Origin of the sequence: Roseibium sediminicola (assembly GCF_023156505.1) — a bacterium.
In the GTDB taxonomy this organism is placed as follows: domain Bacteria; phylum Pseudomonadota; class Alphaproteobacteria; order Rhizobiales; family Stappiaceae; genus Roseibium; species Roseibium sediminicola.
The window spans coordinates 1-57,522 of record NZ_JALNMJ010000002.1; the positions used below are offsets into that span (position 1 = coordinate 1).

Annotated in this window: 51 protein-coding genes (1 of these 51 only partly in view); 28 read left to right on the forward strand and 23 right to left on the reverse strand. The window is 60.7% G+C overall.

Features of this window, described 5'->3' with window-relative positions; translation table 11 throughout:
- Positions 1-92: transposase domain-containing protein (locus M0H32_RS29825; RefSeq protein WP_486660012.1), on the forward strand; the 92-nt coding region annotated here is incomplete at its 5' end.
- A gap of 99 nt (positions 93-191) precedes the next feature.
- On the opposite strand, the gene M0H32_RS03065 is transcribed toward M0H32_RS29825, so the two are convergent.
- Positions 192-1,336 (reverse strand): IS3 family transposase gene (locus M0H32_RS03065; RefSeq protein ID WP_248150561.1). Its coding sequence is split into 2 segments (ribosomal slippage): positions 192-1,093 and positions 1,093-1,336, totalling 1,146 coding nucleotides; the frame shifts between segments, so codons are not numbered across the junction.
- Between the two features lie 248 nt (positions 1,337-1,584).
- Between M0H32_RS03065 and M0H32_RS03070 the strand changes: the two genes are divergently transcribed.
- From M0H32_RS03070 to dusA, 3 genes are all read left to right on the forward strand, one after another.
- Entirely contained in the window at positions 1,585-1,863 is a 279-nt protein-coding gene (locus M0H32_RS03070) for a hypothetical protein (protein ID WP_248150563.1), read from the forward strand.
- 11 nt (positions 1,864-1,874) lie between these two features.
- Positions 1,875-3,281 (forward strand): hypothetical protein, encoded by a 1,407-nt coding sequence (locus tag M0H32_RS03075; RefSeq protein WP_248150565.1) that lies wholly within the window; start codon positions 1,875-1,877, stop codon positions 3,279-3,281.
- A gap of 646 nt (positions 3,282-3,927) precedes the next feature.
- Entirely contained in the window at positions 3,928-4,956 is a 1,029-nt protein-coding gene (gene dusA, locus M0H32_RS03080; RefSeq protein ID WP_282449193.1) for a tRNA dihydrouridine(20/20a) synthase DusA, read from the forward strand.
- Between the two features lie 285 nt (positions 4,957-5,241).
- Here dusA and M0H32_RS03085 read toward each other — a convergent pair whose 3' ends face one another.
- The 4 genes from M0H32_RS03085 to cobS form a co-directional block, all read right to left on the reverse strand.
- Complete coding sequence (locus M0H32_RS03085; RefSeq protein ID WP_248150571.1) at positions 5,242-5,955, reverse strand: retropepsin-like aspartic protease family protein; 714 nt, start codon at positions 5,953-5,955, stop codon at positions 5,242-5,244.
- Complete coding sequence (locus tag M0H32_RS03090) at positions 5,952-6,134, reverse strand: DUF1289 domain-containing protein (RefSeq protein WP_248150575.1); 183 nt, start codon at positions 6,132-6,134, stop codon at positions 5,952-5,954. Before M0H32_RS03090 ends, M0H32_RS03085 begins: the two co-directional genes overlap by 4 nt.
- Positions 6,135-6,197: 63 nt before the next feature.
- Positions 6,198-7,400, reverse strand: a complete 1,203-nt coding sequence (locus M0H32_RS03095; RefSeq protein ID WP_248150577.1) for an alpha/beta hydrolase — start codon at positions 7,398-7,400, stop codon at positions 6,198-6,200.
- 28 nt (positions 7,401-7,428) lie between these two features.
- Positions 7,429-8,292, reverse strand: a complete 864-nt coding sequence (cobS, locus tag M0H32_RS03100; protein WP_248150579.1) for an adenosylcobinamide-GDP ribazoletransferase — start codon at positions 8,290-8,292, stop codon at positions 7,429-7,431.
- A 107-nt stretch (positions 8,293-8,399) separates the two neighbouring features.
- On the opposite strand from cobS, the gene cobT reads away from it, so the two are divergent.
- Positions 8,400-9,422, forward strand: coding sequence for a nicotinate-nucleotide--dimethylbenzimidazole phosphoribosyltransferase (gene cobT, locus M0H32_RS03105; protein WP_248150581.1), 1,023 nt, complete (start codon positions 8,400-8,402; stop codon positions 9,420-9,422).
- A gap of 59 nt (positions 9,423-9,481) precedes the next feature.
- On the opposite strand, the gene M0H32_RS03110 is transcribed toward cobT, so the two are convergent.
- Positions 9,482-10,231 carry a substrate-binding periplasmic protein gene (locus M0H32_RS03110; RefSeq protein WP_248150583.1) on the reverse strand — a complete coding sequence of 250 codons (750 nt, stop codon included), beginning with the start codon at positions 10,229-10,231 and terminating at the stop codon, positions 9,482-9,484.
- A gap of 135 nt (positions 10,232-10,366) precedes the next feature.
- A complete protein-coding gene (locus M0H32_RS03115) occupies positions 10,367-11,908 on the reverse strand; it encodes a sensor histidine kinase (protein ID WP_248150585.1) in 1,542 nt (513 codons plus the stop codon).
- Between the two features lie 131 nt (positions 11,909-12,039).
- Here M0H32_RS03115 and M0H32_RS03120 point away from each other — a divergent pair, with 131 nt between their 5' ends.
- Together M0H32_RS03120 and M0H32_RS03125 are read left to right on the forward strand one after the other, a co-directional pair.
- The gene (locus tag M0H32_RS03120) at positions 12,040-12,675 is read left to right on the forward strand and encodes a uracil-DNA glycosylase family protein (protein ID WP_248150587.1); all 636 of its coding nucleotides are present in this window, start codon (positions 12,040-12,042) and stop codon (positions 12,673-12,675) included.
- A 165-nt stretch (positions 12,676-12,840) separates the two neighbouring features.
- Positions 12,841-13,329: an Lrp/AsnC family transcriptional regulator gene (locus M0H32_RS03125; RefSeq protein WP_248151743.1), complete on the forward strand. Its 489-nt coding sequence runs from the start codon at positions 12,841-12,843 to the stop codon at positions 13,327-13,329.
- Between the two features lie 13 nt (positions 13,330-13,342).
- On the opposite strand, the gene M0H32_RS03130 is transcribed toward M0H32_RS03125, so the two are convergent.
- Positions 13,343-13,990: a TetR/AcrR family transcriptional regulator gene (locus tag M0H32_RS03130; protein ID WP_248150589.1), complete on the reverse strand. Its 648-nt coding sequence runs from the start codon at positions 13,988-13,990 to the stop codon at positions 13,343-13,345.
- A 168-nt stretch (positions 13,991-14,158) separates the two neighbouring features.
- Here M0H32_RS03130 and M0H32_RS03135 point away from each other — a divergent pair, with 168 nt between their 5' ends.
- The 4 genes from M0H32_RS03135 to M0H32_RS03150 all read left to right on the forward strand — a co-directional run bounded on the left by M0H32_RS03135 (position 14,159) and on the right by M0H32_RS03150 (position 19,241).
- On the forward strand, positions 14,159-16,195 hold the full coding sequence (locus M0H32_RS03135; protein ID WP_248150591.1) for an NADH:flavin oxidoreductase: 2,037 nt from the start codon (positions 14,159-14,161) through the stop codon (positions 16,193-16,195).
- A 148-nt stretch (positions 16,196-16,343) separates the two neighbouring features.
- On the forward strand, positions 16,344-17,579 hold the full coding sequence (locus M0H32_RS03140) for an aromatic ring-hydroxylating oxygenase subunit alpha (protein ID WP_248150593.1): 1,236 nt from the start codon (positions 16,344-16,346) through the stop codon (positions 17,577-17,579).
- Positions 17,580-17,583: 4 nt separating this feature from the next.
- On the forward strand, positions 17,584-18,657 hold the full coding sequence (locus M0H32_RS03145) for an FAD-binding oxidoreductase (RefSeq protein WP_248150595.1): 1,074 nt from the start codon (positions 17,584-17,586) through the stop codon (positions 18,655-18,657).
- Positions 18,658-18,749: 92 nt separating this feature from the next.
- Entirely contained in the window at positions 18,750-19,241 is a 492-nt protein-coding gene (locus M0H32_RS03150) for a DUF302 domain-containing protein (RefSeq protein WP_248150597.1), read from the forward strand.
- 13 nt (positions 19,242-19,254) lie between these two features.
- On the opposite strand, the gene M0H32_RS03155 is transcribed toward M0H32_RS03150, so the two are convergent.
- The 3 genes from M0H32_RS03155 to M0H32_RS03165 form a co-directional block, all read right to left on the reverse strand.
- Positions 19,255-19,974, reverse strand: coding sequence for a DNA alkylation repair protein (locus M0H32_RS03155; RefSeq protein WP_248150599.1), 720 nt, complete (start codon positions 19,972-19,974; stop codon positions 19,255-19,257).
- 16 nt (positions 19,975-19,990) lie between these two features.
- Positions 19,991-20,869, reverse strand: a complete 879-nt coding sequence (locus M0H32_RS03160) for an NAD(P)-dependent oxidoreductase (protein WP_248150602.1) — start codon at positions 20,867-20,869, stop codon at positions 19,991-19,993.
- Between the two features lie 387 nt (positions 20,870-21,256).
- On the reverse strand, positions 21,257-21,409 hold the full coding sequence (locus tag M0H32_RS03165) for a hypothetical protein (RefSeq protein ID WP_248150604.1): 153 nt from the start codon (positions 21,407-21,409) through the stop codon (positions 21,257-21,259).
- A gap of 100 nt (positions 21,410-21,509) precedes the next feature.
- Here M0H32_RS03165 and M0H32_RS03170 point away from each other — a divergent pair, with 100 nt between their 5' ends.
- The gene (locus tag M0H32_RS03170) at positions 21,510-22,409 is read left to right on the forward strand and encodes a LysR substrate-binding domain-containing protein (protein ID WP_248150606.1); all 900 of its coding nucleotides are present in this window, start codon (positions 21,510-21,512) and stop codon (positions 22,407-22,409) included.
- Between the two features lie 19 nt (positions 22,410-22,428).
- Here the strand turns inward: M0H32_RS03170 and M0H32_RS03175 are convergent, their stop codons facing one another.
- Complete coding sequence (locus M0H32_RS03175; protein WP_248150608.1) at positions 22,429-23,841, reverse strand: patatin-like phospholipase family protein; 1,413 nt, start codon at positions 23,839-23,841, stop codon at positions 22,429-22,431.
- A 198-nt stretch (positions 23,842-24,039) separates the two neighbouring features.
- On the opposite strand from M0H32_RS03175, the gene M0H32_RS03180 reads away from it, so the two are divergent.
- The gene (locus M0H32_RS03180) at positions 24,040-24,744 is read left to right on the forward strand and encodes an SDR family oxidoreductase (protein ID WP_248150610.1); all 705 of its coding nucleotides are present in this window, start codon (positions 24,040-24,042) and stop codon (positions 24,742-24,744) included.
- Positions 24,745-24,746: 2 nt separating this feature from the next.
- Here the strand turns inward: M0H32_RS03180 and M0H32_RS03185 are convergent, their stop codons facing one another.
- Positions 24,747-26,567: a WG repeat-containing protein gene (locus M0H32_RS03185; protein WP_248150612.1), complete on the reverse strand. Its 1,821-nt coding sequence runs from the start codon at positions 26,565-26,567 to the stop codon at positions 24,747-24,749.
- Positions 26,568-26,770: 203 nt separating this feature from the next.
- Between M0H32_RS03185 and M0H32_RS03190 the strand changes: the two genes are divergently transcribed.
- The 4 genes from M0H32_RS03190 (at position 26,771) to M0H32_RS03205 (ending at position 30,503) form a co-directional block, all read left to right on the forward strand.
- Positions 26,771-27,532 (forward strand): AzlC family ABC transporter permease, encoded by a 762-nt coding sequence (locus M0H32_RS03190; RefSeq protein ID WP_248150615.1) that lies wholly within the window; start codon positions 26,771-26,773, stop codon positions 27,530-27,532.
- Positions 27,532-27,915, forward strand: coding sequence for an AzlD domain-containing protein (locus tag M0H32_RS03195; RefSeq protein ID WP_248150618.1), 384 nt, complete (start codon positions 27,532-27,534; stop codon positions 27,913-27,915). The genes M0H32_RS03190 and M0H32_RS03195 overlap by 1 nt, the downstream gene beginning before the upstream one ends.
- A 156-nt stretch (positions 27,916-28,071) precedes the next feature.
- Complete coding sequence (locus tag M0H32_RS03200; protein WP_248150620.1) at positions 28,072-28,722, forward strand: glutathione S-transferase family protein; 651 nt, start codon at positions 28,072-28,074, stop codon at positions 28,720-28,722.
- A gap of 167 nt (positions 28,723-28,889) precedes the next feature.
- The gene (locus M0H32_RS03205; protein ID WP_248150622.1) at positions 28,890-30,503 is read left to right on the forward strand and encodes an ABC transporter substrate-binding protein; all 1,614 of its coding nucleotides are present in this window, start codon (positions 28,890-28,892) and stop codon (positions 30,501-30,503) included.
- Positions 30,504-30,586: 83 nt separating this feature from the next.
- Here M0H32_RS03205 and M0H32_RS03210 read toward each other — a convergent pair whose 3' ends face one another.
- Together M0H32_RS03210 and M0H32_RS03215 are read right to left on the reverse strand one after the other, a co-directional pair.
- A complete protein-coding gene (locus M0H32_RS03210; RefSeq protein ID WP_248150625.1) occupies positions 30,587-31,015 on the reverse strand; it encodes an HIT family protein in 429 nt (142 codons plus the stop codon).
- Between the two features lie 135 nt (positions 31,016-31,150).
- Positions 31,151-31,489, reverse strand: a complete 339-nt coding sequence (locus M0H32_RS03215; protein WP_248150628.1) for an ArsR/SmtB family transcription factor — start codon at positions 31,487-31,489, stop codon at positions 31,151-31,153.
- A gap of 39 nt (positions 31,490-31,528) precedes the next feature.
- On the opposite strand from M0H32_RS03215, the gene M0H32_RS03220 reads away from it, so the two are divergent.
- Positions 31,529-32,896, forward strand: a complete 1,368-nt coding sequence (locus M0H32_RS03220; protein ID WP_248150630.1) for a pyridoxal phosphate-dependent decarboxylase family protein — start codon at positions 31,529-31,531, stop codon at positions 32,894-32,896.
- Positions 32,897-32,945: 49 nt separating this feature from the next.
- Here the strand turns inward: M0H32_RS03220 and M0H32_RS03225 are convergent, their stop codons facing one another.
- The 3 genes from M0H32_RS03225 to M0H32_RS03235 all read right to left on the reverse strand — a co-directional run bounded on the left by M0H32_RS03225 (position 32,946) and on the right by M0H32_RS03235 (position 37,443).
- Positions 32,946-36,350 (reverse strand): acyl-[ACP]--phospholipid O-acyltransferase, encoded by a 3,405-nt coding sequence (locus M0H32_RS03225; protein ID WP_248150632.1) that lies wholly within the window; start codon positions 36,348-36,350, stop codon positions 32,946-32,948.
- 98 nt (positions 36,351-36,448) lie between these two features.
- The gene (locus M0H32_RS03230) at positions 36,449-36,730 is read right to left on the reverse strand and encodes a YiaA/YiaB family inner membrane protein (protein ID WP_248150634.1); all 282 of its coding nucleotides are present in this window, start codon (positions 36,728-36,730) and stop codon (positions 36,449-36,451) included.
- Positions 36,731-36,744: 14 nt separating this feature from the next.
- Positions 36,745-37,443, reverse strand: coding sequence for a PspA/IM30 family protein (locus M0H32_RS03235; protein ID WP_248150636.1), 699 nt, complete (start codon positions 37,441-37,443; stop codon positions 36,745-36,747).
- A 107-nt stretch (positions 37,444-37,550) separates the two neighbouring features.
- On the opposite strand from M0H32_RS03235, the gene M0H32_RS03240 reads away from it, so the two are divergent.
- Positions 37,551-38,138 carry a TetR/AcrR family transcriptional regulator gene (locus M0H32_RS03240; RefSeq protein ID WP_248150640.1) on the forward strand — a complete coding sequence of 196 codons (588 nt, stop codon included), beginning with the start codon at positions 37,551-37,553 and terminating at the stop codon, positions 38,136-38,138.
- A gap of 121 nt (positions 38,139-38,259) precedes the next feature.
- Here the strand turns inward: M0H32_RS03240 and M0H32_RS03245 are convergent, their stop codons facing one another.
- Both M0H32_RS03245 and M0H32_RS03250 read right to left on the reverse strand, forming a co-directional pair.
- The gene (locus M0H32_RS03245; protein ID WP_248150643.1) at positions 38,260-39,060 is read right to left on the reverse strand and encodes a hypothetical protein; all 801 of its coding nucleotides are present in this window, start codon (positions 39,058-39,060) and stop codon (positions 38,260-38,262) included.
- Between the two features lie 82 nt (positions 39,061-39,142).
- Entirely contained in the window at positions 39,143-40,624 is a 1,482-nt protein-coding gene (locus M0H32_RS03250) for a protein adenylyltransferase SelO (RefSeq protein WP_248150646.1), read from the reverse strand.
- A gap of 407 nt (positions 40,625-41,031) precedes the next feature.
- On the opposite strand from M0H32_RS03250, the gene M0H32_RS03255 reads away from it, so the two are divergent.
- From M0H32_RS03255 to M0H32_RS03295, 9 genes are all read left to right on the forward strand, one after another.
- The gene (locus M0H32_RS03255) at positions 41,032-41,547 is read left to right on the forward strand and encodes a peroxiredoxin (protein WP_248150649.1); all 516 of its coding nucleotides are present in this window, start codon (positions 41,032-41,034) and stop codon (positions 41,545-41,547) included.
- A gap of 294 nt (positions 41,548-41,841) precedes the next feature.
- The gene (locus tag M0H32_RS03260; RefSeq protein ID WP_248150651.1) at positions 41,842-43,116 is read left to right on the forward strand and encodes a hypothetical protein; all 1,275 of its coding nucleotides are present in this window, start codon (positions 41,842-41,844) and stop codon (positions 43,114-43,116) included.
- A complete protein-coding gene (locus tag M0H32_RS03265) occupies positions 43,113-44,045 on the forward strand; it encodes a UbiA family prenyltransferase (protein WP_248150653.1) in 933 nt (310 codons plus the stop codon). Before M0H32_RS03260 ends, M0H32_RS03265 begins: the two co-directional genes overlap by 4 nt.
- A complete protein-coding gene (locus M0H32_RS03270) occupies positions 44,042-46,495 on the forward strand; it encodes a PEP/pyruvate-binding domain-containing protein (RefSeq protein WP_248150656.1) in 2,454 nt (817 codons plus the stop codon). Before M0H32_RS03265 ends, M0H32_RS03270 begins: the two co-directional genes overlap by 4 nt.
- A complete protein-coding gene (locus M0H32_RS03275) occupies positions 46,492-47,583 on the forward strand; it encodes a DUF3419 family protein (protein WP_248150658.1) in 1,092 nt (363 codons plus the stop codon). Before M0H32_RS03270 ends, M0H32_RS03275 begins: the two co-directional genes overlap by 4 nt.
- Positions 47,580-48,881 (forward strand): diacylglycerol/polyprenol kinase family protein, encoded by a 1,302-nt coding sequence (locus M0H32_RS03280; RefSeq protein WP_248150661.1) that lies wholly within the window; start codon positions 47,580-47,582, stop codon positions 48,879-48,881. The genes M0H32_RS03275 and M0H32_RS03280 overlap by 4 nt, the downstream gene beginning before the upstream one ends.
- The gene (locus M0H32_RS03285) at positions 48,878-49,675 is read left to right on the forward strand and encodes a hypothetical protein (RefSeq protein WP_248150663.1); all 798 of its coding nucleotides are present in this window, start codon (positions 48,878-48,880) and stop codon (positions 49,673-49,675) included. Before M0H32_RS03280 ends, M0H32_RS03285 begins: the two co-directional genes overlap by 4 nt.
- Positions 49,672-51,096: an AMP-binding protein gene (locus tag M0H32_RS03290; RefSeq protein WP_248150666.1), complete on the forward strand. Its 1,425-nt coding sequence runs from the start codon at positions 49,672-49,674 to the stop codon at positions 51,094-51,096. Before M0H32_RS03285 ends, M0H32_RS03290 begins: the two co-directional genes overlap by 4 nt.
- Positions 51,097-51,274: 178 nt before the next feature.
- Entirely contained in the window at positions 51,275-52,114 is an 840-nt protein-coding gene (locus M0H32_RS03295) for a LacI family DNA-binding transcriptional regulator (RefSeq protein WP_248150669.1), read from the forward strand.
- 13 nt (positions 52,115-52,127) lie between these two features.
- Here M0H32_RS03295 and M0H32_RS03300 read toward each other — a convergent pair whose 3' ends face one another.
- The 3 genes from M0H32_RS03300 to M0H32_RS03310 all read right to left on the reverse strand — a co-directional run.
- Positions 52,128-52,529: a hypothetical protein gene (locus M0H32_RS03300; protein WP_248150671.1), complete on the reverse strand. Its 402-nt coding sequence runs from the start codon at positions 52,527-52,529 to the stop codon at positions 52,128-52,130.
- A gap of 73 nt (positions 52,530-52,602) precedes the next feature.
- On the reverse strand, positions 52,603-55,965 hold the full coding sequence (locus tag M0H32_RS03305) for a M10 family metallopeptidase C-terminal domain-containing protein (RefSeq protein ID WP_248150673.1): 3,363 nt from the start codon (positions 55,963-55,965) through the stop codon (positions 52,603-52,605).
- A gap of 951 nt (positions 55,966-56,916) precedes the next feature.
- Positions 56,917-57,522: the 3' portion of an HNH endonuclease gene (locus M0H32_RS03310; RefSeq protein WP_248151745.1), read on the reverse strand. The gene runs 294 nt beyond the window's last position; the window shows 606 of its 900 coding nt (coding positions 295-900); its start codon lies beyond the right edge, outside the window; its stop codon occupies positions 56,917-56,919.

Consider the following 57,522-nt stretch of genomic DNA (forward strand, 5'->3'; position numbering starts at 1 on the left):
ATCTCAAGGCCACACTCGAAGCCATTGCCGGCGGTCATCCGAAAAGCCGGATCGACGAACTCCTGCCGTGGAACTTCAAGCCGTCAAGCTGAAACCCGGTGGGCCGCAGACAGCGCTTACAGCAAAAGCGCCTTCAGCTAGGAACTTTTCGCTTGAGACCCAATGGTTGCGATTGAATAGCCCCGCGTTTTCTAGACGCCTTCGTCGTTCATTTTCTGCTGCCGTTCGAAGTCGACGGGTGACAGCATCCCGTTTCTGAAGTGTTTGCGTTTTGGGTTGTAGAACATCTCGATGTAGTCGAACACATCCTGCCTGGCCTCGACGCGGGTTTTGTAGGTTCGTCGCCGTACCCTTTCCCGTTTGAGCAGGTTGAAGAAGCTCTCGGCAACAGCGTTGTCTTGGCAGTTCCCGCGCCTGCTCATCGAATGCACGAGGTTGTGAGCCTTGAGGAACGATGCCCAGTCCATGCTTGTGAACTGGGAGCCCTGGTCCGAGTGGATCAGAACCTTGTGTTTCGGCGTTCGACGCCACACTGCCATAAGCAATGCTTGCAACACGACATCGGTGGTCTGTCGGCTCTGCATTGACCATCCTACGACACGGCGGGAGTAGAGATCGATCACGACGGCCAGATAGGCGAAACCTTCCTGCGTCCTGATGTAGGTGATGTCCGTTACCCAGATCCGATTGGGGGTAACCACATCGAACTGTCGGTCCAACGTGTTGTCGACGACCAATGACGGCTTGCCGCCATAACGACCCGGTCGACGCTTGTAGCCGATCTCGGCCTTGATCCCGGCCAGCCTGGCCAGACGTGCAACACGGTTCAGGCAACACGTCTCGCCTTGATCGAGCAGATCGTCATGAAGCTTGCGATAGTCGTAGACCTTGCCGCTCTCTTTCCAGGCCTTGCTGAGAAGCTCTGTCTGGCGGATGTCTTCCCGAGCCCGTTTGCTCAGCGGAGCCATCAGCCAGGCATAAAAGCCGCTTGGATGGATGCGCAGGCAGCGGCACATCGCCCGCACCGAAAACACGGAGCGATGCTCGGCGATGAAGGCGTACCTCACTTTGCATCCTTGGCGAAGTACGCGGTTGCCTTTTTTAGGATGTCGCGCTCCTGGGTGACGCGAGCCAGTTCCTGCTTCAGCCAACGGATCTCCGCAGCTTGATCGCCATCACCCGGATCGGGCGACTTGGAGAACTTCTTCTTCCAAGCATAAAGGGAATACGCGCTCACACCCAGACGCCTTGAAACCTCCGCAACCGGATAGCCGCGTTCGGTGATTTGGGCCACAGCATCCCGTTTGAACTCATCACTGAATTTGCTCGTGCCCATTATGGCCTCCTTGCCTCAAAATTAGGGAAGAAGGCGTCTACAAATCTAGGGGCTATTCAAATTGTTTCAGCATCTGTTCAGCAAACATTTGGCGTGTTATCTTGAGTGGCATAGATAAAAATTACTCTTTAGGTTGTATCTCGTTCAGCAAATTGTAAGAATGAAAGGCCCTCTATTTCACTCTCCGAGGGTGTTGGGAAAAATGTCTCTCTGAACCAGAAGGGAACAAAATGGACGGAAACACTATCATGATCGTTACTGCGATTATTGGGGGAGTTATCGCTGTCTTTGTTTTGGCGAAGTTCACCAATGCATTCAAAATCAGAATGAAATTTGGAGACACAGAGGTTGGGGCCGAGGCAAACAATGAACGACCTACCGTCCAGAAAGAGCACGGCACAGTTAGTATTGGCGGGGATTCTGACGGGACCAATATTCTCACGCACACAGGCGATGGAACGGCCACCAAAGCGGGTGTAGTCGAAATCGGGGGTTCTGCTCGAACAACCAATGTGGAAGTAAAATAAGGTAGAAAAAATTGATCCTAAATCAATTGTTTTTCTGGCGACGTGACAAGCAACTAGAGGAGTTAAGTGCGGAGGCTGAGGCTGGAAACAAAACTGCCCATCTCAAGCTGATGGCGCACGTCAAGTCCGGTAAATACACCGTCCGCACTGTCGAAAGTTCTATTCTGGTAGACGGGAGCGTGTCAGGCAGTCTTTTAATCGCGGGCAATCACAATACCGTTGTCCAATTGAATTCAGACACCTACCAAATGTTTGACGACCTAATGGCAGTTGCCGTTTTTGAGGGGGCTCAAAAAGAGTTCGTTGAGCGGACATCGCAGACCATTCTTCAACATGGTGGAGGCGATTTCTTCGGTGATAACCGTTTGTCGCGGTTAGACGATGTCCTGAGAATAGCTGCGAAGCGAGCTAAAGAAGAAAATAGTGAAGCGCGTAGGTTAATCTATAGTGCTGCTAAGAATAGAAAAATTGAACCAATCGTTGAATTCGTGGAAACACTACTAGTGGAAGGATCTTTGACACAGAAAGAAGTTGAAGACTATTCATCTTTCTGCTGGATGATCGGTTTGGGTGAACAGTTCCGAAAATCTATCGAATTAGGGCTTGAGAGATTTCCGCATAGCGCTAACCTTAAGTTAAATCAAATATCAATCTATGACCGTCAAGGAGATGAGCAAAAAGCAAAAGAAAAACTACTGGATATTTATAAACGAAACGAAAAAATAAATAGTGACGAAGATGCAAAGGTGCAAATTTTAGTCCGAAGGTTCCTTGCGCATTTTTCGAAAACAAAAGAAGAGCGTGATAAATACTTCGATGAAGCTATTGAGATTTCCGATATATTTGCATCTGAGAATAATAACTTTGTCGATATTAAGATTGAAGCGTTGCGTGAGGCGGGTCGTGACTTAGGCCATCTAGAGGCAATCGAGTCTTTTTCCGAACGCGATACACTATATGGCAAGGGTATAATCGCCTCCAAGGAGGGCGATTATGCAGTTGCTAGACAACTCTTTCTCAAGTGTTTGAAGTTGGATAAGAAACTTAATGCATTTGATAACATAAACGACGATCTAAAACAACTTGCAGAGGTTAGCAAAGAAATTGGAGACTTTACAAATACGAAGAGATTTTTGGATGAATACCTAGAGCTGCAAAAAGCTATGGAGTGCATGCCTGGACAGAGGTCGGCATTTATGCGCATGGCAGAACTGAGCTTAGCAGTCTCATCCTCCAGAAGTAGCGAGACGCATCATTTTGATGGGACCGACTACGATCATTGCATGAGTCAAGCCATTCGGATTTCAGAAGAAATTGGAGATTACAAAGCCGCGGCGCTCTTGAGCGAAACTCGAGACGAAAAGTTGAAGCAACTTAAAATGTTAAGCATGTTTGCGGGTTTGTTGCCTAAGGACTGATAGCTCAGTTTTGGGATGTGATTATAGCGCTAAATCGGATTGTTTAGCCAGTAATGGGAGTTCAGGCTTTGCAACTTCGCTACATTCTGGTCGAGTCGTTCTACGCTCGACGCGCGATTGGTAAAGCGTAAAATGGGCTGCAGACGACCTTTACGAATCCTAGGCCGAACGGCCACAAAGGGCCGAAAGTGCCCTGACCTAGACTCAGCTGGGATGCCTGCTGTGCTGATAAAAAAGACAAAATCTTACCTGAACACTCCCGACCCCAACGCCATTCTTAGTGCCATTTGCAGCGAAAGACTCTTCGGAATAGACTTTCGGACTACATTGATCCGGTGCTAAGCAATAAAGACCATGCCAGTGTTGGCGACACGCCATTGGCTTTTTGCCCCTAGTTGTCCGCACTTGTCTGTTAGTTTGCTACTTCGTGGAGACCGTCGCTCGAAAGCGTGCTTTGCATTTTACCGAATGGGAAGCAGCAGGGCTTCTGAAGGCATTTTGGTCGCAAAAAATCACGGCTGTGCGAGGCGGACGAAATCCGCTACACCATGCGCAAATTTGCTACACCATTTTGGTGTAGCGCGCAGGTGAAAGGCGCGACGCCGTCAAAGCCAAAGTAATCGCTAAGTAGGTTGAATTGAAAAAGTTGAGTTATTTCCTAGGTGCGAAAGCAGCTAAAGGTGTATTCGCGCCTCGCTTTGCAACCGCCCCCATGATGGAGTGGACCGACCGCCATTGCCGGGCCTTTCACCGGCAATTGACGGCGCATGGGCTGCTTTACACCGAGATGGTGACCACCGGAGCGGTGATCCATGGCGACCGGGAACATCTGATCGGCTTTTCGGAGTGCGAACATCCGATTGCCTGCCAGCTGGGTGGCTCCGATCCGGCGGAAATGGCGGAGGCAGCGCGGATTGTCGAGGGCTTCGGCTATGACGAGGTCAATATCAATGTCGGCTGTCCGTCCGACCGGGTGCAGTCGGGCCGTTTCGGTGCCTGCCTGATGGAAGAGCCGGCCCTGGTGGCGGCCTGCGTCGAGGCCATGAAATCGGCTGTCGAGATCCCGGTTACCGTCAAATGCCGCATTGGCGTTGACGATCAGGATCCGGAGCTTGCGCTCGATGCCATGGCCGACGCGGTCTTTGCCGCCGGCAGCGACGCGCTCTGGGTGCATGCCCGCAAGGCCTGGCTCAAGGGGCTGAGCCCCAAGGAAAACCGGGACATACCACCGCTGGACTATGACCGGGTGCTGCGGCTGAAGCAGCGGCTGCCGGAAAAATTCATCGGCCTCAATGGCGGTCTGCAGGATCTCGATCAGGCCGAACCCTTTCTCGACACCTTGGACGGACTGATGTTCGGCCGCGCGGCCTACCACACGCCGGAGATCCTCGGATCCGTCGACCGCCGCCTCTATGGCGGCACGGAGACCGATGTGTCGCCCTGGGCCGCGGTCAAGGGGCACATGACCTATCTGGAAGAGCAGCTTGAAAAGGGCGTGAAGTTGGCGCACATGACCCGGCACATGCTTGGTCTCTTTCACAGCCGTCCGGGCGCGCGCGCCTGGCGCCGGATCCTCACCGTCGAAGCCATCAAGCCGGGCGCGGGTCTGGAAGTCGTCGAGCAGGCTCTGGCTGCTGTCAGCCCGGCGGGCGCTGATCTGGCTGCGGCGGAGTAATCCGGACCAGCGGCTGGGCGATGGTCAAGGCGTCCGTTGCGAGGCTCAGTGTCACCCCGGACAAGCGCAGCGAAGATCCGGGGCCTACTCGCCCAGCAGCTTGCATTCAGCCAGAGTTCGCGCATTGCACCGGTTCCGCAATTTCGGTCACTCTGGAAATGAGTGGGCCCCGGGTCTCTCGCTTTGCTCGCCCGGGGTGACACGGAGTGTGTGGTGAGGGCTCGAACAATTAACTGCCGGTTTTGGAAGTGTAGGCTCCAGCGCAGGAACCAAATCCACAAATCATCACGGCGTGATGATCAGCTTGTCGCCTTCGATACGCCAGCTGCGCAGCTGGTCGAGAGCGCTCATGCCTAAAAGGCTAGAGTCGAGCGATCCATCCCGTGCCACAAAACCGCGGATATTGCGCAGCGCGTGATCGCCGATGGTGATTTGGTCGATGCGGACCGGGGCCACCAGCGCGCGGCCGTTGGCGGTCGATACCGGAACGGTGAAGGAGAGGTCTTGCTCGCGCAGACCCGCGCGCAGCGCGTCGTCAAAGGTCAGCACGACAGCGCTGGCGCCGGTATCGAGCAGGAATTGCGTGCGCGTGCCATTGGTGCGCCCGTCGACGACAAAATGACCGCCGGCATCGCGCACGATCAGGATCGTGCCGTCCGGTTGGCTGACCGCAAGGCCGGGCGCCAGAGCGCCGAGCACGCGGTAGCCGGCCTGGACGATGTCGGTGCGATAGGTGTAGCCGGCGACCAGAAGGACGCACAGGCCGCCCCAGAAGAGCGTTCCCTGAAGCACTTCGCGCACTTTGGGCTGACCGAAGATGAAACTGGCCAGAAACACGAATGCGAGCGCGGACAGGGCCACGAGGCGCGGGCCGGTGTCGTCGAAATTGGCATTTGTCGGGTCGGTGGGATCGCCGAACAGCGCATAGAAGACAACGCCGCCAAGCACAATCACCAGAACTGCGACCATCAGTCCGCGCAGCTGCTTCGGGCCGTTCATGCGCGGCTCCCGGAGGTGCCGCCGGCCGGGCGCCTGTTGCCGAGATCGGCGAGAATGTCGGCTCTCTGGCCATCGCTGTAGCTGGCCCAGGAGGAGATTTCATCCAGGGTGCGCAGGCAGCCGAGGCAGAGGCCGGTCTGCCGGTCGATCTGACAGGTTTTGATGCAAGGTGACTTCATGAAGCGGATATGGCGGTGGATTGTGGTTTTGCCAAGACGAAATTACGTGAAAATCCGAGGTCCTCAGCCGCCTCCGGCATAGGTGAACGGTGCTGTGATCACCTTGATGGGCAGGGACACGACCGCACCGGTGGTGTTGCCGACAAAACTGCCGAGATCATTGCCGAGATTGGCGCCGCGGTTTTGATCCGCAGAGGACGCGACGGCGGATTGGCTTAAGGCCCTGCGCATCTCCGGTCTGAGCTGGGCAAGCTGGGCGAATTTCGAGTGGTTGGTGCTGTCGAGCGAGTCCAGTTCGGTGACATCGATGACGATGGCGCCGAGCTCGGCCAGTTCCTGGTCGTCCGAATAAGCGCCCACCCGTTCCTTGCCGCCGGCAATGGTGCGGGAAATGCGCAGGGCCTTGTCGTCCCGGGAGACGATCACAGTAAAGGGGCGCGACGGTTTGCCGAGTTTCTTCAGTTGCGCCTTGAAAAGGTCGATGTCGATGTCGGGAGCCGCCAAAACGACCTCGTCGATGCGCGTGCTGAGCAGCCGGCGGTTTTCCGGGCGCGCCTGCACGGCGGTTTCCATCAGCAGCCAGTTGCCCATGGAATGAGCGAGCACCGTGATGTGTTCCACGCGTGTTCCGGCCAGCCCAGCGAGCGTTTCCTCCAGCGCGCTGCGGGCGACCGCCGCGCTGTTGAGATCGTAGACATAGTCCTGCAGTTTGCCGCGCGAAGCCCAGGTGAACATCACCGGTACGCCCTTGAACTGGCTGTCGTGAACGATCTGGGTGAACCGGTAGAGGGCTTCTGGAAAACGGGTGTTGTAGCCGTGAATGAAGACCAGGATGTTGCGCTCGCCTTTCGGCAGCGCCGCCAGGCGCGCGTTGATCTTTGCCTTGAATGCGGCCTTGTCGGCGATATAGCCGGCACCGCGCGCGACAAACGCCTTCTCAGGATCGCCCGGCAGGCTGTCGGGCCATTCGATGGCGCCCGGAACGTGGCTCGGCGGCACCGAAATTGAGGCTTCGGCGAAACTGAGCGCAGGTGAACGTTCACCGTTGAAATAGGTGTCCGGGCGTTCATCGCGTTTGCGGGTGGTGGCGATCAGGATGTCGCTGACCTGTGCGTCGGGCGACGGTTCGGTGTTGAGGACGAGCACGCCGGCATCCGGCCGGCCGCCACAGGCGGACAGCAGCATCAGCGTCAGCACCAAAACACCCGCCAAAAAGGCCTGCTGCGCGTAAACGCAAGGCCGGTCATGTCCCGCAGAAGTGATCATTTAATCGATCTGTCCCATACACCGTTTCTCATGGCACCATAAGCATCCCGACAAGAAAGCCAAGTCCGCTGATTTGCTGAACGGCGCCCAAAACATCACCTGTGGCACCGCCGATTTTCTGCAGGGCGAGACGGCCGGTCAGGAGAGCGGTCCCACCCGCCAGCAATAACGCCAGTATCAGAGCAGGCAGCGGCAGCAGCAGCAGCGGCGCAATGAGGAACGGCAGGGTCGCGATCGATGTCTGGCGCAAGGTTTCCGCTGTCGGTTTGCCGAAGCGGGCGGCAAGGCCGTCCGGGCGGGCGAGGGGGCGGCACTGCCATTGCCAGACCAAGAGGGCCCGGCTTACGGCTTCGCTTGCCAGAAACAGCAGCGCGGCGTCGGCGGGAGAAAACCGCTGCCAGAGGGCGGAGAGCAGCGCGATCCTGAGCACAACGCCAACGATCAGTGCCAGGGCGCCGAAGGCACCTATACGGCTGTCTTTCATGATTTCCAGCCGCCGGTCACGGGTCGCGCCACCGAAAAAACCATCGGCGACATCGCTGAGGCCGTCCTCGTGGAGCGCGCCCGTGGTGGTGGCGAGAAGCCCTGCGACCATTGCGGCCACCGCCAGCCCGGGCAGCGCCGAATAGGCGAGCAGCATGCCGAGTGCGGCCGCCGGCAGGGCGATCACAACGCCGGCAAGCGGGGCCGCGCGCGCGATCCGGCTGAAGTCCGGCGCGGCGGCCGGGTCGTCCAGCGTATTCAGACGCGGCAAGGGCAGACGGGAGAAGAATCGCACGCAGGCCGCGGTGTCGGCGGCGAGCCGCGCAGCCCGGGATCCCGCATTATCCCGGGTTTTGTCCGACCGGGAAACAGGTCCGGATTCATGCTGTTGGTCGGATTCGGAGCTCATCAGGCCGGTCCCGTGCTTGAGTTTTTCAGGCGCGAAGTTATAGATCAGCCCCTTGAAGAGACCAAGTGCCGGTTGTCGCCGGCCCAAATGAGCGGAACCAGAACCCCATGTCCCTATCCGAGACCGCGCTGCCTTTCGACGATATCCGCAACCTGGTGAAGTCCATGCCCGGACCGGACGAGGAAGCGCTCGGCAAGGTCAAGGCGCGGGACGCGGAACTGACCAAACCGGCCGGGTCTCTCGGACGGCTTGAGGAAATTGCCGAATGGCTGGCTGCCTGGTCCGGCAAGGCGCCGCCGAAAATCACCCGCCCGCTGGTCGCCATCTTCGCCACGGCGCACGGTGTTGCCGATGAGGGTGTCTCCGCCTTTCCGAGTGCGGTCAACCGGCAGATGGTCGAGAATTTCGCCGCCGGTGGCGCCGCTATCAACCAGCTGTGCCGGGCCTATGACATCGGTCTGAAGGTCTTCGATCTCGCCGTCGACATGCCGACCCCGAGCATCACGAAGGAAGACGCCATGGACGAGGCCAACTGCGCCGCCACCATGGCCTATGGCATGGAAGCGCTGGCCGGTGGCATCGACCTGATTTGCCTGGGCGAAATGGGCATCGGCAACACCACGGTGGCCGCCGCCGTTCTCAACGGTCTGTTCGGCGGCAAGGCCGAGGACTGGATCGGCCGAGGCACCGGTGTCGACGATGAAGGCCTTGCGCGCAAGCGGGCTGCTGTTGAAACCGCGATTGCCCGGCTGAACGGTGAAAAGGATCCGCTGGAAGTGCTGCGCAAGATCGGCGGGCGTGAAATCGCCGCCATGGCCGGGCTGATCATTGCCGCGCGCCTGCAGCGCGTGCCGGTCATTGTCGACGGCTTTGTCACCACGGCGGCCGCCGCCGTGGTCTATGCCATGGACCCGTCCGGTCTCGACCATTGCCTGTTCGCGCATGTTTCCGCCGAGCAGGCTCATGCGCGCGTCCTTGAGCATATGGGCAAGGACGCCCTTTTCGATTTCGGAATGCGCCTGGGGGAAGGCTCGGGCGCGGCGCTTGCAGCCGGTATTGCCAAGGCGGCCGCCGAAATGCATTCGGGCATGGCGACCTTCGCCGACGCGGGTGTTGCCGGGAAATCCTGAGGGAAACCCGTTTGATCCGGATTTCCAGTCTAAATCCCCGCAGCCCCTAGACCGAACCGTCAGTTGAGAAACTGGTCCAGCGTTTTCGCCTCCTTGAGTTTCCTCAGGGAGGCGTTAAAGCGCCTGATGAATTCAGCGCTGCCGTCCTGGTCCCTGGGCGCGAGCATATGCAGGGGCGACGCCGCGACCACGTCCTCCAGAATATCAAAATCGCTTCTCCCCATGCCCATTTGTCCGGCCAGGTAGAGAAGAACCCGTTCGCTGCCGACGACCACATCGACGTGCCCCGCCTTCACCATGTTCAGGCAGGCCGTCAGATCCGTCGGGCTGGACACCTGGGCCAGACCGAGTTCGACCATTTCCAGAACCGGAACGATGACGGTGTATCCGTGCGGGACACAGAAAACAGCGCCTTCGAGTTGGGAGATGTTGGTTTTGCCGCCCGCACGGCCTTTTGCCATGAAGGCTTTCGACAAAACCGTCGCGATCGGCTCGGAATAGAGCATTTTCGAGCGCCGTTCCTGGCTCTCGAACCAGGCAAATGACGCGGTGTATTTGCCACGCAGGGCCAGTTCGTAGGCCCTCGGCCAGGGCAGCACGTCGATCCTGTAGGGCAGTCCCGTGTCCTCCATGACGGCCGTCACGATCTGGGTGGCGATGCCGCCACCAGGGAGCCTTACGTCGCTAAAGGGCGGATAGTCATCCCCGGTGCTCAATGTAAGCGGTTCCTCGGCATGGCCGGGCAAGGTGAGAAACATGGCCGAGAGCAGAAGTAGGATTTTACCTGTCGTGAAGAGCCGCTTTCGCATGAGACTTCTCCGAAAAGAACGTCGACAAGGATAGCACTCGTTCCGTCGGTGGCGGTAGTAATTGCGTGAAAGGGGAAGTGATTTACTTAAAAATTAAGTTGTCACTTGGGCGGATGAAAGTCTAGGTAGGTGCGACTAAGCAAATTTTACATCAGTGGTATTTTCTTCCGGATCCACCCAGACCACGTCCGGCGAGAAATTCATGATCCGGGCGCGCGGCAGGGTCACCGTGACCTCGGTGCCTTCGCCGAGCCTTGATTTCAGTGAGAACTTGCCGTCATGCATGTTCACCAGAGCCTGGACGATGGAAAGGCCGAGGCCGGTTCCCGGTTCTGCGGTTTTGATGGCATGAGAACCCTGACCGAAGGCTTCGAGCACGGTCGGGATTTCTTCTTCCGGGATACCCGGTCCGGTGTCCTTGATGGAGACGTACTGACCGCCGTCCGATGTCGGGCCGACAATGACCCGGACTTCTCCACCGACAGGCGTGAACTTGACCGCGTTGGACATCAGGTTGAGGACGACTTGCCGCAACGCCCGTTCGTCGGCCCAGACGCGGGGCAGGTCCGGTTCATGGGTATGGTGCAGCGAGATCGACTTGGCCTTGGCGCGCACCTTCATCATCGTGCCGCATTCCTCGACCACGTCATCCAGGAACAGCGGTTCCTCGTGGAGCTCGTGCCGGCCGGCCTCGATCCGCGACAGGTCGAGAATCTCGTTGATCAGGTTCAGGAGGTGCTGCCCGGAACCATGGATGTCTTCCGCGTAAGAGCGGTAGTTCTTGTTCTCCATTGGGCCAAGCACCTCGTCCTTCATGATCTCGGAGAAGCCGAGGATCGCATTGAGGGGCGTGCGCAGCTCATGGCTCATGGTCGCCAGGAAGCGGGATTTGGCGAGGTTGGCCGCCTCCGCGCGCCGGCGGGCTTCGTCTGACATGGCATTGGCGGTTTCCAGTTCCGCAATCAGGTGATCCTTGTCGGCCCGGTATTCCAGCATCGTGTTGGCGTTCTTGAGCAGCTGGTTGCCCAGGATGAAGAAGAAACCCTGGGCGCCGATGGCCATCGCCGCCAGCGTGTAATGGATCGGATCGACTTCTCTCAGGAAACTGACGGTCACCACCAGCGTCATCGGCAAGGTACTGGCCAGCAGGCATTTCGGCAGGGTCGCCGACTGCATCGTGTTCATGGCGACCACGATCAGGAGGGTCGCGAAATGAAAGATCACGAAGCCTTCGCCGGCATCGTTCGTCTTCGGCATCAGGAAGAACAGCGCCCAGCTGCTGCCATAGATGAAATCGCCAAGGGTGAAGCGCCGGCGCCAGTAAATCCGGGCTTTCTGGTCGGACGGCGCTTTTTCATAGGAATGGCTGGTCACCACCATCAGGAAATGGGTGCACAGCGTCACGGTGAACCAGGCGCCGATAAACAGAGGATCGATCCACAGCACGGAGATCGCCGCAACGATCAGCGCCAGCAGCGGTACCGCGTAGGCCGCGTTGATGCGCGTGTCGGCGAAAAGGTGCTGGCGTTCCAGGTCGAAGGTGGTGTTGCGGCTTTCCGGCGCGCCAAGGCGGCTGCGCACGTCCCGTGCCGAACGCGCCATTTCGCGCCGGCGAAGCGCCCGCTGCTCATTGATGGCGTCTTTGTCAGCGCCTGTGTCTGACGCAAGGGTTCTCATATGCCGCCCAGGAGTTTTGAATTTGTTATTGTGTGATTACGTGTTTATTCAATCTGACTCACCATTCCTTAAGATCGTCCTCAGTTTCGTGGTTAGAAGTCTCTTAACAGCCTGTGCCAAGGTGCAACTTTGTGACTGAAAAACCGGCCGCATCCGGGCTCGACGCCCTTGTCCGCGAGGTTCGCGCCTGCAGGGTTTGCATAGACCGACCCGACAAGGCGCCCCTGCCTCATGAGCCGCGGCCGGTGCTTCAGGTCTCCTCGACGGCGCGGCTGTGTCTTTGCGGCCAGGCGCCGGGAACGCGGGTGCATCAGAGCGGCCGGCCTTTCACCGATCCGAGCGGCGACCGCCTGCGTGACTGGCTCGGAATCGGGGAAGAGACTTTCTACGATGCCGGCAAGCTGGCCATCGTGCCGATGGGCTTCTGTTTTCCCGGGCTCGATGACAAGGGTGGAGATCTGCCGCCGCGCGCCGAGTGCCGCAAGGCCTGGCATGATCGTGTGTTTGCCGCCATGCCGCAAATCGAGCTGGTTATCGTCATCGGGCAATATGCCCAAGCCTACCATTTGGGCACCCGTCGGCAGAAAACATTGACGCAAACCGTTGCCAATTGGCGCGCTCATTTCGACGAGGAGGGCGGGGAAGGCCCGAAGGTGCTGCCGCTGCCGCATCCCTCCTGGCGCAACAATGCCTGGCTGAAGAAAAACCCGTGGTTCGAAGCGGATCTTCTGCCTGTGTTGCGGCACCAGGTCGCCCGTCTGATATGAGACCAGCAAAAACGCATGGCATTCGAAAAATATTCTCAAAATGAGAAGATTTGACTTTCGTATTGAAATTCAGTTACGGCTTTTTATCTCCAGATAAAATGATTTCCCAACGAGCTGGATGTGTCTTGGAGCAGTCCGCCGACAGCAACGGATCTCAAGTAGATGATTGACCGCATTGACCGCCGCATTCTTTCCATCCTGCAGGAAGACTGCACCGTGCCGGTCGCCGAAATCGGCCGGCGGGTCGGCCTGTCGACCACGCCGTGTTGGCGGCGGATTCAGAAGATGGAAGAGGACGGCGTCATCACCGGCCGGGTCGCGCTGCTGGAACCGTCCAAAGTCAATGCCAAGGTCACGGCCTTTGTCGCCATCACCACCAGTCAGCATTCCGAGGACTGGCTGAAGAAATTCGCCGATGTCATCCGGGAGTTTCCGGAAGTGGTCGAATTCTACCGCATGGCGGGGCAGGTGGATTATCTCCTACGGGTCGCGGTGCCCGACATCGAGGCCTATGACGCCTTCTACAAGAAGCTGATCTCCAAGATCGACATCTCTGACGTCTCGACCACCTTCGCCATGGAGCAGATCAAGAATACGACGGCCTTGCCGCTCTCTTATGTCGCGCCGGAAAAGCCGAAGGCGGACAAGGACTGACTGAGGTCTCGACTCACTGTTCTGACGGTACCGGATGCCGCGCGAAGAAGCGGGCGCATTCTGCCTCTGAGACCTGCTTGCCGGAAAAGATCTCGACATAATAGGGCATGCGTTGCAGGCGTGGTCCGAGTGGCTCTGAAGGCCTGTCCTTGATCATCGAGATATAGCCGATCTGGGTCAGATAGACCGTATCGGCGCGCACCCGGGCAAAGGTTGCTTCATAGCCGAATTTCAAAAACATCGCTTCGAGCGCGTCGACACGCACCCGGTCGGCTTCCTCCAGGAGGTGCGCCAAACAGGCATCCGTATGTGCCCAGTTGCGCATGGCGAACTCCAGCCGTGAATCGAACAGCTCAGGCAACAGCCACAGATCGAAGATGTTCAGGATCGCCTCGGTGATCGTTTCCGCATAGGCCTCGGTCTGCCGGACAAGATTGCCGGTGTTCTTGGATTGCCACAGGGTAACCAGCGCGTTCAGAAGATCGTCCCGGTCCGAGAAATGGCCATAGAAACTGGTGCGCGACAGGCCGAGGCGCTCGGCAAGCGGCATCACCTTGACGGTGTCGATGCCACTCTCGATCAGCGCCTGATAGGCCGCTTCGATCCAGATCTCGCGCGTGCCGCGCCAGCCGGATGTCTTTTCGATCAAAGGCTCGTTCATGCAGCTTCGGTAGCAAGGGAAATCCGGCCCCGCAATCAAAATTGACACCTGTGTCATCAAAAGCGACATGAATGTCGCTTTTGGGACTTTCAAGGCCTCCATGCGCCAATTAGTGTCATTTCAAAGAGGCGTTCCGCGACGCGAGCGGAGGATTGAAGAGGGAAGCGCATGTCGAAGGATCCGTTGCTGCAGCCGTATCAGCTCAAGCATCTGACGCTGAAAAACAGGATCATGATCACGTCCCACGAGCCGGCCTACCCGGAAGACGGCATGCCAAAGGACCGTTACCGCGCCTATCACGAGGTGCGGGCCAAGGCAGGGGTTGCGCTGACCATGACTGCCGGTTCGGCGGCCGTTTCCAGAAATTCGCCGCCGGTCTTCAACAACATCCTCGCCTACAAGGACGAGGTCGTGCCGTGGATCAAGCGGTTGACTGATGCTTGCCACGATAATGGCTGCGCGGTGATGATCCAGCTGACCCATCTGGGCCGTCGCACCCACTGGAACAAGGGCGACTGGCTGCCGGCGGTTTCCTCCAGTCACGAGCGCGAAGCCGCGCACAGGGCGTTTCCGAAGCAGGTGGAAGATTGGGACATCGCCCGGATCATCGAGGACTATGCCGACGCCGCCGAGCGCATGAAGGCCGGCGGCATGGACGGCATCGAGCTGCAGGCCTATGGCCACCTGATGGACCAGTTCTGGTCACCGGTGACCAATACGCTCGACGGTCCATATGGCGGCTCGCTGGAAAACCGCATGCGCTTTTCGCTGGAAGTCATCGAGGCGGTGCGCAAGCGGGTCGGCGACGATTTCATCCTCGGCATCCGCTTCACGGCCGACGAGGATCTTGAGGGTGGCATCACGCCGGACGAAGGGCTGCAGATCGCGCAGCGGCTGAAGGACACCGGCCAGATCGACTTTTTGAACGTGATCCGTGGCCATATCGACACCGATCCGGGCCTGACCGACGTGATTCCTGTGCAGGGCATGCGCAACGCGCCGCATCTCGACTTTGCCGGGCGCATCAAGAAGGAAATCGGACTGCCGACCTTCCATGCGGCCAAGATCCCGGACGTCGCCACCGCCCGCCACGCAATCGCCGAAGGCCTGCTCGACATGGTCGGCATGACCCGTGCGCATATGGCCGACCCGATGCTGGTCAAAAAGATCGCGGAAAAGCGGGAAGACGACATTCGTCCCTGCGTCGGCGCCACCTATTGCCTCGACCGTATCTATCAAGCGGGAGATGCTCTGTGCATCCACAACGCGGCGACGGGTCGCGAGCTGACCATGCCGCATGAGATCCCGCCGGCGGAGCAGAAGAAAAAGGTGGTGATTGTCGGTGCCGGACCGGCTGGTATGGAAGCGGCGCGAGTTGCCGCCGAGCGCGGTCACGACGTCACCGTGTTCGAGGCAGCGCCCGATGCCGGCGGTCAGATCCGTCTGACTGCCCAGTCCGAACGCCGCCGCGAGATGATCTCGATCATCAAGTGGCGCATGGATCAGTGCGTCGCAAGGAATGTAAGGTTTCTCTTCAACACTTTCGCAGAAGCTGATGATGTTACGGCAGAAAGTCCGGATACAGTCATCATCGCAACCGGCGGCTTGCCGCACACGGACGTGCTTGAGGACGGCAATGATCTGGTGGTGTCGTCCTGGGACATCATTGCCGGGGACGTGAAGCCGGGCAAGCGGGTGCTGGTTTATGATGATGCCGGAGATCACGCCGCTCTGCAGGCAGCCGAGATCATCGCCAAGTCAGGTGCTCATGTGGAAATCATGACGCCGGACCGGTCTTTTGCGCCAGATGTCATGGCCATGAACTTGGTACCCTATATGCGTTCGCTGCAGGACAAGGATGTCCGCTTCACCGTGACCTACCGGCTCAAGGCGGCGAAACGCTCGGGCAACATGATCACCGCGGTGGTCGGCACGGACTATTCCAGCCATACCGAGGAGCGCGACTTTGACCAGATCATCGTCAATCATGGCACCATTCCGATGGATGAACTCTATCTTGAGCTGAAGCCGGGTTCGAAGAACCTGGGGGCAGTCAATCAGGAGGCGCTGATCTTCGGACGGCCGCAGCCGCTCGATGCCAATCCGGGCGGTGCCTTTGCGCTTTACCGGATCGGCGATGCGGTCTCCGCGCGCAACACCCATGCGGCGATCTATGATGCTCTGCGGCTGGTCAAGGACATCTGACTGAATTTTCACCATGGCCGCGGAATTTTCCGGCACGTCTCACATGGATAACCGCATGCCGTTTTTGCGCTATGATACCGTGTTCGGGTGAGCCTACTTTCCGTCGCAGGGATCGGCCGCCAGACTCGGCCGGAAAGGACGTGTCATCATGCTCAGCGATGCAGATATTCTCTCACTCTTGATGGGCCGCCGCGAAGGATATTCGCTGCCGCAGGCCTTTTACACCGACGCGGATGTCTATCAGGCGGACCTGAGGAACATCTGGCAGAAGGAATGGATCTTTGCCATTCCCTCGGCGGAAGTGCCGAAATCGGGCAATTACGTCACGCTGCAGATCGGCGACTATTCGGTCATCATCGTGCGCGGGTCGGACGGTGTCATCCGGGCGTTCCACAATTCCTGCCGCCACCGCGGCAGCCGGATCTGTGCGGCTTCCAAGGGCTCCGCACCAAAACTGGTCTGTCCGTATCACCAGTGGACCTATGAGCTCGACGGCAAGCTGCTGTGGGCGCGCGAAATGGGGCCGGACTTCAATCCGGGCGACCATGGCCTGAAGACGGTGCACTGCGTGGACGTATCTGGCATGGTCTTCATCTGCCTGGCCGCACAGGCGCCGGATACCGCGGATCTCGTCAAGCAGGCCGCACGCTATCTCGGGCCGCACGATCTTTCCAACCTGAAGGTGGCGCACCAGTCGTCGATCGTGGAACAGGGCAACTGGAAACTGGTGCTGGAAAACAACCGCGAGTGCTATCACTGCTCCGGATCGCATCCCTCCCTGTGCCGGACTTTCCCGGATGATCCGAACCTGGTGGGCGGCGACGATTCCACAAGTTCGAATGCCGGCAAGGCCCATGTGGAGCGCTGCGAGAATGCAGGTTTCCCGGCGAAATACCTGATTTCCGAAAACGAGCAGTGGCGCTTCGTGCGCATTCCGTTCCTGGGCGATGCCGTCAGCTACACCATGGACGGCAAGGCCGGAGTCTCCAAACGCATCGGCACCGTGCCGTTCGACAATGCCGGCTCCTGCCTGTTCTTCCATTATCCGAACACCTGGAACCACTTCCTGTCGGATTCGGTGCTGACCTTCCGCGTGTTGCCGATCGGACCGATGGAAACGGAAGTGACCACCACCTGGCTGGTGCACAAGGACGCCCAGGAAGGCGTCGATTACGATCTGAACCGCCTGACCGAGGTCTGGATCCACACCAATGATGAGGACCGCCAGATCGTCGAGGAAAACCAGATCGGCATCAAGTCGCCGGCCTATGAGCCGGGGCCTTATTCTCCCATGCAGGAAAGCGGCGTCATCCAGTTCATTGACTGGTACGCACGCACCCTGGAAAACGGCCTGATCGGCCGCTTTCGCGTAGCGGCGGAGTAAGCTGATGATCCCGATGCCCGGGCGTGACACGCCGGTTTGGAACGACAGTGAAGTCCTGGAATGTGTGGCCGTTCTGCCCGAGGCGCCGGAGGTAAGGACCTTTACCTTCCGCCCGCCGTCGGGCGCGACCTTTGTCTATCGGGCCGGCCAGTTCATCACCCTGGACCTGCCGGTTCCCGGCGGCAACGTACAGCGCACCTACACGATCTCGTCGTCGCCCGTGACCAGCGCCTATATCTCAGTGACGGTCAAGGCGCATGTGGACAGCATCGGCACCCGCTGGATGCTCGATCACCTGAAGCCGGGCATGCAAATCAAGGCCTATGGCCCCGCCGGCCTGTTCCACCTGCCGCCGAGCCCGGACGGAAAATACCTGTTTATCTCCGCCGGTTCCGGTGTCACGCCGATGATGTCGATGGCCCAGACCCTATTCGAGCGCGGCGAAGACCCGGACATCTGCTTCATCCAATGCGCCAACCGGCCGGTGGAACTGATCTTCCGCCAGAAGCTGGAATACATGGCCAGCAGGGTCACCGGCCTGCAGTTGCATTTCGTTGTGTCCAAAAGCGACCCCTATGAGGTCTGGACCGGCTATCGCGGCCATTTCAACCAGCTCATGCTCGGTCTGATGTGCAACGACTATCTGGAGCGGGATGTCTTTTGCTGCGGACCGGAAGGGTTCATGGAATCGGTGCGCGAGATCCTGAACTCGCTCGGCTACGACATGGACCGCTATTACCAGGAAAGCTTCCAGGCGCCGGCGGAAACCAAGGCGGAGCTGACCGAGTTCGACGACGTGGTGCCCCAGGACGATGTCCAGGCGCAGATCGTCTTTGCCAATTCGCAGGTCTCTGCCTGGTGCTCGGAAACCGATACGGTTCTGGCAGTCGCCAAGGATGCCGGTCTAAATATTCCTTCTGGCTGTACCTTCGGCGTCTGCGGTACCTGCAAGGTCAAGAAACTCTCCGGCGACGTGCATATGGTCCATTCGGGCGGCATCAGCGAGGAAGATGTCGAAGCCGGCTACATCCTGGCCTGCTGTTCCAATCCCATCGGGACGGTTGAAGTCGAGGTTTGAGGGGACATACGGAAATATTCAAAATTTGAGATGTATCAATGGCGCGCCGGGGCAAGCAGGCTTAATCTGGGTCGTCATTGGGAGGATATCGCATGTTGAAATTTCCTTGGATCACTTGTCTTGCCGGCGCCATGCTGCTCGGGCCTACTGTCACGTTGGCAACTGCGCAATCCGTGCCGGAAGGGGTGACGGCCTACCAGGTGGAGGCCGCCTTCGAAGATGTGCGCTTCGATCTGGAAAACGCCATCGTCAATCGGGGCCTCGTCATCGACTATGTGTCCCATATCGGCGACATGCTGGCGCGAACCTCGGAAGATGTCGGCGGCGAGAAGCAGATCTTCGCGGAGGCGCAGGCGATGCTGTTCTGCTCCGCCAACCTGTCGCGCAAGGCCATGGAAGCCGATGCGGCCAACATCGCCTATTGTCCCTATTCGGTGTTCGTCTACGAACTGCCCGATCAGCTTGGCACGATCACGGTCGGGTTCCGGCATCTGGCGGAAACGGGCTCGGACGCATCGAAAGCGGCAATTGCCGATGTCAACGCGCTGCTGGATGAGCTGGCCAGGGAGGCCGCCGGACAATAATCGGCGGCCAAGTTCACTCTTCAATCGGCTTGCGCAGCCGCGCCAGCACTTTCTCCGAGGTTAGCTCCCGGGCGGCCGCGCGGCCGACCTTGCGCGCGGTCTTGTCCTCAGACGCGCTCAAGGCCTCCGCAAGCGCGAGGGCGGGTTGATGAAGGTCAGCCGAGCGTTTGCCGATCTGGCGCAGGGCCCAGTGCACCGCTTTCCAGACGAAATTACGCTCGTCGTCGGCGAAATGCTCGATCAGATCCAGATCTTCGATGAATTCGCTGTTGGGGGCGCTCTTGGCATGGACCGCGCGCCAGGCGATCAGGGCAAAACCGGCGCGGCGGACAAACTCGCGTTCATCCGCCACCAGAGCAGCAACCAGCTCGTTCGACCCGGCGCGCCGCGCCAGAACATTGGTCAGCTGATCGCACAGGTCCCACGATTCGATATCGTTCAGCCAGGAGAGCGCCAGCTCCGGGGAAAGCGACCTGTGTGGTGTCAGCAGGATCGCCAGCAGGCGGGCTTCATGCCAGCCGCTCTCCCACAGGTCCTGCGCCAGGCCCGGCAACCTTTCCGGGGATTGGCGGATTCGGCGGGCGAGGGGGCGGAGCACCGAAAGCGGCACACCGAAGGCTTTCGAGGTTTCGATGCCGAACCGGGCCATGCCCGAACGATTCGCCTCGGAGCCGCCGGTGCGCAACTCCTCAAGCACGGTCTCCACCGTCCAGGCCTGGTCTGATACACCCACGGAAACCGCCGGCCGCTTACTTGTCGGCGTTTTCAAGCCGGGCGATCAGGCTGGACGTGTCCCAACGCTTGCCACCCATCGCCTGGACTTCGGCATAGAACTGATCGACCAGGGCGGTTACCGGCAGGCGGGCGCCGGTGTCGTTCGCGGTCTTAAGGCAGATGCCGAGATCCTTGCGCATCCAGTCGACCGCGAAGCCGTAGTCGAACTTGCCTGCATTCATGGTCTCCCAGCGGTTTTCCATCTGCCAGGACTGGGCCGCGCCGCCGCGGATCGCGGAGATGACCTTTTCCACGTCGAGATCGGCCTTCTTGGCAAAATGGATCGCTTCGGACAGCCCCTGGACCAGACCGGCAATGCAGATCTGGTTGACCATCTTGGTGAGCTGGCCGGCGCCGCTTTCGCCCATCAGGCCGACAAACTTGGCAAAACACTCGATCACCGGCTGAGCCTTGTCGAACATGTCCTGATCGCCGCCGCACATGACGGTCAGGAAGCCGTTCTCGGCGCCGGCCTGGCCGCCGGAGACGGGCGCGTCGATGAAACCGCAGCCCTTTTCCTTCGCCGCCGCGTAAAGTTCTCTGGCGACTTCGGCGGAGGCCGTGGTGTTGTCGATGAAGATTGCGCCGGATTTCAGCCCGTGAAAGGCGCCATCCGGACCGGTCGTTACCGAGCGTAGATCGTCGTCATTGCCGACGCAGGCAAAGACAAAATCGCAGTCTTCGGCAGCTTCCTTTGGCGTTGTCGCGAAACTGCCGCCATATTCCTTGGCCCATTTTTCGGCCTTGGCGGTGGTCCGGTTATAGACGGTGACCTCGTGGCCGCCCTTGGTTTTCAGGTAACCGGCCATCGGATATCCCATGACGCCCAGACCGATGAATGCAACCTTTGCCATGACACGGCTCCTTTCTCAGACAAAGGCCCGGTTCTGAACCGGGCCTCTTTGTAAAACATGTTCGTCATGGTTTTAGGGCATTTCCCGAAGACTGTCAGCCTCCGGTCACAATCCCTTAGAGCATCGGGCGTTAAGTTTGAAGCATTTGATGATGGAAAGCAGCTCACTCGGCGAGGCGCGTCCCGCAGCGCGATGCGGTGCATCGGGCAAAGGGCGCAACGCTGCCGATGAGCTGCTTTCCATCACCCGAAGGGCCGGATTCCTTTGCCCGCTGACGTCGTTGGCTTGCGCTTGTGGTGGGAAGCACCACGGCGCGCAACCCGCCTCGTCAGCAGGCAAAGGAATCCCTTCAAATGCTGCAAACTTAACGCCCGATGCTCTAAGCCCTCAGGCCCAATAGGGGCGCCGCTGCCACAGCCACAGGTGCCGCTGACGCTTCTGGTCGGTCACTTCAAGACGTTCCTGCGTTTTCGGATCCGGGCGGGTGTTCGGCGTGAAACGGGTTGCTTCGAGAAAGCTGCGGGCATAAATATCAAACATTGGCTTACATCCTCTTGCCGGTTGATGTGAGCTTAATGTGGCTGATATGTTCGCTTAATGCCAGTTAAGTAGATTTTTGAACTGTAAGGTGATATTACATATGGATTGGCGTTCCTTGCCGTCGCTCAACAGCTTGAAGGCCTTTGCCGCTGTCGCGGAGACCAGGAGCCTGTCTGCCGCCGGCCGCGAATTGAATGTGACCCATGCGGCCATCAGTCAGCAGATCCGGTCCCTGGAAGCGTTTCTCGGCCTGCAGCTCGTGGTGCGCGAAGGCAGGGGCGTGGCGCTCACTCCGGAAGGCGAGCGCCTGTTCGAAGGGGTCAGCAGCGGCTTCGAGACCATCCTTGAGACGTTGGACGATCTTCTGCAGGACGACGTCGCGCGGCCGCTCAACATCACCATGACGCCGTCTTTTGCCATCAGCTGGTTGATGCCGCGGATCAACGACTTCCGTTTAAAACACCCGGATATCGAGCTGATGCTCAATCCGTCGGCGGAAGTGGTGGAATTCCGGCCGGGCGGGATCGACCTTGCCATCCGCTTTGGTGCTGGCAACTGGTCGGGGCTCGACGCCGAATTGTTTCTGGCCACAAACTTCGCCGTTGTCGGCGCCAACTGTCTGATCGGGGATCGAAAGATCGAGAAACCCGAGGATCTGCTCGATTTTCCCTGGCTGCAGGAATACGGCACCAACGAGCTTGCCATCTGGATGGAGCGTCAGGGCGTGGTGCCGAAGGGCAAGCTGAACATCACCCATCTGCCGGGCTACATGGTCTTGGAAGGCCTGCGTCGCGGCGACGGGATCTCCGCGACGGCCAAAACCTTCATCGAAGCCGACATCGAGGCCGGCAATCTCACGGTTCTGTTCGAGGAGGGGGTCTATCCGGGCACGGGCTATCACCTGGTGACCCGCCCCGGTCTCAAGCGCCCGCCGCTCAAGGCGTTCATGGCCTGGATGCGCTCGATGCGCACAGAACAGATCGCGCGCACGGGAGAGTGAAGCCTCTATTGTCGTGATGTCATTCCGCGGCTGCCTGTCCAGCGGTTCCGGCCAGGGGCCGTCCAAGGCTGCCTTCAAGCCGTTCCCTGTGGTGGTCGAGAAAGGCAAGGCCGGTCTCGTAGCCGACCTCGAACAGGAAGGACAGGTTCGAATGGCTCCAGTCTAGGATCTTCGGCCAGTGATTGTCCGGGATGTGGCGGCGGAACGGCATGCGCAGCAATTCCGAGCGGCGGCTGTGCGTGGCGGCGCAAGTCGAGGGCACGCCCGCGGCAAGTTCGCGCTCCTTCAAATAGGCTTCGCGTTGGCGGACGAAAGCGCCGTAATCCTTGTCGACCAGGCCGGTAAGGGTCTTGAGTTTCTGATCGTCATGGTCCCTCAGATAGGCCGCCATCTTGTCCCTGAATACAGCGAGATCGACATCGGCGCTGCCGAGCAGGTCGGCCAGCTCGTAAAGCTCCCGCTCTGCGCGGATCAGGTCGCGTTTGTCCTTGAAGGCACCGGCATCCGTCTCCGCGAGCTCCGCCGCTTCCTCCAGCGCGGTGAGGAAGCGTTGCTGCGCATGCTGCGCGCGCCGCGCCTTGAACTGGCTGAGGCTGTTTTCCGCCAGCCGAGTCAGCGGGGCGATGATCGACTGCACCCAGGCATCGGTCAGGTCGCGCGGTTCGTCGACCAGCTTGCGATGGCCCAGAATGTCGAAAAAAATGATCGTGTCGATGTTGCCGTCGACCATGACATTTTCCGGATTCAGCTGCAGCGGATCAAAGGCCGAGCCTTCCAGATAGGTTTTTTCGCCGCCCTGACCGTCAGGCAGCTTGTAGGGTTCGTAAATGAACGGCATCGCAAGCGCTGCCTTGCAATGATCCAGGCTGAGGGCTTCGCGGTCGAAGGAGACATCCGCCCGGTCCTCGATGCAATAGCTGCCGAGCCGGAACTTTGCCTCGCCGAGATTGTCGAGAAAGGCATCGAAATCGACCAGTCCCTCGATCCAGGACGGCGGCTGGCACAGGCCCTTGCTCCAGGGTGTGAGGCTGGAGGGGATCATGGTCGCCGACATCAGCGCCATCCAGTCGCTGACAAGGCGCTGTTCGCGCGTGTCCCTAGGCGCCTGGAAAAACAGGTTGAAGGCCGGGGCGAGGGCTTCGGCAACGGGTCCTGGTTTCTGGAAGACTTTGAAATTGATCGGCATGAACTGGTAGATGAGGTCCTCGATCCCCATCGTGCTGGTCGCCCGGAAGGCACGCCGGCGCGCCTCGCTGAGGCTTTCGCCGGGCCCGAGGCGTTTCGGCGACACGTAGAGCAGTCCGGCCAGCATGCCGGCCCCCGTCGTCGACATGACCTCGAAATCGAGGCCGGCTTCTTCGAGCGCCAGCAAGGCGCCGCTCATCAGGGGAAGATGCGGCGCGCCGCCGCCCAGAACCAGTCCAATAGGCATCTTGAAAATCCGGCTAAAACAATCTGGGGTTTAGAATAACACGGTTTTCGCGCCCGAAAATCTCCAGCTGTGCCCTGCAGAAAAGTCGAATGCGGCTTTCATTCATTCAACCCCTTGATCCGATCCATTCAGCAAAATCATTTGCCGTGCTCGAACCGACTGCCTAGCTAATTGCGACGAGATCAAAGGAGACAGACAATGAGCGATAGCAAGGTAGCCCTGATCACCGCCGGCGGATCCGGCATGGGCGCGGATGCGGCACGGCGGCTGGCAGCCGACGGTTTCAAGGTCGCGATTCTGTCGTCCTCGGGCAAGGGCGAAGCCCTGGCGGAAGAACTCGGCGGTGTCGGCTTCACCGGCTCGAACCTCTCCAATGACGACCTGAAGTCCTTTGTTCAAAAGGCTCTGGATGCCTTTGGGCAGATTGACGTTCTGGTGAATTCGTCCGGTCACGGTCCGAAGGGTGATATTCTGGAAATCTCCGACGAGGACTGGCATCTCGGAATGGATTATTACCTGATGAACGTCATACGTCCGAGCCGGTTGGTCGCGCCGGTGATGGCGGCCCAGGGCAGCGGCACGGTGATCAACATCTCCACCTTTGCCGTCTTCGAGCCGGACCCGATGTTCCCGACCTCCGGCGTCTTCCGTGCCGGTCTTGCCAGCTTCACAAAGCTCTTTTCCGACAAGTTCGCGGCCGAGAACGTGCGCATGAACAATGTGCTGCCCGGCTTCATCGACAGCCTGCCGGAAAAGGAAGACCGCAGATCCCGCATCCCGATGGGTCGCTACGGCCGCTCCGACGAAGTCTCCAGCCTGATCTCCTATCTTGCCAGCGACGCGGCGGCCTATGTCACGGGGCAGAACATCCGGATCGATGGTGGGCTGACACGGTCGGTGTGATACTAGAAGCGCGTACCGCCGCTGCGTACGAAGCCTGGCTTTTCTGCACGCTTTCCTTGGGCAAAGTCCAGCAAAGCACGCAGCCAAAGGACACTGCTTTCGTGCGGGTCATCCGCAAACCGCTCGGGAAAATGGTGGGTGACAATCATCGGATTGTATGTCGTGAGACAATCAGGTTTTGAGCGCTCTTCGGCGTCAGGCCCTATTGGGCACCACGCTCTACTGTCTTTCGCTGCCGCCCAGGCAATTCCTTGCGAGAAGCAGTTCAGTGCTCTGTATTTTGCCTCGATAAGAATACTGCCGTCCGGGCGTTTCATGCCCCAAAGACCATCTTCGAAAAACAGCGTATTCCCGCCCTTGCAGGTCAGGATGCGCGCACGATCCTGCTTGGAGTGCCGAGGCGGCTCGGCAACCTCAGTGCCGGTATGATCAATCCAAAACTCACGGCCGTTTTTTTGCGCGTGAAAGATGCCGTTTCGGCTTTGTTTGAGTTTGTCGAATTCCGGTTCGAGCACAAAGTCTCCAGCCTCGTTTATCAATCCCCATTTGTCATGGATCGCTACGGCAGCGAATGCGCCGTAAAAGGAATGGGTGTTCTCGAGTGCTTGCTCAGGTATCAGACGCCCGTCCGGAGTCAAAAACCGGAATTTTTTGTTTGAGAGGTAAAGAAGATAGGGACGGTCACAAATGCCGGTGGTGTTGGAGCTTGATATCAGGAGCGTTTTTATCGGTGCACTGAGCGCAGGATGAGAAACAACATAGCTCCCGCTTTGTTCAACCACCTTCAGGCCATCGGCACAGTCCAGACGCACACGGTCTTCAAGCTGATCTGCAACCAAGGTTCCGTCAGGTCGAACGCTGTGCCAGGTTTCTCCATCCAGAACCCGGGGCAACAAGCCGTCTTCGCGTAAATCGACACCATCGAACAGGCGTCCGGCAAGGAGCGTTCCGTCTTTCTTGACGAGGCCGTGTTTGTCAGAACTTTGCGTCGTTCCATATCCGGCGCGCCAAAAGCCGAGATATGGATATTTCAAAGGCACAACAAGGTTGCCATTTTCGTCGACCGCTCCCCAGGGGGCGCCTTTGAGGTTGGCCTGATTGCCCTCCGGCTTGCCCCGCACGACGGCGCGATTGTGGGAAAGTCCTTGAACATGCGAGTATCTTGGCGAAACCTGCCATGTCCCGTCAGACTTCAACAAGCCATATATCTCAGGCCCTCGATTGGATTTGGTGGCCCAGAACAGGCCCCGTTCCGGTTTGTCGAAATAGGCGAATGTGTAGCCAATGTCCGAGATCCAACCGGTTCGAATATTGTAAAGCTTCGCAAGTTTGTTTCCTTGATAAAACGACAGTCCAAATTCTTGAAGTTTTTCATGGCCCTGGAAGTGCGCGCTTTGCCACTTCCCTTCGATAACGAGCATGACATCACGGGTAAGAGGTACGATACGCGCGAACGCAGGTTCCACGACGATGTTCCCTCTATCGTCGATGATGCCCGTTTGGTCGCCCACAAGAACTTCCGCGTGTCCTTGGTTGAAGGGGCCCGCGAGATCGAATTGAGGCGCGATCACAATTGCACCCGTCCTGTCGATGTAGCCATATCGTCCGTCAATACGAACAGCAGCAAATCCTTCGCTGAAGAGAAATGCGCGTTCAAAGCGATGCGGAATGACAAGCTCCTTGGAAGCGTGTTTTACATATCCGCAAAGGTCGAAGGCTCCGTCACACCTCGGAAGGAGACGTTCTTCTTCGGTCGATTGGGCGAAGGCAGCTGTTTGGAAACACACAAAGAACAACGTCCAAAGACCTTGGTGAAGGCGCATATGCAACTCATTTTCAAACACTAAAACAGAGGCTTATTAAAGCGCGCAATTGCGGCGGAAACGCGTTCTGTTGCATGAATCGAAAAGGTCCGGGAGCAACGTCAGCGCAGTTGCAAACCAATCTGCTCACCCACGCCCTAGACAGCTTCCATCCGAAAAGGTAAGGCTACCTTACTAATTCCCAATCTCAGAGTGTCTGCGCCATGACGGCTTCATCCCTGTCCGCGCCCCCATCAGCGCCTGAAAACCCGCCAGAACCGGCGAGGGTCTGGATGGCGCGCGGAGCGCGGGCGGCGGTGTCTATCCCCGCTTTCATCCTGACCGCTGCCTTTGTCGGTTATGCGGGGCTCGCGCGCGAGACCGGGTTGACGCTGGCCGAGACCCTTGCGATGACCGGGCTCATCTGGGCCTTGCCGTCGATTGTGGTTCTGACCGGAGCGTTGTCCTCCGGCATGGGCCTGATCCCGGCAGGGATAGCCGTGGCGCTTGCCTCGGTGCGTCTGATGCCGATGACCATGGCGCTGATGCCGATCGTGAAGGTGCCGGGCAAAACCAGGACCTGGCAGCTGTTGATCGCGTCCCATTTTGTGGCCGTGACCGCCTGGGTTTTTGCCATGAAGAACCTGCCGGACATGACGCGGGAAGGGCGCCTGCCGTTTTTCATCGGTTTTGGCGGCGCGGTGACCGCGTTCGTCTTCTGCATGACCGGGCTCGCCTATCTGCTGGTCGAGCGGCTGCCGGACATGGTCGCGGGCGCCCTTGTGCTGCTGACGCCGGTCTATTTCCTGTGCTCGCTGTGGGGCGCGGCGCGGGTCAATGCGGACAAGGTTGCCATGGCGGCGGGTCTGGCTCTGGGGCCGGTGTTTTTTGTCTATCTGCCGGGCCTGGATCTGCTCTGGACCGGTCTTGTCGGCGGCACGCTTGCCTATCTCGGTACGCGCATCTTGCGGCGGGGGCTGTTCTGATGGACGGGCTGATGACGGATGCCGGCCTTGGCGACACCTGGTGGTGGCCGTTCGTGATGATCCTGGTCGCCGGTTGGCTGGCGACGGATGTCTGGCGCTGGCTGGGCGTCTTCGCCGGTGGCCGGCTGCGCGAGGACGGTGAACTGCTGATCTGGGTGCGCTGCGTCGCCACCGCCCTTGTCGCCGGCGTGATCTCCAAGCTGATCCTGTTTCCGCAAGGCATCCTTGCCGAAACGCCGCTCGCCTTGAGACTGGCGGCAGCGGGGGTCGGATTTTCCGCCTTTTTGCTCTTCAAGCAGCGCGTGATTGTCGGCGTTCTGGCGGCGGAAGCCTTTCTGCTGGCCGGTTGGCTGGGCTTGACTGCCTTACAAGGTGGTCTCTGACCTGCGGCATCGCGCGCCGATACGAAGCTGACCTGTGCCGAGTTCGGTTTCTTCAGCAAAGATGATCCCGCTTGGGCCAACTCCGCCTGTGGCTGCTCGACCTTCGATGCGATAAATTGAGAGGGATGGGAACCACAACTGTCCGAGGAGAGGATCATGGCCGATCAGGTGGAACTGTTTTATGCCCCTCAAACCCGCGCCACCGGCGTCAGGGTTCTTCTGGAAGAACTCGGCGCTCCCTACAAACTGAACGTGCTGAATTTCAAGTTGGGGGAAAACCGCCGCGCCGATTACCTGGCTGTCAATCCGGCGGGCAAGGTGCCTGCGCTGCGCCACGGCGATGCCGTCATCACCGAGCAGGTGGCGATCTATCTCTATCTCGCCGATCTCTTTCCGGAAAAGGGCCTGACGCCGTCGCTGGAGGATCCGCGCCGGGGTCCCTATCTGCGCTGGTTCGTGCATATGGCCTCCTGCTTTGAACCGGCACTGGTCGACCGGGCGCTGAAGCGCGAGGAACCGCCGCAGTCCATGTCACCCTATGGCAGCTTCGACACCGTCATGGAGAACATGCGCGCGCAACTGGCCAAAGGGCCATACGTGCTCGGTGAAGACATGACCGCGGTGGATGTCCTTTGGGGCATGGGGCTCCGCTGGGGCATGGCCTTCGGCATCGTGCCGGAGCTGGACGAGTTCAAGGCCTATACGGCGCGCTTCATGGATCGGCCGGCCGTGGTGAAGGTGCTGCAGGAAGACCAGAACATGGCCAAGGAACAGGAGGACGCCGCCATTCACGCGGGCGTTGCCTGATCCGCGGATTGTCAAGCCGATCCCGGCGCAAAGACCCAAAAGGTCGTTTTTGTGGCACCAAACTTCGATCGGGGCATGCTTGGTAAATCGGACAATCGGTCAAACTCACGAGGAACGACAGTATGAAGACATGAGGGTAACCAGACGTAGCAGGAGGTAATTTGATCATGACCGGAAAGAGCAAGAACCAGGGAATGCTGGACCGCCTGGCACGGGCGGCACAGACAGGCGGTATTTCACGACGGGATTTCCTGAACTATTCCATGGCCGCGGGTGTTACCGCGTCGGCCGCGACGGGCCTTTGGACCAGCAGCGCAAAGGCGCAGCCGAAACAGGGCGGCACCTTCAAGGTGGGGATCCATGACGGCAATACGTCCGACACCCACGACCCCGGCACCTATCTCACCATTGCCATGATCGTTCTGGCGCACACGCACCGGAGCTACCTCACGCTGATCGAGCCCGACGGATCCCTCGGGCCCGATGTCGCCACAGAATGGTCGGCAAATGCCGATGCCACGGAATGGACGTTCAAGCTCAACGAGAATGTCAGCTTCCACTCCGGCAAGAAAATGACAGCGGATGACGTCATCGCCTCGATGAACCATCACCGCGGCGAAACGACGACCTCGGCCGCCAAGGCGCTGCTGACCGATGTCTCCGACATCGTCAAGGACGGCGATTACACCGTCGTCTTCAAGCTGTCGTCCGGCAACGCCGATCTGCCCTGGCTGATGACCGACTATCACCTGGCGATCTGCCCGGCCAATGACGACGGCACGATCGACTGGGCCTCCGGCGACGGCACCGGTCCCTACAAGATCGATACGGGGGAATTCGGTGTCCGCTTCGCTTTGAGCCGCCATGACGGCTGGCACCTCGATGGCGGCCATTTCGACGGCGTCGAGCTGATCGTGCTGGCCGACCCGAATGCGCGCCAGACGGCGCTCGTGACCGGCGATGTCGATGCGGTCTCCCTGATCGACCTGAAGACCATGGGGCTCCTGCAGCGCAACCCGAACCTCGTCATAGACAACGTGCCGTCCGCCTCGACGATCACCATGCCGATGTTCTGCGACACCGCGCCTTTCGACAACAAGGATGTGCGCAACGCGCTCAAGCTGGCCATGAACCGGGACGAGATCATCGAGAAGATCGCGTTCGGTGCGGCGACCAAGGCCAACGACTTCCACCACTCGCCGGCAATGCCCTATTGGCCCGACGACATTCCACAGCATGATTACGATCCGGACCAGGCCAAGTCGCTGCTGAAGAAGGCGGGGGCTGAAGGCCTGTCGATCAACCTGTCTTCGGCGGAGTCGATCTATTCCGGCGCGGTCGACCTGTGCGTGCTCTATGCCGAACACGCCAAGGCGGCGGGCATCAATATCAACGTCGTGCGCGAGCCCAATGACGGCTACTACTCGGATGTGTGGCTGAAAAAGCCGTTCTGCGTGGTTGCCTGGGGCGCGCGTCCGACGCCGGACGTGATGTATTCGCTCGCCTACAAGGACGATGCCGCCTGGAACGAGAGCCGCTGGAAAAATCCGCGCTTCAACGAGCTGTTGCTGATGGCCAAGGCGGAACTGGATGATGCCAAGCGGGCGGAAATGTACCGCGAGATGGCGCTGCTGGCCCATGACGACGGCGGTACGATCATCCCGTTCTTCCGCAACTTCGTCTATGCCCGCCGCAGCAACGTGCAGCATGGCGAGCAACTGGCGGCGAGCTGGGAACTGGACGGCGCCCGCGCCTGCAGCCGCTGGTGGTTCGAAGGTTGATTGCTCAAACAAAAACCGCGCCTGCCTGTCTGCGGGCGCGGTTTTCTTTTGGCATTTTGTTTTTTGGGGGTGGACGTCTCCACTCAGGCCAGGACGGCGCGGATTTTATCCGCCTGTGAGGCCAGCAAATCGTTGTCGGCCATCGCGCCGGTATGCGGCTTCAGCGACACGCCCTCGAAGCGCGGAATGACATGGACATGGGTGTGAAACACCACCTGACCGCCGGCCGGTTCGGAAAACTGCTGGATCGTGGTGCCGTCCGCGTCAAACGCCTTGACCACCGCGTGGGCCATCTTCTGCACGGTTGCCATGACAGCGTTGAGATCGTCGGTCGCAATGTCGAGGATGTTGCGGGACGGGGCTTTGGGGATCACCAGGATATGGCCGTCGCCGCGTGGCATGATGTCCATGATCGCCAACGTCTTCTCGTCCTCATAGATCTTGTGGCTCGGCAACTCGCTGCGAAGGATCTTGGCGAAAACGTTCTGGTCGTCATAGGCGGGCGTGGACATGATCTGGACTTCCTGTGAGATGAAAACGGGTGCCGCACGGGCTGTTGGCGCGAGACTAATCCGCGACGCCGGACCACGGCAAGTCATCCGTTGCGAGAGAGGAAAGCAAGGTCTCTCGGTCGGAGTGGTACCGGACTATTCTGGCACCGTGCTGGAAACGGAGGTGAGGGTGAGGCCCAGTTCGGACAGCTTCTCCCGGTCGGGCTTGTAGAACATCCAGTTGCCGATCCGTTTGCCGGTCACCAGCCCGGCTTCCGACAATTTCTTCATATGCGAGCTGACGGTTGGCTGGGTCAGGCCGATCTTGTCGGTGATGAAGCCGACGCAGACGCCGTCGTCGACAAGGTCTCCGTCCCGCTGTTTGGGGAAGTGGGGACGGGGATCGAGCAGCCACAACAGGATTTGCAGCCGGACGGGACTGGAGAGCGCGGTCATGGCGGCGGCGCTTGACTCGATATCTATATTGATATTCATCTATATAGAGACTCTTCGATATAGATTGGTGAAACGGACATGCAAATTAACCTTCTTGATCAGCAGGCGGAAGCCTTTTCAAGCGGTGCCGAGCGCGGCGCACGTTATCTCAAGGGGCTGCCGGAACGCCGGGTGAATGCAGAGACCGGTGGTCTCGACGCTTTGGCGTCAGGATTGCCACAGGATGGCATGGACGTGGCAAGCATTCTGGACCTGATGGAAACGGTGGGCGGTGAGGGCACTGTCGCTTCGGCTGCCGGCCGCTATTTTGGCTATGTGATCGGCGGCGCGCTGCCGGCGGCCTCGGCAGCGCGGGCACTGCTCTCGGCCTGGGACCAGACGGCCGATGTTCTCACGGGGCCGTCCGTGATCCGCATGGAAGAAACCGCGATCGGCTGGGTCAAGGAACTGCTGGCCTTGCCGGAGGGGACGGACGGCGCTTTCACCACAGGCGCGACCATGGCCAACATGACGCTGCTGGTGACCGCCCGCGACGCCTTGCTCGCCCGTCTCGGCCATCAAAGGGGCGATGGCCTGATGGGGGCGCCTAAACTGCGCATCGTCGCCAGCGCGGAAATCCACGCAACTGTGCTCAAGTCCGTGCGGATGGCGGGACTTTCCACGCGGGACATCGAATGGGTGGAAACGGACGACCAGGGACGGATGCGGATCGACAGACTGCCTGAGTTGGACGAGCGCACGCTTGTGCTGGCGCAGGCCGGCAATGTCTGCACCGGGGCTTTCGACCCTTTTGACGCGCTCGGCGACAGGTGCCGGGCGGCGGGCGCCTGGCTCCATGTCGACGGAGCTTTCGGGTTGTGGGCACGAACGGCGCCGTCGTTGAAGGGCGCGCTTGCTGGCCTGGACAAGGCCGACAGCTGGGTGGTCGACAGCCACAAGACTCTGAACACGCCCTACGATTCCGGTCTGGCGCTTTGCCGTCATCCGGAGGAAATGCAGGCGTCGATGGCGATCGGCGCGGCCTATCTGCCCGATACGGTCGCAAGTCCCGCCAACCGCGCGCCGGAATTCAGCCGGTCCGCCCGCGGCGCGGAAACCTGGGCGGCGCTGCTCTCCCTTGGCCGCAAGGGCGTTGCGGACATGGTGGAGCGGTTTCACGGGCACGCGGTCCGGATCAAAGGCGAGTTGACCGACCTTGGGTTCCTGGTGCCGCATGAGGTCCATTTCAATCAGGTGTTTGCGACACTCCCGGAAGACGAGGAGGCCTCAGCCCGGATCGCCGACCATGTGCAGCGCTCCGGAGAGGCCTGGTTCGGGCAGGCGGCTTGGCAGGGCAAAAAGGGATTTCGCATCAGCGTGTCGAACTGGTCGACTGGCGAACAGGAGGTCGATCGGCTGATTGCGGCGATCGCAAAGGCAAAGGCCGAAATTCTCGTTCCGGCCTGATGCCGGTGCGGCACTGCCCCGGACAGGTGTCCGGGACAGTGTAAATCGATCAGGCGGCCGTCTGCATATCCGGGCCGTTTTCGACCAGACGGATGACCCCGGCAAAGTCGAGCTTGCCGGTTCCCAGAACCGGGACCTTGTCGACGACCCGGATCTCGGCCGGGATCATCAGGTCCTGGGCGCCGTTTTCCTTGGCGGCCTTGATAAAGGCGGCGCGGTCGGCGTCCGGGTTTTCCGTGACCAGAACAAGTTTTTCGCCCTTGCGCTCGTCCTTGACCGCGGCGACCGCGGACAGGTGTTCCGGCCAGATCTGTCCGGCCAGGGCCTCGACGGCGGCCAGCGAGACCATCTCGCCGCCGATCTTGGCGAAGCGCTTTGCGCGGCCCTTGATGATGACATAGCCGTCGGCGTCGATTTCGACGATGTCGCCGGTGTCGTGCCAGCCGTCGACCAGCGGTTCGACGACACCCGGATTGTCTTCCTTCAGGTAGCCGACCATGACATTGGGACCGGAGACGAAGAGGCGCCCGCCGGTATCGACGCCGGCGACCGGCTCCAGCCGCGTGTCGATGCCAGGCATCAGCTGGCCGACCGTGCCCGGACGGTTGAACATCGGTGTGTTCAGGGCGATCACCGGCGCGGCTTCGGTGACGCCATAGCCTTCCAGCACCCGCAGGCCGAACTTTTCCATATAGGTTTCACGCGTGGTTGGTTTGACCGGCTCGGCGCCGGCGAAACAGTAGCGCAGGGAGCGGAAGTCATAGGCATGGGCGGTGCGGGCATAACCGTTCAGGAACGTGTCCGTGCCGAACAGGATGGTGGCGTTGGAGGAATAGATCAGCTCCGGCACGATCCGGTAATGCAGCGGCGAGGGGTAGAGATAGACCGGCACGCCTGAGATCAGCGGCAGGATGGTCCCGGCCGTCAGGCCGAAAGAGTGGAACATCGGCAGGACGTTGAACACCTTGTCGGCCGGGGTGAAGTCGATGCGTGCGGCCGCCTGGGTGGCATTTGCGAGGATGTTCTTGTGGGTCAGAACCACGCCCTTCGGCTTGCCTTCCGAGCCGGAGGTGAAAAGGACCACGGCCGTGTCGTCGGCGCGTTGGCGAACCAGCGGGCGGCTGCGCCAAAGCAGTCCGCGCAGCTTGTCGAGAAGCGTGATTTCGGTGCGCAGCTCATCCAGCCAGACAAAGCGGACATGCTCGGAAAGACCGTCGACCAGCTGTTCCAGCCGGGCCTGCTTGACGAAAGCACGCGAAGAGAAAACCGTCGTCACCCTTGCCGCCCGGCAGGCCGACAGGATGTTTTCCTGACCGGCTGTGAAATTCAGCATCGCGGGCACCTTGCCGGCGGACATCGCCGCCAGGAAGGTGACGGCGGAGCCGTTCGCGTTTGGCAGCATCAGACCGATCGTGTCTTCGCCGTCCGTCAGCTTGCGGATCTTGCGGGCGAGAACGGCGGTGCCGGTCAGAAGTTTTCCATAGGTCAGGGAGCCGGCGACCGGATCTTCCAGGGCCACGGTCGACAGGCCGCGATCCCGCGAGGTGGCAATGACCTGATCCAGGATGGTCCGGTCACTCTCCAGGCTGGTCTTGAACATCAGGTCCGACATGATTCTATAAAGATCCGCGCCTGCGGCAGCCCGCCGTTTCCGGCCTTTCAGATTGCTTTGCAGGCTAAGTTTTTGCGGTTCCATGATGGTCACCTTCACTTTCGGAAACAAGTTTTTTCGGATCTGGCTCGGGTTCAGATATGAAAACGGGGTCCGTTCCAGGCCGTCGATGCGGATCGGCACGATCATCGCGCCGGTCTTGTCGGCGACCATGGCAGCGCCGTCATAGATCTTCATCAGGCTGCCGGTCACCGTCAGACGACCCTCCGGAAAGATCACCATCGGTTCGCCGGAGCGGACCACATTGATCAGCGCACGGGTCGCCATAGGCTTGGTTGGATTGATCGGCAGGGCGTTGGCAAGACGCAGGAAGGGCTTCACCCACCAGCGTTTGGCGATCTCGTAATCGATCGCGAATGTGGGTGCCTTGTCAGTCAGCGTGAGGGCAAGCCCCGCGTCCAGATAGCTGACATGGTTGAGGGCCAGGATCGGCGCGTCGCCCGCCTTGTCAAGATTTTCCAGGCCGGTGACCTCCAGGCGGAAGAAAGCCCGGTAGACGATCGAGATCAGGTCGCGGAACGGGTTGGTCGGCAGGAATTTCAGCATCAGACCTGCGGCGAGGGCGTTGATTGCGGCCAGGGCAGCCAGGATCGCGGGCGTCGATGCGCCGAGCTTCTGCGCACCGGCCAGTGTTAGGCCGCCAACGGTCATCAGGGCGGCACCAAGCGCGTTGGTCGCGGCGAGGCGGCGGGCACGTGATTTCGGATCAGCCCAGGTCTGCAGCGCGGTGAAGGTCGGTACGGCCAGCAGGCCGCCGGCGATGGCAAGGCCGGCCATGTCGACGCTGAGACGGATCACGCCGTCTTGGACCAGGAAATCGGTCAGCGTCACGGCGGCAGCTGCCTCTCCAAGACCGGCAACCGTCACAGCAGCATCGAGACAGAACAGTGCCATCAGCGCGGTCGCGACCGGTGCGGGCAACAGCACGACACGGCCGGCGGACAGCCACGCGGCCAGCGCCGAGCCGACACCGATGGACACCGCAAAGACGGTCAGGAAATAGGTCACGGCGATCTCGCTGCCGCCCAGATGGGTCTTGACCAGAACCGGCAGGATCGACAGCACCAGGGCGCCGACCAGCCAGAACCAGGCATTCATCAGGGCAACCCGGAAGAGGCGGCGGTCGGCGACCAGATCGGCCAGGACGCGCCAGGTGGCGGTGGCAATGTTCCAGTCGATCTTTAGATCAGGCGCTGCGGCCGGCGCGGAGGGGATCATCCGGCTGACGCCATAACAGGAAACAGCAAGCGCGATCATGACAGGTGCGAACACGAGGGCAGGGGCGCTGGCCGAAAACAGCAGGCCGGCGGAGAGCGTGCCGCCCAGAATGGCGAGAAACGTGCCCGCTTCCACCCAGGCATTGGCGCGCGGCAGCTCGGCCGGATCCAGATGATCGGGCAACAGGCCGTATTTGGCCGGGCTAAAGAGTGCCGACATGGCGCCGAAGACAAAGAGGGCTGCGAACAGGACAGGCAGGGATCCCAGCATCATGCCGGCAACGGCCAGCAACGCGCCGCCGACTTCCACACCCTTGGTGATCCGCGCGATGCGGGACTTGTCGTGCCGGTCGGCGAGTTCTCCACCGAGCGCGGACAGGAACAGGTAAGGGGTGATGAAAACGGCACCGGCCACGGCGATCAACGCACCCGATTCCGAGGAGGCAACCTGAAACAGCATCAGGAATACCAGAGCGTTCTTCAGGAAGTTGTCGTTGAAAGCCGACAGGAATTGGGTCCAGAAAAGCGGGGCAAATCGCCTGGAAGTCATCAGGGAATTGCGCATGAAATCCTCCTTCGGAGCCGGCGCCGAGGCACGCTCCGCTGTGTTTTCGTCTCCCGGTCCCGGCACTTGGCCGGGACCTTCAGGTCTTGGGGGGCAGATCAGGCGTCGTCCGACTTGCTGACATCCATCAGCAGTTTTTCGGTCTTGGCGTCTTCCAGGCGGTTGTAGAACTTGTCCGCTTCGTCGCGGTCCCGAAGGGTCTTGGTTAGGGTCACGGCGGTGTGCACGAGCATGATCGCCGACATGGTGTAAAAGCCCTTGGCGGAAAAACTGGCTTCCAGATTGTAGATGCCGAGGGCCATCATGATGGCGGCGACGGCGAAGCTGGCCGCGGTGAAGATCATCCAGTTGTTGGAATGTTTGATGGTTTGGTCCTGCATGGGTCTTTCCTTTCTTAGCGGGTTTGCTGGATCAGACAGGGAAGGTCGGATTTCAGCCGCGCCAGAACGTCGTCTGCGCGGGTTTTGACCGGGGCGCCGCAACCGGCGTCCCCGAGTTTCTCGATCAGGGCCGCGGGGCGGTCCGCGACCGAGAGGGCGGCAAATTCGCGGTCCGCGATCCGGTCGCGCTCCTGCTGGCTGCGGATGTCTTCCAGCTGGTCTTCCGCAGCCGAGAGGGCCGACTGGCCGGTGCCTGTCCCGAAGGACTGGGCTTTCAGAATATGGGCACGGACATCGACGCTGCGCTCGCCCCGTTTCAGGGCCCGCAGCCGGCCTTGCGCCCGGTGCAGGGTCTCCGTCAGTCCGGCAAGGTCCAGGTCGAAGTCCGCGATGGCGGTCTCGAGGGCGGATCTCTCGTCCTCGAGCAGGGCGATGGCTTTGGCGGCTTCGCGGGCGAGCGCGTCCGCCCCTTTCATCAGTGCGTTGCGGGCGCGGTTTTCCAGATCCTCGATGTCGCATCGGATCTGCTGCAGCCGCTTGCGGTCCTGCTGCTGTTCTGCCCTGGCGCGGGCGAGCGCCACCTGCGCGGTGCGGACAGAGGCGGCGGCCTCGCGCGCGTTGGCAGCCAGCAGTGCCCGGGACGGTCGGTTGTCTGCTGAAAGGGGGCTGCCTTGCAGCAGCGCTTTCAACTGGGTCATGAATGGCTCAAACATGGCTTCTCCCTAAAAGTGAACGATGTTCACCATTTGACAAAGCCACAGGATTCGGGTTAGGTCAAGAAAAAAATGAACTAAGTTCACTTTTGAGGAATGAGACGGACATGTCGGGACTGCAAAAAGCAAAGAGCGAAGAAACCCGGCGCCGGGTGCTGGAAGCGGCCGTCGCAGCGGTCGAGGCGGGGGGAATGGAAGCGGTCAACATCCGCAACATCGCCAAGGAAGCGGGCTATTCGGTCGGCTCGGTCTACAAGCATTTCGCCGATCAGGACGCGCTGCTGATCGCGGTAAATTCGGTCACGCTTGGAAGGATCAGGGAGATCATGGGCGAGGTGGTCGAGGGAACGCAGGACCCGCTAGCGCAACTCAGGGCGCTGGCGCACGCTTATCTGGCATTTGCGCAGGAAAACAAAAACCTCTGGACCACGCTCTTCGGCCACCATCTTCCAGACGGAAAGCCGGTGCCGGAGTGGCATATTCAGGAGAATATCGCTTTGCTGGCTTTCATTGCCGGTCCATTGAAGGCACTCAATCCTGGGTTAGCGGGCGAAGCACTGGAGGATCGGACACGCACTTGTTTCTCGGCCGTGCACGGCCTCGTCACCATCAGCCTGGAAACCAGGTTTATCAGCCTGACGGGTGCCAGGTTGAAGGGCGAGATGGATTATTTGGTCGAACGGCTGGCGGGTTAAAGACTTCCCTCAATCGTTCAGTCAAGCTCCGTGTCCAATCTCTGCCGGCAAGAAGAGAATCTCGCCGGCAGGGCAAGAGGCCGAGACGTGGCTAACCTCATTTTTCAGTTGCTGATGAGGTTCAAATCAGGCGCTTTAGGTGCCCGACGAGAGGGATCAGAAAATCGCGGTCGCTCCAGTACTGCGTGTGACTGAACGGTGTGATCCCGGAGAAAAATCCGGCGTTAATCTTTCTGTCAGTTACGAGTTTCTTGTAACTTTCGCTCAGATCCTTCAATGGCCAGCCGAGAACATCGTCCTCATCGTAGTAGTTGTCCCAGCGGAATCGATCATTTGGTTTGGGAATGGCTTTGATTTTGTTAGCGGGATGTCCGGCAACAAACACAGGTATGTTGCAACCGGTCGTGAACAAACGTTCAATCGTCCTCCCGCGACAGACCCACTCCTCGTCTGGCGAGAGTTGGGGAGGAGACGACCAAATGCCATTCGCGGGCTGATCTTTTTTGAGAGCATCCCAAAGATAGTTTGATAGCACTTGCCCTCCCAAACTTTGCGCCACTACGACAATCGGCGCGGTCTTGCCATTCAAACTATGCATTCGTTTGAGCGTCTGGAGGATTTTTTTCTGCGCTAGGAAATACGGGCTTTGCGCGCCCTCCTTCCGGGACTCAAGGCTCGCAGCGTCGCAAAAGCCATAGAGCACGAATTGGCGCAGCTTCAGCCAGTCGAGCTTGCGCTTTGTTTTGTTGAAATAAGCTTCTTCATGTGGTTGCAAGATATCCTGGTAATAGACAGTGGCTGTTTCCAGCTTCGCGGATTGTGCGTCGGACAGGCGGTCCCGCACATCCTCAAAAAATTTATCTGCGAAATTTGCTTCGGTTTTGCCCATGCCGTGGACGGCTATCAATCCGAGCGTACCCATAATTTACCTCCAAAAAAACTTTGTTTGCAAAAGAGATACAGGGTAGGCGCGTTTTAGCTAAAAGTTCAACCCAGGATAAAGATCACGTCCCGCAAAACGTCCGGTAGGGACCGAAACTGTCCGGGGCCGGTTCTGCATATAACTCCCGACCGGGCTGTTCCTCAAAGGGCGACGACAACACCTCCAGAAGCGCTTTCACCGGTGCGTAGTCGCCGGTTTCGGCAGCTTGCAGAGTCTCTTCCACCTTGTGATTGCGCGGGATGTAGAGCGGGTTGACGGCATCCATTCCACTCTTGACGTCTTCGTTGGCTCGGCCTTCGCGCTCCAGTCTTTGTCTCCAGCGAACCAGCCAACCGTCGATGGCGGTCGGGTCGACAAAAAGATCCCGCAGCCGGTCCGTCGCACCGGTGACAGCGTCACCGAGCCGACGGAAACACAAGGTGTAATCTGTTGCCTGCTGATGCATGAGCGTCAAGAGCTCCTCGAAGAGCGCCTGATCGTCTTCCTCAGCCGTTTCCAGGCCGAGTTTGGCGCGCATGCCGCCGAGCCAATGCGCCCGGTAGAGGTCCGGAAAACGGCCGAGTTCGGCGCTGGCAAGTTCAACGGCCTTGTCGAGATCATCCGGCTCGATCAGGGGCAGCAGGGCTTCGGCGAGACGGGCAAGGTTCCATTGGAGGATCACCGGCTGGCGGCCAAAGGCGTAGCGCCCGCCATGATCAATCGAACTGAACACGGCGGCCGGATCATAGGCGTCGATGAAGGCGCAGGGGCCGTAGTCGATGGTTTCGCCGGATATAGTAGAGTTGTCCGTGTTCATCACCCCGTGCACGAAACCGACCAGCAGCCAGTTCGCGACCAGCGCCGCCTGGCGCTCGATCACGCTCCGGAACAGTTTCAGATGGCGGTCCTGCGCACCGGCGAGATCCGGATCGTGGCGGGCAATGGCATAGTCCGCGAGCTGGCGCAGCTTGTCGGTTTCGCCTCGGGCGGCGAAATACTGGAACGTGCCGATCCGCAAATGGCTCGCGGCGACACGGGTCAGGACAGCGCCAGGTTTCGGGCCTTCGCGGTAGATCGTCTCTCCGGTGGCGACCGCGGCCAGCGCCCTTGTTGTCGGAATGCCAAGCGCATGCATGGCTTCGCCGAGGATGTATTCGCGAAGGACAGGACCGACCACGGCCTTGCCGTCGCCACCGCGCGAAAACGGCGTCGGGCCAGAGCCCTTCAGCTGTATGTCGCGGCGACGGCCGGTCCGGTCCAGAACCTCGCCGATCAGGAGGGCGCGGCCGTCGCCGAGCTGCGGCGAGAAGCCGCCGAACTGGTGGCCCGCATAAACCTGCGCCAGAGGAGACGCGCCGTCCGGCTGACGAATGCCGGCGAAGATCTCTGCGCCTTCCGGCGTTTCGAAAGACGCCGCCTCAAGGCCGAGTTCCTCCGCCAGCGCGGCATTGAACAGGATCAGCTCGGGCGAGGGGACCTTCGCACCCTCCCAGGCGACGTAAAAGCCGGGCAGGTCGCGGGCATAGGTATTGTCGAACTGAAACAAAGGCGGATTGGCGGTCATTGGAAGTTGACATCTCGCGGTTCGTTTTTACTGCCGTACCAAACGAGTTTGGACAGCGTCTTTGCGATTCAAGGCAGAATATAGGACCCGGTCTTCGTCGTTCCAACAATCCTTCACTACAGCGTGTCATAGAGTGGCGTCCGCTTTTGGGTGTGCCATTGCAAGCTGCTTTGCCGATGGGTTGTCCGGGATTACCTGTCGAAAAATTGCGATCGGCAGTGCCCGACCTTCTCAGGTCTGCAAGAGCTGAAAAATCTAAATCTCTGAAATATAGAGTTTTTACGGGTTTTCTTTGCTGTGGAACTTGTCGGCTGAAATAGTGTTCTTCAGAAAAACAATGGTTTATGCGTTTTATCGTTCCGTGGAGAACAAGGGTCAAAAGTGTTGCGACGAAGGAAGGCGAGGGTTTGGAAACCTTGAAAGTGAAACTGGAAAACAAACACGTTCCCACTGTTGGTCTGCCGGCCACGGACGGAGAAATTGTTGATCTTTCGAGCCTCAAGGGCCTCACCGTCCTTTACGCCTATCCGCGCACCAGCCCTCCGGATTCTCCTCCGATCGAGGGATGGGACCAAATTCCGGGTGCCCGTGGGTGCACGCCTCAGTGCAAAGGGTTTGCCTCTCACTACCGGGAGATTCTCGCCGCAGGAGCTAATCGTGTATTTGGACTGTCCACGCAAGACACGCCCTACCAGTTCGAAATGAAATCCCGGCTGGGCCTGCCATTCGAGGTACTTTCCGATGCGGACCTGAAATTCGCGTCCGGTCTGGACCTGCCGGTTTTCGAAGCGGGCGGCATGCGGCTCCTGAAACGTCTCACATTGGTCATCGAAGACGGCACCATCCGGCAGGTGTTCTATCCGGTGGACGACCCGGCCGGGAATGCGCTTGACGTGCTGACCTGGCTTCAGTCGAAAGCATGACGACGTTTCTTGAGAACCCGACTCGTTCCTGGTCCCCATAAACGGCCAAAACCGGCAGAAACGGGGAGCGACGAATGAAACCAATGCATCTGAACAGTTTCATGAAGAGGTCTGACGCGTCCCTAAAAAGGGGGGGCGGCAGCGGGCCTGACTGCTTGCTCGGACGAGAGCGCCAGCATCCGCAAACGGCATTAGCGATTTTTTACAAAGCTTTGTTAGCCTTCCGTGCCATTATCCCGTTCGGTTCGTGCAGCGGGCCGCCTTCTATTCGTTCCTTATTTCAAGTCGCAGCTCATGCCGATCCCGCCCAAGACCCTTCATTTTCTGAAAAAGCTCAAGGCCAAGGCCGAACCGTCCGCGATTGCCGCGCGCCTGACACCGCGCGCCGGGGCGCCGGCGCCGCTGATGACCCTGCCGAAGCCGTCTGCCGCCGCGATCAACAGGATCTGGGCGCGGATGACGAAAGCCGGCGTGCCGGAGACGGCGCGGGTGGAACTCGCGGACGAACGAACGCTTTCGGAAGCGGAGACCTATGCCGGCAATATCGAGAACATGATCGGCACGGTGAAGGTGCCGGTCGGTGTGGTCGGACCGCTGCGCGTCAACGGTGTCTTTGCCCATGACGACTATTTCGTGCCCTTGGCGACGACCGAGGCTGCGCTGGTGGCCTCGTATGCACGCGGCGCCAAGGCCGTCGGCAGGTCCGGCGGGGTCAGTGTGGCAACGCTCGGGGAAGGGGTCCTGCGCACCCCGGCCTTCCGCTTTGCCTCCATTGCGGAAGCAGGCCTCTTCGTGAATTGGGTGGTCTCCTCGGCAGAGGCGCTGATCTCGGCGGCCGAAGCAACCACCAGCCATGGCAAGCTGCTCTCGATCGATCCGGTGATCGACGGTGAGATCGTCTTTCTGATGTGCCGCTACGAGACTGGAGACGCCGCCGGCCAGAACATGGTCACCTTCGCCACCGAGGCCCTCTGTGCGCACGCGCTGGACCAGTCACCGGTGCAACCCCGATCCTGGTTCCTGGAGGCCAATTTCTCCGGCGACAAGAAAGCGAGCTTTCTCGGCACCATGCTCGGCCGGGGGCGCCGGGTCACCGCGCAGGTCGACATGCCGCGCGAGGTGGTCGAAACCACGCTGGGGGCATCCATCGACGAGATCCTCGAATATGGCCGGATCGCCAATCTGGGAGCGTTGATGACCGGGCAGGTTGGCGCCCAGGCCCATTTCGCCAACGGTCTTGCTGCGCTTTACCTTGCCACCGGCCAGGATGTCGCCTGCGTCGCCGAATCCGCTGTCGGCTTCACCCGGATGGAACGCAGCGCCACAGGCCTGCTGGTCACGGTCACGCTGCCCAACCTGATCCTGGGTACGGTGGGCGGCGGCACCGGTTTGCCGTCGCAGGCAGCCGGTCTTGATGTTCTGGGCCTGAAGGGCACCGGCCATGCGCCGGCGCTGGCAGAAGTCGCTGCGGCGCTGTGCCTCTGCGGTGAGCTCTCCCTGACGGCAGCCGTTGCCGGCGGGCAATTCGGCAGCGCGCACAAGCGCCTTGCCCGGGGCTCCAAGACATGAGTGTGCGGACGGAGAATGACGCGCCATTGCTTTCGCGGCTCTGGACCTATCAGGCCGAACGCTTTCCACTGATCCAGACCGTGCCGCTGCTCGGCGCTTTTTCCGCTGCATCCGTGACGGCGTCGGCCCGGCTCGCCGACCGGCCTCTGCCGGGGCCAGATGCCTATCTCACCGCCTTCCTGATCGTGATGGTGTTTTTCTGGCAGATGCGGGCACTGGACGAGGTCAAGGATGCCGATATCGACCGGCGTTACCGGCCCGAACGGCCGATCCCGCGCGGACTGGTATCGCTCAAGTTGATCCTGTGGCTGGCGGGCATCGCGGCAATTCCGGCAGCGCTTGCTGCGTATGGGCTGTCGCCGGTTTTGCTGCTGCTGGTCGGGATCACCTGGGCCTGGCTGGCCCTGATGAGCGTCGAGTTCTTCGCGCCCGCCTTCCTGCACCGTTCACCGGCGCTTTATCTGATATCGCATATGGCGATCATGCCGTTGATCGACCTTGTGCTGACCGGCTGCGAATGGGTGCCCTTCGGCACCGTTCCGGAGGGCCTCTGGACCTTCCTGCTGATGAGTTTCGCCAATGGCTGCGTCATTGAATTCGGCCGCAAGATCTGGGCGCCTGAGAACGAGCGGGAAGGTGTCGAGACCTACTCTTCCGCCTGGGGGATCAGGCGTTCGCTGACGGCGCTCGGAATTGTGACCGCCATCGCATTTTTTGCTCTTTTGGTTTGCGGGATCTACCTGGGGCGGCCCCTGGTGACAGCGCTGTGCGGGCTGGTGATCCTCGCTCCGTTTGCCTGGACCCTTTTCGCCTTCGCGCGCCATCCCAACCCGAAACACCAGAAACGTCTGGAGACGTTGTCCGGTGTCTGGGTTCTCGCCTGCTATCTTGCGGCTGCCTTTGCGCCAAGCCTCGGAGGTGCTTCGTGACCGGGCTCATCGGGTTGGAAGCGGCTGCAAGGTCGTCGTCGCAGGTTGTCGGCGGCAAGGCCTTCGTGCTGGCCGAAATGGCCGCCAAAGGCTTCAAGGTACCGCGGTTTGTCGTGATTCCGCCGGAGTGTTTTCAGGACGGGCGCCTTGAACGGGACATGCGCGAGCGCCTTAACGAGGCCGTGCGCACTCTGGCCGGATCGGCCTTTGCCGTGCGCTCTTCTGGGCGCGCGGAGGACGGTGCCCAGGATTCCCATGCCGGGCAATTCCTGACGCTGTTGAACATGTCGGCGGTCGACGTGCCGGACGCGGCCGAACGGGTCTTTGCCTCCGGTCTGGCGGACAGTGTGACGGCCTATCGCGAAGCGCGCGGGCTGACGGAGACCGACATGCCTTCGGTCATCGTCCAGGCCATGGTCGATGCAAGGGCCGCAGGCGTGGCCTTTGCCGCGGATCCGGTCAGCGGACGGCGCGATCAGATCGTGGTTGCGGCCACTGCCGGCCTGGGAGAGACGTTGGTCTCCGGCGAGGTCAGCGGCGAGACCTGGCGGTTCTCGCAATCGCATTTCGAAGCGCTTGAGATGCCCTCCGGTGACAGTGCCTTGAGCGCGGACGAGGCGCAAAGGATCGCGCGATTGTGCGCGGATGTCAGCGCGGCAAGGGGCGCACCGCAGGACATCGAATGGGCATGGGCAACGGGTGAGGCCGCACCGCATCTGTTGCAGGCGCGGCCGATCACGACGGACCTTCTGCCGGAAGGGGCCGGGGAACCCCGGTTGCTGGTGTTCGACAATTCCAACATCGTCGAGAGCTATCCGGGGCTTGTGTCGCCGCTCACTTACAGTTTCGCCGTTGAGGCCTATGCAAGGGTCTACCGGACGTTCCTGGCACTGATCGGGATCCGGGACGAGGTCATCCGGTCCCACGACACCGAGCTTGCCAACATGCTCGCGCGCATCGATGGGCGCCTCTATTACAATCTCGGCAACTGGTACCGGCTGTTGTCGCTGCTGCCGTTTTTCTCCAGCAACCGGCAGCACATGGAAACCATGATGGGTGTCTCCGAGCCACTGCCGGATGAAGTCATGGCCGGGATCGAGCCGTCCAAGGGGCTGTTCTCCGCGGCCCGCATGGTGGCGGGGCTCGCCTTCGCTGCGTTTCGTCTGACCTCCATCAAAGCCGGATTCATGGCCCGCATCGGCAAGACCGTGCCGCCGCGCGAACAATGGTCCAAGCTGGAAAAGCGCCCACTTTCGGAGCTGGCGGCCGAATTTCGCCGGGTCGAAAGGGCGCTTCTGGACGATTGGGACGCGCCGATCGTCAATGATTTCATGTGCATGATGGCCTTTGGCGGCTCTCGTGCGCTGCTTGAAAAATGGGCCGGCGACGACGGACTGGCGCTCCACAACGATGTCATGATCGGTCAGGGCGATATTGTCTCCGCTGAACCCGCGCGCCTAATCCGGGAAATGGGAGAGGTTGTCCGGACAACGCCGGGCGCAGCCGATCTGCTCGCTGCCGGCGACCGGGATGCGATCTTCGCTTTGCCGGTATTGGGGCCGTTGCTCACCGATTACCTCAACCGTTTCGGCGACCGGCGCATTGGCGAGTTGAAACTGGAAGAGCCAACGCTGGATGAGGAGCCCGGAGCGCTGTTCCGCGCCGTGCTTGCCTCGGCGTCTCACACAGCCAACCCTCGCGAACGCACGGCGCCGGAGGCGGAGCTGAAACGTTTGTTTTCCGGAAGGCCCTTCCGGCGCCGGCTTGCCGGCCTGGCACTCTCCTATGCCAAGGCCAGGGTGCGGGACCGGGAAAACCTGCGCTTCGAGCGCACCCGCATCTTCGGCTATGCCAGACGCGTGTTCCGTGCCATGGGCGCGTCCCTCACGGCAACCGGTCATCTGGATGAGGCCGATGATGTTTTTTTCCTGTCCCTGGACGAGTTGCTCGCCATTGCCGAGGGCGCTGCGGCCGACGGCAATATCAAGGCGCTGGTGGAATTGAGGCGAGCGGAGCGGGCTGCGGCGGCGCGGCTGCCGGAACCGCCCGAACGGATCCTGGTGCGTGGCTCGGTCATCGACCGGGCAAGCCGGCTCGCGACGGTTCAGGAAACGGCCGGAGACGTCGGCGAAACCGAACGGCGCGGTACGGCCTGCGGAGGCGGTGTTGTGATTGGCATCGCCCGGGTGATCCGCGATCCGGCGGAGGAACAGGTGCAGGCCGGCGAAATCCTGGTCGCCCGCCACACCGATCCCGGCTGGATCTCCCATTTCGCCAATGCCGCGGCCGTGATAGGTGAGCGCGGCAGCGTCCTGTCCCATTCGGCCATCGTCTCGCGGGAGCTTGGCATTCCCTGTGTCGTCGCCGTAAAGGACGCCTGTTCCTGGATCCAAACCGGTGACAGGATCGAGGTTGACGGCTCCAACGGCTGGGTGAAGAAATTGCCATGACACAATCGATTGACCAGCGTGCCCGTTTCGATGCCATCCGCTATGCCCGCGCCTGGGAAGACGCAGACGTGCTTCTGGGCGCGATGCAGCCGCAGGCCGGCCAGCGCTTCCTGTCGATCTGCGCGGCCGGAGACAACGCGCTGGCGCTGCTGCTGCTCGATCCGAAAGAGGTCGTCGCCGCGGATCTTTCGCCCGCCCAGATCGCCTGCCTCAGACTGCGCATCGCCGCTTATCTATGCTTGTCGCACGCCGAGTTTCTGGAGCTGATCGGCGTAACGAATTCGGCGCGGCGCCCGGAGCTATTGGAGCAGGTGCTGCAGGCGTGCGATCCGGAAACACAGACGTTTTGGCGGGAACACTTGCCGGATGTGACCCGGTTCGGAGCCGGCAATATCGGCAAGTTCGAGAATTATTTTCGCCTGTTCCGCCGCTATATTCTGCCGCTCATTCACTCCCGGAGAACCATCGAGAGCGTTTTTATCGTACGCGAGAAAAGCGCTCGTGAAGTGTTTTTCGAGGCACGCTGGAACAACCGCCGCTGGAAACTCGCCACCAGCCTGTTTTTTTCCAAAACCGTAATGGGCTGGCTCGGACGCGACCCCGCCTTTTTCGATCACGTCGAGGGCAGCGCAGGGGCCCATGTCCGCCGGAAGGTACGTTTCGCCGCCGTCGATCAGGATCCGAGTGAAAACCCCTACATGCGCCATATCCTGACGGGCACCAATGACGGGGCTTTGCCGACCGCCTGGCGGCCCGAGAATTACGCGATCATCGCCGAGCGTGTTGATCGCATCACCCTGGTGACCGGACCGGTCGACCGCGGTGAACTGGGTGTCTTCGACGGCTTCAATCTCTCCGACATTTTTGAGTATATGTCTGTGGCGGAAACGGCCGAGGTCTATGGCCGGCTGCTAGAGCGCGCGGCCCCCGGGGCAAGGTTCGTCTACTGGAACATGATGGCGCCGCGTTCGGCCCCCTCGGCGTTCGCGGGTCGCGTCCGCCGCCTGCCGGAGCTGGAAGCGCGCATGAAACAGGTCGACAAGGCCTTTTTCTATGCTGACCTCGTGATCGAGGAGACGGATTCTTGATCGTCCAGATCGTCATTGCCGTTGCCTCGGTGATCGCGCTCTTCGCGCTGGCGGCGATCATCCGAAAAGTCGCGGACCGGTTCGTGATCGGCGCGGAAAGCCAGCGCAAGGCGGTTCATGTCGGAGTTGGCGTCCATGCCATGATGCTGCCGCTCCTGCTGACCCGGGAAGGGTTTCTCGTGTTCGCGGGCCTTGCCGCGGGTGCCTTGCTGGTGCTGCGCATTCCCGGAATTGCTTCAGATGGCATCGGCGCATCGCTGCATTCCGTAGAGCGCCGGTCCTGGGGCGATTTTCTGTTTCTGGTCGCCGTCACTGTTCTGTTTGTGCTCTCGCCCGGTCACCCGGCGCTGTACATTCTGCCGATTGCCGTGCTGACGCTTTCGGACGCGGCCGCGGCTCTGGTGGGCACCGAATACGGCCGGCTGCGTTTTGGTGGCGACGACCGGATCAAAAGTGTAGAGGGCAGCGTGGCCTTCTTCGTAGTCACCTGGATGACGGTCGTGATCATCCTGCAGCTGGCAACAGATATTCCCCGCCCCAATGTCATCTGGCTGGCAACGCTGGTCTCGATCTTCGCGACCTATGTGGAAGCCGACAGCTGGCGCGGTCTCGACAATCTCTTCGTCCCGGTCGGCATTTTTGTCCTCCTGAGCACCTGGGCACAGTCGACGCCACTCATTCTGGGCGCATTGACGGTCGGCTGGCTGCTGCTGCTGCTCATTGCCAGGCTGGCGGCGCCCCATCTCGGCATGACGCCCCATGCGGCGCGCTCCGCCGCCGTCGCGCTGTTCCTGTCCGCCGTCGTCGCTTCGCCCATCAATTCGGTCTTGCCGGTGCTGGCCTTTGCCGCGGCGCTCCTGGCCCGGTCCACCGAAGGCGACACGGAACCGATCCTGGATTTCGTCGCGACCCTGATCCTTGCGGGCGTCGCCTGGCTGGTTACGGGCAATGTCTTCGGCGTCAACGCCATCGCCTTCTACGCGGCGAGCTTTTCGGCCATCGGCGCGGGCTACGCGGCCTTTGCGGTCCGGGACAGCCGATTCCGGATTTTTGGTACTGTCCTGGCGGTGGCTGTCTTCCTGATGGCCTACTGGCTGCTTCTGCCCGGCATGATTACGTTCACGGGGTGGACGCCGTCCTCGCCGCTGTTCGCCATTGTCGCGGCTGTGACCGTGCTGGCGGTCTTGATTGAAGCGGCGCGTCCGAAAAACTGGCCGGCTGGATCGCCGGGATTGCGTCTGGCCATCGTCGCCCTGATCTGTCTTCTGCCCGTCTACATCTATGAGGCCCTGTCATGAGCTTGCCAAAGATCCATCGCGAGGTTCCTTCCTGGGATGGCAGGCGCACTGCCGCGATCGGCTGTGGGGCCTTTGAGGCGGTCGAAAGCGGTGCGGCCTTTCTCCGCGAAACTTGCGATAGGCTGCGCGAAGAGGGCTACGAGGCTGTTGTCGGTCCGATGGACGGCTCGACCTGGGGCGCCTACCGGCTGCCGGTCTGGACCGACGGCAGTCCGGGCTTTTTCATGGAGCCTGCGGCCGGACCGCATGACCTTGGCGCATATGAAACCGCCGGGTTCGAAGTGGCCGAACTGCATGTTTCGTCGACGGCAGCACCCGGCTCGCGCGGCTACGCCGATCTGGTGCAGGGCCTCGGCGTTGACAGCTGGAACGGCGAGGAGCCGGAAAAACTGCTCGCAAGTGCCCACAGGCTGGTGATGGAGGGCTTTGCCCGAACACCGTTTTTCACGCCGGTACCGGAAGACATGTTTGTCGCGCGCTATGCGCCGCTGCTGGCCCATGCGGATCCGCGGCTGATCCTGAGGGCTGTGGACGAGGCCGGTGCGGTGAGGGGGCTGACGCTGTCTTTTCCCGATCCCTTGCGCAAGGGTGCTGTTGTCCTGAAGACCTATGTCGGTTCGCTGCCTGGCGCTGGCCGGGTCATGGCCGACCGGGTCCATGAACTCGCTGGCGAGCTTGGCTTTACTGAGGTCATTCATGCCCTGATGCGCGAAGGCATTGCCTCGGAAGCCCAGAGCCGCAAGTTCGGCGGCACGGTGTTTCGCCGTTATGCCTTGATGGGACGGGTGCTTTGAACCTCATTCAGGATTTCCTGAGCGAGGCACAGCGGCAGCCGGAGCACATCGCGATCATCGACAAGGCCGGCGCATCGATCAGCTATGGCGACCTTGAAAGATACTCCGGCGGGCTCGCCGCCACGTTTGCGCAAAAGGGGGTCGGCAAGGGTGACCGGGTGCTGATCGGGCTTTTCCCAGGTCTCGATCTTTATGCAGGCCTTGCCGCCCTGTGGCGCCTCGGGGCGGTTGCCGTTTTTCCGGAGCCTGCCATGGGGCTCGCCGGGTTCAGGCATGCGGCCAGGGCCACCCGGCCCAAAGGCCTTCTGACCGGCATGGCCATCGGGCTGCTCGGTCGCATTCTGCCCGAGACCCGGCGCATACCGGTGCGACTGTCTGCGAAGGCGGCCAGGGTGGGGCAGGTGGAGGGCTGCGAGGTGCTCCAGCCGGAGGATCCGGCGCTGATTTCCTTCACCAGCGGCAGCACCGGCCTGCCCAAGGCAATCGAACGCAGCCATGGCCTGATGCGTGCCCAGCACGAGGCCCTTGCACCGCTGATTGCGTCCGACAAGGAGGAGATCGACATTGTCGCCTTTCCCGCCTTTGTGCTGACCTGCATCGGCCATGGCACCACGGCGGTGATGCCAAACTGGAACCTGCGCCGTCACGACCGCATGAAGCCGGAAGTGCTGACCCGCCTCGCCGAAAAAACCGGCGCAACGCGTCTTCTGGTGCCGCCGGTGACGGTCACCAGATTGCTCGCCGCGGACCTGCCGAAGAGCGTTCACCGGGTCATGACCGGCGGCGGACCGCTCTATCCGGACGTCGCCCGCAAGTTTCTGGCGGCGCATCCAGGGGTCGGACTGACCAATGTCTACGGCTCGACGGAAGCCGAACCGATTGCCCATGCCCATCTGGAAAGCTTGAGCGAAGCGGACTGGCAAGCGGCTGCAACCGGGCAGGGCCTGCCGGCCGGAACGCCGGTCCGCGAAGCGACGCTTCGCTTTGTCGACGACGAGATCCTGGTCTCCGGTCCCCATGTCAATCGCGGTTATCTCGATCCGGCCCGCAACGCGGAGACCAAACTTATCGAGGGCGATATCGTCTGGCACCGCACCGGCGATGCCGGCCGTCTGGACGAGGCCGGCCGTCTCTGGCTGCTCGGCCGCCACGGCGCGGCACAAGACCGCCTGTTCGGGTTTTCGGTGGAAACGGCGGCGCGCCTATGGCCGGGCGTGACCGGTGCCGCGTTTACGGTCGACGGCAGGGGCATGCCGGTGCTGTTCCTGTCCGGCGATTCTTCCCGGATACAGGACTGGCGCCAGAGCGCCGAGGCGCTCGGCGCTGTGGAGGTCCTTTATGCCGACAGCATTCCAATGGATCGCCGCCACCGGTCGAAACCGGATACCCGACGGCTGCTGCAACGCTTCGGACGGGAATGAACGGGAGCGGAACAGGCGTTCCGGAAGGCCTTCGTCGGAACCGCCTTGCTTGCTGTCCACACGCACAGTGCTGCCTTTGGTATTCCAAGCACCTTTGATTAATCCTCTTGCGGCAAAGTATGACCTAAACATTACGTATGAAAGCGGATGCTTATGCCAAATCGATCCGGAGCAGAAAATGGTTGATCACAATGGTTCCGATGTTGTCGGCCTGATCGTGCCGGACATCACCAATCCGTTTTTTGCCCAGCTCGCCAAGAACATCGAGATGGAGGCAGCCTCGCGCGGGGCCATGGTGATGTTGTCCAACTCGCACGACGATCCGGACATTGAGCGCAAGCAGATCAGGGCCATGCACGGCCGCTCAATTTCGGGCGTGATCGTGGTCGCCGGCTCCGACGCCAGCCGGCCCGCCTCCGCCGACATTCCGATTGTCTCGCTCGACCGCCGCTATGGAAACTATCCGCTGGTGGCCACCGACCAGCGTGACGGCGCGGGCAAGGTTGCTGAACATCTTTATGAACTCGGCCACCGCACCATCGCCTATCTCACGGGGCCGGAAGGCATGGATGTCGCCCGCCAGCGCCGGGACGGTTTTGTCGCCAGGGTCAATCAATTGTCGACGCCAGAGGATCCGATCGAACTGACGATCCATTCCGGCCCGTTCGATTTTGAGACCGGGGAGGCGATCGGACGCGAGATCCTGTTGCCGGTGCGCAAGGGCGCGCGCACGACGGCCATTGCCACCGCCAGCGATCAGCAGGCCATAGGCGTGCTGCGCTGCGCCCGCGATCTCGGCATTCACGTGCCGCAGGATGTATCCGTTGTGGGCTTCGACGATATCTCGATGGCGTCGCTGGTCGTGCCGCGGCTGACGACCCTGCGCCAGCCGATCGAGGACCTGGCCGCCGCGGCCATGGAGCGGGTCCTGGACCCGTCAATCTTTCCCGCGGACATTGCCATCCGGGGCTCCCTCGTGGTCCGTGAATCGACCGCACCCGCCGCCATGTGGGGCTGATTTTCGGGAACCGTCAGTACATCACCCTGAACAGCGTGATATCGACCGGGGCGCCAGGCTCGACCTTGGCGCTGCCGCGGGCAAGCAGCCACCCGTCAGCGCGTTCCAGCCGAGCCACGATCCAAAGGATTTGAGGCGCCGCCGCCTGATCGGGGGCGGGTACTGAAAAGGCGATGGCCTTTGAGCTGCCGGAGCTTTCCAGGCGGGTGCCGGTGCTGTTTGCGGAGTTGCCAGCGCCGGTCTCCAGCATGATCTCGATCCGGCCTTCGGGGATCTTGTCCCCCTCCTCGTAGAAAAGGGTGCCGCCGATTTCGGCTGCCTGAGCTGCCGGTGAGGGAGCCGCCGCGCCGATGCCAGCGGCCAGCAATCCGGCGGCCAGAAGGGGCGAGGGGCGCTTGGTCGGGGTCGTCAACAATCTGTCCTCCTGTTGCCGCGATCAGATCGCGGGGAGAGGCGGGGCGCTTGAGAAGCGCCCCGCCGGTGTCAGTCTAGGCGATGACGAAGAAGTCGTCCGCAGACAGGTTGAGGCCGGACCTCAGCTGCGCGAACTGCACCGCCTCGATGTCGCCGGTGCCGTCGGCGTCATAGGAGAGGGTGCCGTCATTGGTGTCGTAGATGATCCGGTCGAAGGCATCCTGGGCGACCCCGGCCGCGCTCTTGTGGAACGCGGTGAAATCAAGCAGGCCTTCGTCCAGCTCGGCGAAGATCGACTTGTCCAGCAGGATCGTGTCGTCATGGACATTGAAGTCCTTGATCCGGTCCACATTGCCGTTTCCGAGCTCCGTGGAGAAGCGGAAGGAATCCTCGCCCTGGCCGCCGGACAGGATGTCCGCGCCAAGACCGCCATCCAGCAGGTCGTTGCCGTGGCCGCCGAAGAGCTTGTCATTGCCGGCTTCACCAGGCTGGACAGGCGCGGGCGGGAACTCCACCGAGACATTGAGCGTATAGGTCGAACCCTCCGGCACGGCCTCGGTCCAGCCGCCCGGCGCGTCCGGGGTCCAGCTGCCTTCCAGGATATAGTAGGTCCCGGTTTCCTGAACGACGAAAACCGTGCTGGAATCCCGGCCCGAGGTCGACCCCGGATCGCCGCCGCTATCGTCGTTCTCGGTGACCACCTCGCCATTGCTGTCGAGCAGGCGCACCCAGCTGTCATGGACATTCGGATCGGCGATGCCGTCAATGTCGATGGTCAGGATGGTGCCGGCCGCCAGGGTGATGCTGTAATAGCCACCAAGACCATTGCCGGTGGCGTTGACTGTGGTGTGCAGCACGGAGGTGCTGTCGAAGATGTTCGGGTCTTCGGTCAGCGAGAAGTTGTTGGAGATGTCGAAGGCGGTCGCGATCGAGTTGTTGGTCGCGTCCGGTCCGAGCGTGGCATAGCCGGTGCCCATGCCGGGCTGCGGAATTTCATCGGCATGGTCGCCGAAATCGCCGAACAGGATATCGTCGCCGCGCCCGCCTTTCAGGACGTCGTTGCCGCCCTGGCCGGTGAGTACGTTGTCGCCCCGGTCGCCCTTGATCCTGTCATTGTAGCCGGACCCGGAGAGGTTCTCGATGGAGATGTATTTGTCGCCCTCGGAGCGGCCGCGCGCCAGGTTCAGATTGACGCCCCGGTCGGAGGTGGAATAGTCCGCCGTGTCCGAGCCCGAACCGCCGTTCAGGACGTCACGACCCTTGCCGCCGGTCAGGATATCGTTGCCGGCGCCGCCGGACAGAACGTTTTTCCCTTTCGTGCCGATCAGGTGATCGTCATGATAGGATCCAACCGCGTTTTCGACATCGACGATGATGTCGTGGCGGATGGCCGTGCCCCGGCCGACGATCTGCACCGGTCCGGTGGCGTCGCCACCGCTGGCCGTGCCGTTGCCGAGATCCACCGTGACACCGGCATCGCTGCCGGAATAGTCGACCGTGTCGTTGCCTTCGCCGCCGTCGAGATAGTCCTGGCCGGCGCCGCCGATCAGAATGTCGTCGCCCGCGTCACCATAGAGGATGTCGCCGTCGTTGCCGCCGTCGAGAATGTCGTTGCCGCCGCCGCCATTGAAGACGTCGCCGCCGCCACGGCCCCAGAAGTGGTTGTCGTCATCGGTGCCGATGAAGCGGTCGATGCGATCATCCGAGCCGATCAGGTTCTCGATGCTGTCGAACGTGTCGCCGGAGGCCGTGCCGCCGCTGGCGGTGTTGGTCGCCAGGTTGACCAGCAGCTGGAACGGGCTTTCGTTGGAATAGTCGACCGTGTCGACGCCCGCGCCGCCGCGGAACGTGTCGGCCCCGGCCTGGCCCATCAGGACATCGTCGCCGTCGCCGCCGTCGAGAATGTCGTCGCCGGCCCCGCCCAGGATGGTGTCGTTGCCGCGTCCGCCATAAAGCGCGTCATTGCCGTCGTCGGTCTCGGTCTGGTCCTCCAGCTCATCGATCGGGATGGTGTTGTTGATGTCGCGGCTGGCGAGCGTGTCACGGCCGCCGACGATGTAGTCGTCGCCGTCCAGGCCGAAGATCGTATCACCACCGGCACCGCCGATCAGTTCGTTGTCGCCCTCGTCGCCGACGATGATGTTGGTCAGCGAACCGGCGGCATTGCCCGGATCCGCGTCGTCGTCGCCGTCATCCACTGGGGGCTGGGCCGTGCCGCTCACATAGATGATGTTCTCGACATTGGCGACCTCGCCGAGATCGATGCCGCTGCCGATGACATAGATCGTGTCGTTGCCGCCGTCTTCTTCTTCCCGGACAATGTCGTCGATGCTGTCGACGAAATAGACATCGTCGCCGGCGCCGCCGGCCATGCGGTCCGCACCGCCACGTCCATCGAGGATGTTGTCGCCATCGTTGCCGATCAGGATATCGTCATAATCGCTGCCGATGCCGTTCTCGATGTAATATTCGCTCTGGTCTTCGTTGTGACCGGCGAAGATCGAGACATTGTTGGAATGGCCGTTGACGCTGGAGAACTGGCCGGCGCGCAGGTCCAGGATCGTGCCGGCGGTGGAGCCGGAAAAGTCGATCGTGTCCTCGCCGCCGGTGTCGTGGATGACAAAGCCGATATCGTGCTGCATGCCCTCCGAGGTCAGCTCATAGCCGTATTCGGTGCTGTTGAAGCCGTAGACATTGTCGCCGGTGTTCAGGTCGATGGTCTGGTAGGTGCGCTCGCCGGTGTCTTCGTCGACGGTCGCATAATAGCGCCGGATCACCGCCTCGATATCGGCCATCATCGGCGTGACGGCCGACCAGCGGGTGGTTTCGCCGACATCGATGCCGTCGAAATAGGACATGACGCTGTATTGCTGGCGGTCATAGGTCCATGTGGCGTTGTTGAGATAGTTGATCTGGACGCCGCCCGGGCCGCTGTAATTGTAGAGCCCCGGATGGTTCAGGCCGAATTCGTGGCCGAGCTCGTGAATGAACGTGTCGAAGACATAACCGCCGATATCGGTCTTGTTCGGCTCGGTGTCGTGGAACCGCTGGCCAACGCTGATGAAGCGGTTGCTGGAAAAGGCGCTGCCGTCGTTCTGCTCGCCGATTTCCGGGCTGACGATCTGCATCCAATGGGCATCCGGATCGAACTCCGCGTCGTCGACGATCTCGAATTGCAGCGGCGTCGTGGCCGACCACATCTGCAGCGCGCCGATCACGGCGGCCTTATACTCCGGATGGTCGTTCAGCTCGGTGACATTGATCACCAGCGGCTCGGCCGCCAAATCCGGCGACAGGCTGCGCGGCAGCGCGCCGAGATATTCGAGATAGGCCTCGTAATCCTCGCTCTTGCCGAAGGGATTGTCCGGCGTCTGGTCGTTGACCCACCACTGGTCATCCACTTGGCTCGACTCTGGGGTCTGGTTTGAATCAGGCATCTACTGCTCCCATTGGAATGATTGTTTCTTCGTCGATGCCGCAAGTTCGGCTTTGGGGACCGCCCGAAGCCCGGCCTTGCGTCGCCGTCGTCCTCAAGGGGCTTGAGGGACGTTTCGGATTTGAGGTGAGGGGGGCGGCAGCCCGGGCCGGGAGGACCGGAGGCGTGGCCCAGTGCCGGGGGCTGCAAGGGCACGGGCCGCATCACCCGGGCTGCCGCCGTCTGTGTGGCGCCGGCTGTTGCCGGGCGCCGGGTTGAAAGTGTGCGGGCCCGCCGCCGTGCGGCGCCGCCGGTCCGGGCGATACCGCGCAGGGATAGTCCTGAAGGTGCTCCAGGCGCCAGATTTGTCACCGGGCAGCAGATCCGACATTGGGCCTGACTTTGGGCCCGGTATTGGGGCTGCCACTGGGCTTGGCGACGGGTCTGCTCGCGGCGCGTGGGGGCCATACTCTGCCCACGATGGAGGCGCACAGCAGGAAACGCGCCGCCGGCGGCTCGCGCGCACCGGCGGCGCCCGCCGCACACGGCGAGGGGACTGCCCCGCGCGGCATCCGGGGAACTCCTGGCTGCGCTGCCCGCCACTGCCCAGGCCCTCCATCGACTCAGACCCGGCAAAGCCGGAGCCGCGGCCGGTCGGAAACAAAGCCCAAACGGGTATTATTCGTGAAAGCAACTATTGATTGCATTATGGCGCCTGCTTATGCGTTTCCCCGGCCCTGCGCGGAGCGCAGGCAACAGGAAATGAACGATTTTCCACACGGGTGCGGAAAACCTGATAAGTTGCAATATTTTAGAGAATTGCAACCATGAGATGTTTAACAGTGATGACTATACAATAAATTGCATTGCGGCGTGTTTATGGCAAGGGGGAAATTTTGTGGGGAGGGGGAGAGGCGCTGTAAAAACTGGTGATCAGCTAGACGGTGCGCACGCGCCGGCAACTTCAGGTTTTTTACTGTTTGAAACAGTTCTTTTTATGCCAAGCTAAAAATTCATCGCGTGGTCGATTGGCAAGCCTTTCAGGAAGCAAGAGCTTTCCTGATTTGTTGATCATTGACTTGATCGTATCTGGATCGTTGGTTTGCCTCGAAACGAGAATGTCAAAGTCACTCGACAGGCCAACGAGTCCTCTATCGAACATCCAATGCACCGTGCCGGACAGTGCAATCCCGTTGCTGACAATGTCAGGGCCATTGTGTTCAACCGGTTTGATATGTGCCGCTTCCACTTCGGCGCGACCGCCACCATTTATCAGCTTCAAGCCTGTGATGGCACAGCGTTCACCGTATGCCCTGAGAACTGTCTTTCGGAAATTCCGGTCGCGTACGGCCCTATTGGTCAACTGACTGACACGTTCCCTTGGCGACATGTCCTGAAATGATACTTGTTCCTCTCCGAAGCCAGTCGCTGTTCCAGCCTGTTCATTCCGCGGTAGCATAGCTTTTTCATCACCGAGACCAAGTTCGACAATCCGCACGAAGTCTTCCTGAGACAGCGTTCGAACGGCCGCTTGTGCTCGACCGGAGATCTTGTTTTGATCATTGAGCAAGCCTCGTTC

Bases quoted from the DNA above. Each gene is read 5' to 3' on its own strand.
- M0H32_RS03070 (WP_248150563.1), top strand. From the start codon at position 1,585: ATGATCGTTACTGCGATTATTGGGGGAGTTATCGCTGTCTTTGTTTTG.
- M0H32_RS03250 (WP_248150646.1), bottom strand. From the start codon at position 40,624: ATGACCGCCAATCCGCCTTTGTTTCAGTTCGACAATACCTATGCCCGC.
- M0H32_RS03090 (WP_248150575.1), bottom strand. From the start codon at position 6,134: ATGAAGTCACCTTGCATCAAAACCTGTCAGATCGACCGGCAGACCGGC.
- M0H32_RS03180 (WP_248150610.1), top strand. From the start codon at position 24,040: ATGAGCGATAGCAAGGTAGCCCTGATCACCGCCGGCGGATCCGGCATG.
- M0H32_RS03265 (WP_248150653.1), top strand. From the start codon at position 43,113: ATGAGTGTGCGGACGGAGAATGACGCGCCATTGCTTTCGCGGCTCTGG.
- M0H32_RS03305 (WP_248150673.1), bottom strand. From the start codon at position 55,965: ATGCCTGATTCAAACCAGACCCCAGAGTCGAGCCAAGTGGATGACCAG.
- M0H32_RS03145 (WP_248150595.1), top strand. From the start codon at position 17,584: ATGATCCCGATGCCCGGGCGTGACACGCCGGTTTGGAACGACAGTGAA.
- M0H32_RS03245 (WP_248150643.1), bottom strand. From the start codon at position 39,060: ATGGGTACGCTCGGATTGATAGCCGTCCACGGCATGGGCAAAACCGAA.
- M0H32_RS03220 (WP_248150630.1), top strand. From the start codon at position 31,529: ATGCAAATTAACCTTCTTGATCAGCAGGCGGAAGCCTTTTCAAGCGGT.
- cobT (WP_248150581.1), top strand. From the start codon at position 8,400: ATGTCCCTATCCGAGACCGCGCTGCCTTTCGACGATATCCGCAACCTG.
- M0H32_RS03235 (WP_248150636.1), bottom strand. From the start codon at position 37,443: ATGTTTGAGCCATTCATGACCCAGTTGAAAGCGCTGCTGCAAGGCAGC.
- M0H32_RS03200 (WP_248150620.1), top strand. From the start codon at position 28,072: ATGGCCGATCAGGTGGAACTGTTTTATGCCCCTCAAACCCGCGCCACC.
- M0H32_RS03140 (WP_248150593.1), top strand. From the start codon at position 16,344: ATGCTCAGCGATGCAGATATTCTCTCACTCTTGATGGGCCGCCGCGAA.
- M0H32_RS03110 (WP_248150583.1), bottom strand. From the start codon at position 10,231: ATGCGAAAGCGGCTCTTCACGACAGGTAAAATCCTACTTCTGCTCTCG.
- M0H32_RS03195 (WP_248150618.1), top strand. From the start codon at position 27,532: ATGGACGGGCTGATGACGGATGCCGGCCTTGGCGACACCTGGTGGTGG.
- M0H32_RS03175 (WP_248150608.1), bottom strand. From the start codon at position 23,841: ATGCCTATTGGACTGGTTCTGGGCGGCGGCGCGCCGCATCTTCCCCTG.
- M0H32_RS03285 (WP_248150663.1), top strand. From the start codon at position 48,878: ATGAGCTTGCCAAAGATCCATCGCGAGGTTCCTTCCTGGGATGGCAGG.
- M0H32_RS03225 (WP_248150632.1), bottom strand. From the start codon at position 36,350: ATGCGCAATTCCCTGATGACTTCCAGGCGATTTGCCCCGCTTTTCTGG.
- M0H32_RS03215 (WP_248150628.1), bottom strand. From the start codon at position 31,489: ATGAATATCAATATAGATATCGAGTCAAGCGCCGCCGCCATGACCGCG.
- M0H32_RS03230 (WP_248150634.1), bottom strand. From the start codon at position 36,730: ATGCAGGACCAAACCATCAAACATTCCAACAACTGGATGATCTTCACC.
- M0H32_RS03260 (WP_248150651.1), top strand. From the start codon at position 41,842: ATGCCGATCCCGCCCAAGACCCTTCATTTTCTGAAAAAGCTCAAGGCC.
- M0H32_RS03205 (WP_248150622.1), top strand. From the start codon at position 28,890: ATGACCGGAAAGAGCAAGAACCAGGGAATGCTGGACCGCCTGGCACGG.
- M0H32_RS03165 (WP_248150604.1), bottom strand. From the start codon at position 21,409: ATGTTTGATATTTATGCCCGCAGCTTTCTCGAAGCAACCCGTTTCACG.
- M0H32_RS03150 (WP_248150597.1), top strand. From the start codon at position 18,750: ATGTTGAAATTTCCTTGGATCACTTGTCTTGCCGGCGCCATGCTGCTC.
- M0H32_RS03190 (WP_248150615.1), top strand. From the start codon at position 26,771: ATGACGGCTTCATCCCTGTCCGCGCCCCCATCAGCGCCTGAAAACCCG.
- M0H32_RS03185 (WP_248150612.1), bottom strand. From the start codon at position 26,567: ATGCGCCTTCACCAAGGTCTTTGGACGTTGTTCTTTGTGTGTTTCCAA.
- M0H32_RS03130 (WP_248150589.1), bottom strand. From the start codon at position 13,990: ATGAACGAGCCTTTGATCGAAAAGACATCCGGCTGGCGCGGCACGCGC.
- M0H32_RS03160 (WP_248150602.1), bottom strand. From the start codon at position 20,869: ATGGCAAAGGTTGCATTCATCGGTCTGGGCGTCATGGGATATCCGATG.
- cobS (WP_248150579.1), bottom strand. From the start codon at position 8,292: ATGAGCTCCGAATCCGACCAACAGCATGAATCCGGACCTGTTTCCCGG.
- M0H32_RS03115 (WP_248150585.1), bottom strand. From the start codon at position 11,908: ATGAGAACCCTTGCGTCAGACACAGGCGCTGACAAAGACGCCATCAAT.
- M0H32_RS03135 (WP_248150591.1), top strand. From the start codon at position 14,159: ATGTCGAAGGATCCGTTGCTGCAGCCGTATCAGCTCAAGCATCTGACG.
- M0H32_RS03210 (WP_248150625.1), bottom strand. From the start codon at position 31,015: ATGTCCACGCCCGCCTATGACGACCAGAACGTTTTCGCCAAGATCCTT.
- M0H32_RS03095 (WP_248150577.1), bottom strand. From the start codon at position 7,400: ATGATCACTTCTGCGGGACATGACCGGCCTTGCGTTTACGCGCAGCAG.
- M0H32_RS03240 (WP_248150640.1), top strand. From the start codon at position 37,551: ATGTCGGGACTGCAAAAAGCAAAGAGCGAAGAAACCCGGCGCCGGGTG.
- M0H32_RS03085 (WP_248150571.1), bottom strand. From the start codon at position 5,955: ATGAACGGCCCGAAGCAGCTGCGCGGACTGATGGTCGCAGTTCTGGTG.
- M0H32_RS03170 (WP_248150606.1), top strand. From the start codon at position 21,510: ATGGATTGGCGTTCCTTGCCGTCGCTCAACAGCTTGAAGGCCTTTGCC.
- M0H32_RS03295 (WP_248150669.1), top strand. From the start codon at position 51,275: ATGGTTGATCACAATGGTTCCGATGTTGTCGGCCTGATCGTGCCGGAC.
- M0H32_RS03275 (WP_248150658.1), top strand. From the start codon at position 46,492: ATGACACAATCGATTGACCAGCGTGCCCGTTTCGATGCCATCCGCTAT.